The sequence below is a fragment of the Burkholderia aenigmatica genome (genome assembly GCF_902499175.1).
In the GTDB taxonomy this organism is placed as follows: domain Bacteria; phylum Pseudomonadota; class Gammaproteobacteria; order Burkholderiales; family Burkholderiaceae; genus Burkholderia; species Burkholderia aenigmatica.
In genome coordinates this window covers 109,657-165,703 of sequence record NZ_CABVQC010000002.1, presented here as the reverse complement: position 1 = coordinate 165,703, position 56,047 = coordinate 109,657, and the positions used below count along the sequence as shown (strand labels likewise).

Below are 56,047 nucleotides of genomic sequence, written 5' to 3'. Positions count from 1 at the left end.
ATGGCGCCCGGCTGGCGCGGCTCAGGGATGCCGCGGCGCACGCGGGCGTCGACTGGAACGCGTGGTTGCTGTGCGCGACCGGGATCTGGCTGGCAAGACAGGGCGGGCAGCGCGACCTGACGCTCGGGTTGCCGGTGATGAACCGGCTCGGCACGCCGGCGCTCGGCGTGCCATGCATGGCGATGAATATCGTGCCGTTTCGCGTGCATGTCGACGCAGGCCATTCGCCGCGCGATCTCGCGCGTGCCTGTTCGGATCAGCTGCGCGCGATCCGGCCGCACCTGTATTACCGGTACGGCTGGATTCGCGGCGATCTGGGCCTGCTCGAGCGCAACGTGTTCCTGTTCAACCAGGCCGTCAACGTGATGCCGTTCGAGCGGCAGGTCGCGTTTCGCGGGCTGGCGAGCGATACGCGCGCGGTAAGCGGTGGGCCGGTGAAGGACCTGAACGTGACGCTCGCCGTGCGCGGCGGCGCGTGGCATCTGACGCTCGAGGCCAATCCGAATGCGTACGACGCCGACACGCTGGCGGCGTACGTGCAAAGCTTCGTGGACTGGCTCGACACGTTCGCTGCGTGCGCGGCCGACGAACCGGTCGCGCGCCTGCTCGACGACATGCCGCCGCCGTCGATCGTGCGTGGCGCGCCGCTCCCCGGGCCGCACGACGACGTGATCGCGCTGATCGAACGCGTGGCACGCGACGCGCCTGCGCACACGGCGATCGAAGCCGGGGAGCGTCGTGTCGACTATCGCACGTTGCTCGCCGACACCGCGGCGCTGGCGGACGCGCTCGCCCGGCGTGGCGTGACGCAGCAGACGCGCGTCGCGATCGCGGCGCCGCGTGCGCCGGACGTGATCGCTGCAATGCTGGCCGTGCTGAAGCTGGGCGCCGTTATCGTGCCGCTCGACCCGGACGGGCCGCCGCAACGCACGGCTGCGATGCTCGCGGACGCGTCGCCGGCGATCGTCATCACGCGCGGCGCACACCGTGCATGTGCGGGCGCGTGCCCGGTGTTCGATCTCGACGCGGCGTGCGCGCCGGCGACGCGGCATGCGCCGGCCGGCGACGCACCGGTGCCGGATTCGCTGCCCGCGTATCTGCTGTACACGTCGGGATCGACCGGCCGCCCGAACGGCGTGCTGACCGGACGCGGCGCGCTCGGCCAGTTCGTCGCGAGCACGCGCGACCTGTATTGCATCGGGCCGGGCGATCGCGTGCTGCAGTTCGCACCGCTGCATTTCGACGCGAGCTTCGAGGAAGTCTTCGCCACGCTGTGCCATGGCGCGACGCTCGTGCTGCGGGACGATGCGATGCTCGATTCGGTCGAAACGTTCACGGCGGAAGTCGAGCGGCGCGGCATCACCGTGCTCGACCTGCCGACCGCCTACTGGCACGTGCTCGCGCATGCGCTCGACGCACGCCATGCGCAGCGCCTCGACCGTGTGCGCCTGACGATCATCGGCGGCGAGGCCGCGTTGCCGGAGCGGATCCGGCGCTGGCGCGCGCACCTGCCGGACCGGGTGCTGCTCAATACCTACGGACCGACCGAGGCGACGATCATCGCGACCGCGGCATGCGTCGGCGGCCCGCAGGCAGTCTGGCAGGAGGGCGAACCGGTGCCGATCGGCACGCCGCGCGCGGGCGTCGACGCGTGCATCGTCGACGGGCGCGCGTACCCGGTCGCCGCGGGGTGCACTGGCGAACTGGTGCTGTGCGGCGACGGGCTGGCGCTCGCGTATGCGGGCAATCCCGCGCTGACAGCTGAACGCTTCGTCACGTTGCCGCGCGGCGGGCAGCGCGCGTACCGCACCGGCGATCTCGCGACGCTGCGCGACGGCCGGCTGTATTTCGACGGCCGGATCGATCACGAAGTGAAGATCAGCGGCGTGCGCATCGACCCGCGCGAGATCGAGGACGCGCTGCTGCGCGAACCGGACGTGCGCGAGGCGGCGGTCGTTGCCTCCCGCAGCGGTGCCGGCACGGTGACGCTCGCGGCGTTCGTCGCCGGGTCGGCCGAGCCTGCCGCGTTGCGCATGCAACTGGCGCAGCGGTTGCCGGCGGCCGCGATTCCGGACCGCTGGCACGTGCTCGAACGGCTGCCGCGCAACGCGAACGGCAAGATCGATCGCAACGCGCTGCAGCGTGCCGATGCGCGGCGTGACGAGGCGGCCGACGATCCGCGCGCCGGTGCGCTCGAGCGGCAGGTGATGGCCGTGTGGCGGAACGTGCTCGGCGATGTCGCGCTGACGCCGGGCAGCAATTTCTTCGACATCGGCGGCAAGTCGCTGCAGGCGATGCAGGCGAGCGCGAGGCTCGCGGCGGAACTCGGGCGCGACGTGCCTGTCTCGATGCTGTTCCGGCATCCGACGATCGCGATGCTGACAGCCGCATTGCGTACGCCGCTGGCGTACCGGCCGCGCACCGAGCGCAACGCATTTGCGCCGCACCTGGCGATCCAGTCGGGCTCGGGTGCCGCGCCGCGGCTCATCTGCATCCATCCGGCCGATGGCCTCGCGTGGAGTTACCTGCGGCTGGCCGCCTATCTGCCCGACGCGACGATCGACGGGTTGCAGCTTTCGGTCGACGACACGCGCGATGCAGCCGATTTCGACGCACTGGTGCAAACCTATGTGCGGCGCGTACGGGCATTGCAGCCCGACGGGCCGTATCACCTGCTGGGCTGGTCGCTCGGCGGCGCGCTGGCGTATGGCGTCGCGGCGGCGCTGGCGTGCGACGGCGACGAGGTCGGTACGCTCGCGCTGATGGACAGCTATCCGTCGTCGGCATGGACGGCGCAGCCGATGCCGGCTTGCGGCGACGCGCTGCGGATCCTGCTGACCGTCAACGGCGATTTCGATACGGCCGACCTGTCCGACACCGTGCTGCGACAACGCCTGCTGCGCGCGAACAGCCCGTTTGCGGCGCTCGGCGGTGCCGGCCTCGATGCGTTCGTCGCGGCGACGCTGCGGCAGATGCGCCTGTTTCGCGCGGCATCGACGCCGCGCTACGACGGCGAACTGCTGCTTTTCAATGCGACCCGCAAGCGGCAGGGCATGCCGACGCCCGAGCGCTGGCATGCGCATCGGCCTTCGGGGACGCTGACCTGCCATGCGCTCGACTGCTCGCACGACGGCATGTCGGACCCCGAATCGATGGCGGCGATCGGCGCCATCCTCACCGAACGGCTCGCCGCAACGGCGGGCCCGGATCTTCAATCACGGAATTCGAATCGATGAACAGCAATCCGAACCTGACTTTCCCGGCAGGTATCGCCGTCGTGACCGGTGCGGCGCGCGGCATCGGCGCCGCGGTCGTGCGCGCGCTTGCCACACACGGCGTGGACGTGGCCGCCTTCGACATGGATGGCGACGCGCTGGCGCGCACGATCGCCGACCACCCGCCGGCGCCAGGGCGCGTGCACGCGTTTTCGGTCGACGTCGCCGACGCGCGTGCGGTGCAGGTCGCCGTCGAACGGGTGGAATCATCTGTCGGCCCGATCGGCATGCTCGCCAACGTTGCCGGCGTGCTGCGGCTCTCGAGCGCGGCGTCGCTGACGGACGACGACTGGGCGCATTGCTTCGCGGTCAATGCCGACGGCGTGTTTCATCTGTCGCGCGCGGTCGCGCCGCTGATGGTCGCGCGCCGGGCGGGCGCCATCGTGACCGTCGGATCGAATGCGGCGCTCGTGCCGCGCACGCAGATGGCGGCGTACGCGGCATCGAAGGCGGCAGCCCATCAGTTCACCCGTTGCCTCGGCCTCGAACTGGCCGGACACGGCATTCGCTGCAACATCGTCGCGCCGGGATCGACCGACACGCCGATGCAGCGTCAGCTCTGGCATGGCCCGGAAGGCCCGGCGGGCGTCATCGCGGGGGCGCTCGACACCTACCGGAACGGCATTCCGCTCGGTCGCATCGCGATTCCCGACGATATCGCCGAAGCCGTGCTGTTCCTGCTGTCCGACGCGTCGCGTCACGTGACGCTGCACACGCTGTGCGTGGACGGCGGCGCGACGCTCGGCGCATGACGCGCGAACGGTTTCCGGAGCCCTCGTCATGAAACACTTCACTGCCACTACCGAACAGGGCGCGGCGGGCGCATTCGTGCAGCCGCGTCATGACGAGCGGCTGCGCGTCGGCGCGCCGCTGCCGTCACCCGACGCACTGCGCCGCGACGTGCCGGCCTCGTTTGCCGCGCGGGCGACCGTCGACGCGGGGCGCGCGCAGTTGCGGGCGATCCTCGAGCGGCGCGATGCGCGCCGGATCGTCGTCGTCGGCCCGTGCTCGATCCACGATCCCGACGCCGCGCTCGACTACGCACGCCGGCTTGCCGCGCTCGCGCATGCGGTGCGGGACACGTTCTGCGTCGTCATGCGCGTCTACTTCGAGAAGCCGCGCACGACGGTCGGATGGAAAGGGCTGATCAACGATCCGGGGCTCGACGGCAGCCATCGCATCGAGGACGGCCTGCGCACCGCGCGGCAGCTGCTCGCCGACATCAATGCGATCGGGTTGCCGGCTGCGACCGAAGCGCTCGACGTGATGACGCCGCATTATCTGGGCGATCTGGTGAGCTGGGTGGCGGTCGGCGCCCGCACGACCGAGTCGCAGATCCATCGCGAGATGGCTTCGGGTTTGCCGATGCCGGTCGGTTTCAAGAACGGGACGGACGGCCAGATCGACGTCGCGGCTCACGCGATGCTGGCCAGCATGCGGCCGCACACGTTCATCGGGATCGACGGGGCTGGCCGTCCCGCGCTGCTGCACAGCGCCGGTAATCCGCATGCGCATCTCGTGCTGCGCGGCGGCCGCCACGGACCCAACTACGACACGGCGTCGGTCGCGGCCGCGACAGACGCGTTGCGGGCCAGCCGCTTGCCGGCGAACGTGCTGATCGATTGTTCGCATGCGAACTGCGGCAAGCAGGCGATGCGGCAACTCGCCGTGCTCGACGACGTCGTCGAGCAGATGCGCGCGGGCGACGACGCGATTCGCGGCGTGATGCTCGAAAGCTTCATCGAGACGGGCGCGCAGCCGCTCGGCGGCGCGCTGCGCTACGGCTGCTCGGTGACCGATCCGTGCATCGGCTGGGACGCGACCGCGGATGCGTTGCTGCATGCACGCAACCGCCTGCTCGCGCGAGCGGGCTGACCGTGGCCGGCACCGGCCGGCCTCCTTCATTTCTCCAACACGACTCCAACACGAACGAATCATGTCGACCCCTTCCGCTGACACCCTGAACCTGCCGGCCGATGCCGGCGCGTCTTTTTTGCCGCTGCTGCTCGCGAACTTCGCGATGGTGGCGGGAACCTATGCGTTCGTCACGATCGCGGGCCCGATGGCGCGGCGCATGCATCTCGAACCGCTGCACGTCGGTGCGATCATCGGCATCGTCGGACTCGTGTGGATGCTGGTCGCGCCGCGCTGGGCGCGGGTCGCGGATCGGCGCGGACGGCTGCCGGCCATGCGCGCGGCGATCGGCGGCTTCATCGCGAGCTCGCTGCTGTTGACGGGGTACGTCGGCTGGGCGCTGCGCGACGGCGGCACGGCCGTGCCGGCCGTCTGGGTCGGCTTCGTCGCGCTGCTCGTCACGCGTGCGGCAATGGGCGGTTGCTACGCGGGCTTGCCGGTCGCCGCGACCGCGTGGATCGCGGACCGCACGGCCGTGGCGGGGCGCGCGGCGGCGATCGCCCGGTTCGGTGCCGCGGGCGCCGTCGGGATGGTGATCGCGCCGCCGCTCGCGGGCTGGATCGCCGGGTACGACATGACGCTTGCGTTGGCCGTGTTCGCGGTGTTGCCGCTCGCCGGGCTGGCCGGGTTGCGCGGCCGTCGCGACGGCCACGACGGCGCGGTGCGGCAGGCACCGCCTCGCCTGAAACCGACCGAGCCGCGCCTGCGGCTGCCCTGGTTCAGCGCGCTGGCGCTTTACAGTGCCGTCATGATCGCGAACAGCGCACTCGGGTTCTACGTGATCGACCGCCTGGGCGTGAGCGCGCAGGCCGCGCCGCTCACGACCGGGTATGCGCTCGGCAGCGCGGGCCTCGGGCTGATCGTGACGCAGGCGCTGGTCGGGCGCTTCCGGTCGGTTGCGCCCGTGCAGTGGCTGCGCTGGGGCGCGCTCGCGGGCGGCGCCGGATTCGCGTCGGTGCTGATGGCCGAGGCCACGCAGCCGCTCGCGCTGTGTGCGAGCTATCTCGTCGCGGCGTGCGGGATGGGCGCGGCGTTTCCGGCCGTGGCGGCACTGGCGAGCGCGCGGGTGGCGCCGCACGAGCAGGCTGCGTGCGCGGGCGCGATGTCGATGGCCCAGGGGCTCAGCATGGTGATCGGGCCGCTGGCCGGCGCGATGCTGTACGAGCTGCATCCGGCCATGCCGTTCGCGTCGATCGGCGTGATGCTGGCACTCGTTTCCGTTGCCGCTTCATGGCCGGGATCGCGTGCGGCGGATGCATAGCGGCGCATATGCGTGCGCCGGGCGACTCGCCGCGATACGTGCGGCGCGAACGAGGGGCCGGCGAGCCGACGCGTGACGTCAAGCTTTGTCAAATTGTGGCGATATCACGATGCCTGACGTTTCAAGCCGCATCCGAAGGCTGTCATGCGCGGGTTGATTGAGTATCCTAGGATTCGATTCGCGGTACTCACGCCGTCACAACCGGGAGGCTTCACATGAATGCACGTCTATACCGCGCGACCCTTGCCGGCGCGCTGATCGGATTGCTCGCACCGTTTTCGGTGGCGCATGCACAGCTTGGCGACGTCCTGAAGCAGGTCGGCGGCGGTGGCGATTCAGGCAGCGGCGCAGGCGGTGCGCTCGGCAACCTCGGTGGCCTCGGTAGTGCATTGACGGGCGGTGGCGGTTCGTCGCTGCTGCCGGGCAGCACCGGCAACGTCGCGGGCCTGCTGCAGTTCTGCATCCAGAACAACTATCTCGGCGGGGCGTCCGGCGGCGCGTCGTCGGTGAAGGACGCACTGATGGGCAAGCTCGGCGGCAACGCGTCGTCCGACAGCGGCTATACCAGCGGCGCGAGCGGCGTTCTCGACGCCGGCAACGGCAGCAAGCTCGACCTGAGCGGCGGCGGCCTGAAGCAGCAGGTGACCAAGCAGATCTGCGACAAGGTACTGACGCAGGCGAAGTCGCTGCTGTAAGTTTTCCGGCGCGTGGCGGTGCGGGGTGCGCGACGTACCTGCTCAGGTCGTGCCGGCAGCCACGCGTACATCATCGATGCAAAGACGGGCGGCCGCGCGATGCCGCGGCCCGCGCGCATGGACTCAATCGGCCAGCCGCTTGTCGGCGAGCGCCTTGCAGCAGTCTTCGTAGACCCATTGCACGAGTTTCGCCCGATAGTCGAGATCGTCGGTATCGACGATTTCCTCGACCGCGTCGCGCGCCCACGACGCATCGACGAACCCGGCATGCCGCTTCGCGATGTCCTGCGCGAGCGCGGCGAGCCTGGCGATCACGAGCCAGTCGGCCTGACGGTGATGGCGGTCGAGCCAGCGGTGGGCGGCCTGGACCTGGAACGTGGCGTCCGGCCACGATTCGTTGAGGTAAAACGCGCCGAGGTTGCCGCAGGTGAGCCAGCAAAGCAGCTCGAGGCGGTCTTGCGAGCCGAGGATATGGGGTGCGTCGGACATGGCAGCGCTCACGAAATACGTCGATTCCGGGCGGCGCCGGTTGCAATGAGCCGGTGCCGATAATAAAAACATAGCACGATGCGGGCCCGGCCGCGCACCCGGGCGGATGCTGACATGGCGGTGGCGAAACGGACGCTGCGCGGGCGTGGATGGCCGACGGCGAAGTGAGGGGGCAGCGGGAACGGAAAGTGCGGGAGCGCGTGACGAACCACGCGCCAGGATGCGGCCGGGGAACGGCCGCTTGCGCCGCGAAGCGGGCCCGTTGCCGGGCTCGCCGCAGCCCGGCGCGCGGGCTGCGGATGAGGAGGTTCAGGTCGTCGTGTGCGTGGCGCGCGCGATCGAGCGGATGCTGCGCTCGACGCGGATCAGGATGATCAGCACCGCGAGCGACACGAACGAGTACAGCGCGACGAGTGCGGCGACGCCGGCGTAGCGCGCGGTCTGGCCGTTCTCGGCCGCCGTTTCTTCCGCGACCTTCTTCTCGTTGTCGATCGCGGTGCGGCGTGCGTCGTAGCGCTCGGAGAAGTCGCGCATGACCGCCGACACGACGTCGGTGTACGCCTGCTCGCGCGCATATTCGTCGCCGTGCCCGGTGACCTTCTTCTTGACGCTGGCCGCGACGTCCGCGCGCGACAGCACCTTGTCGAGATACGCGATCTGCTGCTCGTAGTACGCGACGTCAGGATGGTCGTCGTCGCCGAGCACGCGCTGGAACGACGGCTCGTACGCGTCGCGATCGACCGCGTAGTCCGAAGACAGGGCCGCGCGGCCGTGCTTCTGCACGATGCCGGACAGTTGCGTCGACAGGCGCAGCGCGGGCGACGCGTTGCCGTCCTTGGCTGCCGCGCCGTCGGCGGCCGGCGTGGCCTTGGCGGGTGCGTCGTTCTCCCACGCGAACGATGCTGGATCGACCTGGATGGCCGAATCGACCTTCGGCGGTTTCGACAGGCGCGCATCGAGTGCGACCGCGCCGAATATGACCCCGCCGATCAGGACCGCGGTCGCGAACAACAGCACGATCACGCGCAGTACCTGAAGATAGCCGCCCTCGATTTTGGTCAGGATGCTCAAGGCATTCTCCTTTTTTATGATGAATGAGGCGCCGAGGCTAAAGACCTTTCGAATGGCTGTCAATCGTCATACCGGCCGGCCGAAACGCTCGCTAGAATGTCGGCTTTCCTGGAGGCGGAAAACGATGAAAATCTACGACCAGTTCTATATCGACGGCGCGTGGCGCAAACCGGCCGGCACCGGCACGATCGACGTGATCGACTCGGGCACCGAAGCCGTGATCGGCCGGATTCCGGAAGGCGTCGCATCCGACGCGCGGGACGCGATCCGCGCGGCGCGCGCAGCCTTCGACGCATGGGCGGCCACGCCGCCCGCGACGCGCGCGGGCTACCTGCGCAAGATCGTCGAGCATCTGCAGGCGCGCAGCGAGGAACTCGCGCAGTCGATCACCGGCGAAGTCGGGATGCCGATCAAGCTGTCGCGCGCGATCCAGGTCGGCGGCCCGATCTACAACTGGAAGGCGTACGCGAAGCTCGCCGAGTCGTTCGAATTCGAGGCACAGGTCGGCAACTCGCTCGTCGTGCGCGAGCCGGTCGGCGTCGTCGCGGCGATCACGCCGTGGAACTACCCGCTCAACCAGGTGACGCTGAAGGTCGCGCCGGCGCTCGCGGCCGGCTGCACGGTCGTCCTGAAGCCGTCCGAGGTCGCGCCGCTCAACGCGTTCATGCTCGCCGAGGCGATTCACGAAGCCGGGCTGCCGGCCGGCGTGTTCAACCTCGTGTGCGGCTACGGCCCGGTGGTCGGCGAGGTGCTGGCCACCGATCCGGACGTCGACATGGTGTCGTTCACGGGTTCGACGCGCGCCGGCAAGCGCGTGGCCGAACTGGCGGCCGCGGGCGTCAAGCGCGTCGCGCTCGAGCTGGGCGGCAAGTCGGCCTCGGTGATCCTCGACGATGCCGATTTCGCGACGGCGGTGAAGGGCACGGTCAACGCGTGCTACCTGAACGCGGGGCAGACCTGCTCGGCGCACACGCGCATGCTGGTGCCGGAAGCGCGCTACGACGAGGCGCGCGCGATCGCGAAGGCGGCGGCCGAAACCTACGTCGCCGGCGATCCGCGGCAGGACGCGACGCGTCTCGGCGCGCTGGCATCGGCCGTGCAGCAGCAGCGTGTGCAGGACTACATCCAGCGCGGGATCGACGAAGGCGCGGAGCTCGTGACGGGCGGCACCGGTTTGCCGGAAGGGCTCGCGAAGGGCTTCTTCGTGAAGCCGACGGTGTTCGGCCGCGTCGATCCGAAATCGACCATCGCGCAGGAAGAGATCTTCGGGCCGGTGCTGTCGATCATCACGTATCGCGATGAAGACGAGGCCGTGCGAATCGCGAACGATTCGCCGTACGGACTCGGCGGCGCGGTGTGGGCCGGCAGCGACGAACGCGCGATGGATATCGCGCGCCGCATCCGCACCGGGCAGGTCGACATCAACGGCGGCACGTGGAACATGGCCGCGCCGTTCGGCGGCTACAAGCAGTCGGGTCACGGCCGCGAAAACGGCGTGTACGGGCTCGAAGAATATCTCGAGTACAAGTCGATGCAGCTCAAGCCCGCGAAGCCGGCCTGAGCGTTTTTCGCGGCCTTAATCACGGCCTGAACCGGAAACGGCACGCTCGCGTGCCGCTTTTTTATTGACGGCCGTCAAGGTGCGCGTCGGTGGATCGTCGATCATCGCGGTTCCGATGTTCCGATGAGGTAACCGATGACCGTACGCACTTCCTTTCCGCCGCTGACGATTCGCGGCCGCACCTTGCTGCCTGTCGTGCAGGGCGGCATGGGCGTCGGCATTTCCGCGCACCGGCTCGCGGGCAGCGTCGCGCGCGAAGGCGCGGTCGGCACGATCGCGAGCATCGACCTGCGCCACCATCATGCTGACCTGCTCGCGCGTTGCCGCGCACAACCCGATCGCGCGACGCTCGAGGCCGCGAACCTCGAGGCGCTCGCCCGCGAGATCCGCCTCGCGAAGACCTACGGCGAAGGGCGCGGGATGATCGCGGTCAACGTGATGAAGGCGGTGAGCGCGCATGCGGATTACGTGCGGGTTGCGTGCGACGAGGGGGCGGACGCGATCGTGATGGGCGCGGGCCTGCCGCTCGACCTGCCCGATCTCACGCAAGGACATGACATCGCGCTGATTCCGATCCTGTCGGACAGCCGCGGGATCGCGCTCGTGCTGAAGAAGTGGATGAAGAAGGGGCGCCTGCCCGACGCGATCGTGATCGAGCATCCGGCACATGCAGGCGGCCATCTCGGCGTCACGCAGATCGACGACATGCACGACGGCCGGTTCGATTTCGCGCGCGTGCTCGACGAGACCGCGCAGGTGATGGCGTCGCTCGGGCTCGCGCGCGAAACGATCCCGCTGATCGTTGCGGGCGGGATCAACAGTCACGACACGGTGCGCGCGGCGTTCGAGGCCGGCGCGAACGGCGTGCAGGTGGGGACACCGTTCGCGGTGACGGAAGAGGGCGATGCGCATCCGCACTTCAAGCGCGTGCTCGCCGACGCGACACCCGACGACATCGTCGAATTCGTCAGCGTGACGGGGCTGCCCGCACGCGCGGTGAAAACGCCGTGGCTCGATCGTTACCTGCGCAACGAGACGCGCATCCGCACCAAGCTCGGCGCGCTGAAGCAGCGCTGCCCGACCGCGCTCGAATGCCTGAGCGTATGCGGCTTGCGCGACGGCATCGAGAAGTTCGGCCATTTCTGCATCGACACGCGGCTGGCGGCCGCGCTGCGCGGCGACGTCGCGAACGGGCTGTTCTTCCGCGGCCGCGAAGCGTTGCCGTTCGGCCGTGCGATCCGCAGCGTCCGCGATCTGCTCGACCTGCTGCTGACGGGCGGTGCGGCCGAGCCTGCGGCAAACCGTCCCACGTTTACGCTGGCTTGACGGATATCAACATGCCGAAAAGACCCTACAGGGAGAATGGAAACCATTCTTTGGGGGTCCGTACCATGCATAAAACGATTCGAACTTGTGTCACCGCTGCGGCCGTCGCAGCCGCTTTCGCCGCGATGCCTTCGTTGTCGCACGCGGCCTCGCCGGGCGACGGCATCAATCAGGGCGATGTCCTGGTTCGACTGCGCGCGATCAGCATCCAGCCGAACGAACGCGCGAGCGACACGCTGGGTGCGCTCAACGTCGGCGTGAACAACGCGATCGTGCCCGAGCTCGATTTCACGTACATGATCCGCGACTACCTCGGTGTCGAGCTGATCCTCGGCACGTCGCGGCACCAGATGACGTCGAGCGTCGGCAATCTCGGCGGCGTGGGCGTACTGCCGCCGACGCTGCTGCTGCAGTACCACTTCAATCATGCCGGCAAGGTGCGTCCGTACGTCGGCGCGGGCGTGAACTACACGTACTTCTACAACAACGGGCTCAACGTCGGCGGGCAGGGCGTGTCGATCAACAAGAGCAGCTTCGGCCCCGCGCTGCAGTTCGGCGTGGACGTGCAGGTGACGAAGAAGGTCTTCGTGAACGTCGACGTGAAGAAGATCTGGATGAGCACCGATGCGACGCTCGGCGACAAGGGCATCGGCACGCTGCACATCGATCCGCTGATCGTCGGCGTGGGCGTCGGGATGAAGTTCTAGACGCCTGCGGAAAAGAACAGAGTTGGGGTTGGCGGCATGGCAGTCGGCATGCCGCTCTTTTTTTGTGCGGCGGATTTACAGCTTGTCGTACTGGAAGCGCATCGCGGTGCCTTCGCGCGAGATGCGCTCCCAGATCGCGCGCTTTTCGTCGTCGCTCAGGAACACCCAGTTCGACACTTCGGCGGCCGTGCGGCCGCAGCCCTTGCAGACTTCGTCGAAGAGGGTCGAGCACACGCCGATGCAGGGGCTGTCGGGCAGGTCGTGGAGATTGGAGGCCATCGGAAGGGTTCACGCAGTTGAATCGTCAGCCGCCATTTTAATGCATCGCGGCCGGTCGGTCGGGCGGGTGCGGCCGGCATGCCGTACTGGTGCAGCGGCGTGACAGTACGGTCGGGTGCCGGGCGCAGCCGCCGGGCGGCTCGCGCGTCCGGCCGGCGAACGCGCGAGCCGCCGCCTGTTTTTCCCGGTGGACAGCCGCCGATTACCCGATAGAATTCCCCGGGAACGCCCCGTCGCACGGGCGGCCTGCCTGGCCGGCGGCGGGAATCTGTTCCGTTTGCGCGACACCGCCATGATTTTTTTGTGACGTAGCGCGAATGATGGTAGTTTTCGGGGTTTTCGAGGGGTGGCGCGCCAGAATGCGCCGCCATGACGAGGCAGACGGCAGCCGGGCAACGTGTCCGGCCGGAGGGAGAACGGGATGAAAGCAAAGGTAGTGGGCCGGTTCGCAGCGCTCGCGCTGTGCGTGGGTGCATCGGCGGCAGCGGCGAAGGATACGCAGCTCAATGTCTATAACTGGTCGGACTACATTGCGAAGGACACGATCCCGAACTTCGAGAAGCAGACGGGCGTCAAGGTCCGCTACGACAACTACGACAGCGACGACACGCTGCAGGCGAAGCTGCTGACGGGCAGCTCGGGCTACGACATCGTCGTGCCGACCAGCAACTACGCAGGCAAGCAGATCGCCGCCGGCATCTTCGCGCCGCTCGACAAGTCGAAGCTGCCGAACCTCAAGTACCTCGATCCGCAACTGATGGCGCTCGTCGCCGGCGCGGATCCGGGCAACAAGTTCTCGGTGCCCTGGGCGTACGGCACGACCGGTCTCGCGTACAACCTGACGAAGGCGCAGCAGGCGCTCGGCAAGGTGCCGCTCGACAACTGGGACATCCTGTTCAAGCCGGAAAACATCTCGAAGCTGAAGACCTGCGGCGTGTCGGTGCTCGACGCGCCCGACCAGATGTTCGCGGCCGCACTGCACTACATCGGCAAGGATCCGATGAGCACGAATCCGGCCGACTACAAGGCGGCGATGGAAGTGCTGAAGAAGATCCGCCCGTACATCACGCAATTCAACTCGTCGGGCTACATCAACGACCTGGTCGGCGGCGACATCTGCTTCGCGTTCGGCTGGTCGGGCGACGTCGTGATCGCGAAGCATCGCGCGATGGAAGCGAAGAAGCCGTACAAGGTCGAGTACTACATTCCGAAGGGCGGCGCGCCGGTATGGTTCGACGTGATGGCGATCCCGAAGGATGCGAAGGACAAGGATGCCGCGCTGCAGTGGATCAACTACATCGAGGATCCGAAGGTGCACGCGGCGATCACGAACGCGGTGTACTACCCGAGCGCCAACGCCGAGGCCCGCAAGTACGTGCGGCCCGACGTCGCGAACGACCCGGCCGTCTATCCGCCGGCCGACGTCGTGAAGACGCTGTTCCTGCTCAAGCCGCTGCCGCCTGAAATCCAGCGTCTGCAGACGCGTCTGTGGACCGAGCTGAAGTCGGGCCGCTGACACGCACCGATGTTCCCAGCAGTCATGAAGCCCCTGGTACCCCCGGGGGCTTTGTTCGTTCAACGCAGGAGAGAAGCAGCACATCATGAATAGCCAGTCGGGTGCGCCGGTCGCGGGCGCGCCGTCCTCCGTTTCCTCCTCCGGCGCCGATGCGCGCGCCGAGACCTTTGTCCAGATCGTCGACGTCGTCAAGAAATTCGGCGACACCGAAGCCGTGCGCAGCGTCAACCTGACCGTGCGCCAGGGCGAGCTGTTCGCGCTGCTCGGCAGCTCGGGCTGCGGCAAGTCGACGTTGCTGCGGATGCTCGCGGGCCTCGAGACGGTCACGTCGGGCAAGATCCTGATCGACGGCGAGGATCTCGCGCAGATGCCGCCGTACAAGCGGCCCGTGAACATGATGTTCCAGTCGTATGCGCTGTTCCCGCACATGTCGGTCGAGTCGAACGTCGCGTTCGGTCTCAAGCAGGAAGGCACGCCGAAGGCCGAGCTGAAGGAGCGCGTCGCATCGGCGCTCGAACTCGTGCAGATGAGCAAGTACGCGAAGCGCAAGCCGCATCAGCTGTCGGGCGGCCAGCAGCAGCGCGTCGCGCTCGCGCGCTCGCTGGTCAAGCGTCCGAAGCTGCTGCTGCTCGACGAGCCGATGTCCGCGCTCGACAAGCAGATCCGCCAGCGCACGCAGATCGAGCTCGTCAACATCCTGAACAAGGTGGGCGTCACCTGCATCATGGTCACGCACGACCAGGAAGAGGCGATGACGATGGCGAATCGCCTCGCGGTGATGAGCGAAGGGCAGATCGTGCAGATCGGCTCGCCGAACGAAGTGTACGAATATCCGAACAGCCGCTTCTCGGCGGAATTCATCGGCTCGACGAACCTGTTCGAAGGCGTGACCGTCGAGGACGAGCCCGACCACGTGTACATCGAATCGCCGGAGCTGCCGAGCCGGCTGTACGTGAGCCACGGGATCTCGGGCCCGCTCGGGATGCCGGTCACGGTGTCGGTGCGCCCCGAACGGATCGCGCTCACGCGCAAGCCGCCCGAAGGCGCGTTCAACTGGGCGCGCGGCCGGATCAGCAACGTCGCGTACATGGGCGGCTACTCGCTGTATCACGTGAGGCTCGACGCGGGCAAGACGGTGATCGCGAACGTGTCGAGCCTCGCGATTTCCGAGCTCGACACGCCGTCGCTCGGCGACGAGATCTACGTGCGCTGGAGCGCGACGGCCGGCGTGGTGCTGACGTCATGACCACCTTCAAGTCCATGCTCTCGTGGCCGGTGCGGCGCTTCAACCTGACGGGCGCCACGGCGGTCGTCGCGGGGCCGTTCACGTGGCTCGTGCTGTTCTTCCTCGTGCCGTTCGTGCTGGTCGTCAAGATCAGCTTCGCGGAGCTGCAGCTCGGCATCCCGCCGTACACGGAGCTTGCGTCGTATACCGACGGCGTCGTGCACGTCGCGCTGAACCTGTCGCACTATGCGTTCCTGTTCACGGACAGCCTGTATTTCGCGACCTACGTGAACTCGGTGTGGGTGGCCGCGATCACGACGCTGCTGTGTTTGCTGATCGGCTATCCGATGGCGTACTACATCGCGCGCTCGAACCCGGCGACCCGCAACCTGCTGATGATGGGCGTGATGCTGCCGTTCTGGACGTCGTTCCTGATCCGCGTGTACGCGTGGATCGGCATCCTGAAGAACAACGGGCTGCTGAACAACTTCCTGATGTGGATCGGCCTGACCCATACGCCGATCGAGCTGTATCGCACCAACTACGCGGTGTACATCGGGATGGTGTATTCGTACCTGCCGTTTCTCGTGATGCCGCTGTACGCGCACCTGGTGAAGATGGACCTGCGCCTGCTCGAAGCCGCTTACGACCTCGGCGCGAAGCCGTGGAAGGCGTTCGTGCAGATCACGCTGCCGTTGTCGAAGAACGGGATCATCGCGGGCTGCCTGCTCGTGTTCATCCCGGCGGTGGGCGAGTACGTGATTCCCGAGCTGCTCGGTGGCGCGAACACGCTGATGATCGGCCGCGTGATGTGGAATGAGTTCTTCAACAACGCAGACTGGCCGATGGCGTCGGCCGTGACCTGCGCGATGGTGCTGCTGCTGCTCGTGCCGATGGCGATGTTCCAGCACTTCCAGGCGAAGGAGCAGGGAGGCCGCCGATGAAGCCGAATCGTTACCTGCAGTTCGCGGCGCTGTTTGCCGGCTTCGCGTTCCTCTATATCCCGATCGTCAGCCTGATCGTCTATTCGTTCAACGAGTCGAAGCTCGTCACCGTGTGGTCGGGCTTCTCGTTCCGCTGGTACACGGCGCTGGTCGAGGACGACGAGCTGCTGACGGCCGCGTGGCTGTCGCTGAAGATCGGCGTGCTGACCGCGTTCGCGTCGGTGATCATCGGCACCTGGGCCGGTTTCGTGCTCGCCCGGATGGGGCGCTTTCGCGGCTTCGCGCTGTTCAGCGGGATGATCAACGCGCCGCTCGTGATTCCCGAGGTGATTCAGGGGATCTCGCTGCTGCTGCTGTTCATCGAACTGGCGAAGTGGATCGGCTGGCCGGCCGAGCGTGGCGTGTTCACGATCTGGCTCGGCCACGTGATGCTGTGCATCTCGTACGTGGCCATCATCGTGCAGTCGCGCGTGCGCGAGCTGAACCCGTCGCTGGAGGAAGCCGCGCTCGATCTCGGCGCGACGCCGCTGAAGGTGTTCTTCACGATCACGCTGCCGCTGATCTCGCAGGCGCTGATCGCGGGCTGGCTGCTGTCGTTCACGCTGTCGATCGACGACCTCGTGCTGTCGGCGTTCCTGTCGGGTCCCGGCTCGACGACGCTGCCGCTCGTGGTGTTCTCGCGCGTGCGCCTCGGGTTGAATCCGGAGATGAATGCGCTCGCGACGCTGTTCATCGTCGCGGTGACGGCCGGCGTCGTGATCGCGAACTTCGTGATGCTGCGGCAGGAACGCAAGCGGATGGCAGGGTTCGCGACTTGACGTTCAGGTTGTGATCGCGATGGACAACGCCCGGTGCCGACGACGAGTCGGGCCGGGCGTTTTGTTTGACGAGACGGGCTTGCAGATATGCCTCGCAAAAGTGCCAAAGCCGCTCCGAATGGCCGGCGGGCGCCACGGGAGAAAAAATTGAAGATTTCTGAATGGCTTGGCGCAAGTCTGACTGCCGCGATCGTGGCCGGCTTGCTCATCGGCATTTTGTCCGTCAGGGATTTCGGCGGTGTGTCGATCGTTTTTTCCGTGGTTGCTTTCGCGGTTGCATTTCCGGTGGCCATGCTGCTTTCGTATCCGGTCTATTGGGTTGGCACACGTCTTCCGCGGAAGGCGGTCTTGCCGATGCTGGTCATCGTGGGCGGCGTTGCAGGATCGATCGTTCTTGCGGTTTTGACCAACGCGGGATGGCCGGACGTCGCAAGGAACGGAGAAATGGTGTTGCTGTATGCGGCAATCGGAGCGATGTGCGCGGTTTCGGCGCTGGGGTATGTCGAGCGATCCAGCATTGCCGGCAGACTGCGTGAATGGCTCAAATGACGGTTACGCCGCAGCTGTTTTGATGACGATGGGCTATCGTTCCGTTGGCCGGTGGTGCCCGTTGCAGTAAAAAACGCCCGGTGCCGACGACGAGTCGGGCCGGGCGTTTTGTTCGGTGGCGCTGCGCGTGGGGCGGCGCCGCTCAGTACGCGAAGCTCTTGCCGGGCGTCGTCCAGACTGCCGTGGCGGCCGTGCACGGCTGGAGCGTCAACGTGCCGCCGGCGGCAGGCGCCAGGCAGCTGCCTGTCGACTGCGACACGAGTTGCGCCGAACCGGGTGCCGTGCCGGCTTTCACCCGCCATTGCTGATCCGCCGCACCGGCCGCGCACGTGCGCAGCAGCGCGCCGTTGGCTTGCGCGGTGAGGCAGTAGCTGTACTTGGTCTGCAGCGTACCGTCACCCGCAACGACCCACAGTTGCGGATTGAAGTGCGTGCCGCCGGACGTGCGCACCGATGCGAGTGTCGGACAGGCGCCGAGCACGGCCGGATGGCCGTCAGCCAGGCCGCCGGACGCGGTCAGGCAGGTACCGTTCGCTTTCACGAGGCCGGCTGCCGATTGCTGCGGGCCGCCGATCAGCGTCGCGACGCCGTTCGACACGGACGCATTCGCATCGCTGGCCGGGCAGGTCTTGTTGACCGTGACCGACGGCGCCGGCACCGTCACCGCGTTGCCGATCGCGTCGTACGCGTGAATGCTGAACTGCGCGTCCGTGTACGCGATCGACGTGCAACTCGTGCGGCTCGAGTTCCAGTCGAAATATTCGACCCACTGGCTGATCGACGAGACGGGCACCTGCGTCTGCGTCGTGCCGACATAGATGCTGCCGATGTCGAAGCTGTCGCCGGTCGAGCCGGGCGTCACGTCGGTGACGTTGCTCTTGAACCAGCCGGGGCCCTGGTTCGCGTCGGGCGTGATGCGGAACCGGTAGGTGTGGCCGGCCTGCCAGTCGTAGCGATAACGGCACTGCGCGCCCGCGCTGCCGTCGGTCGCCGAGCCGCTGACCGTGCAATAGCTGCCCGCGCCGATGCCGGCGCTCGCGGGCGTGCCGGGCTTCGCGGCGGTCGCGCCCCACAGGCTGAACAGGAATTGCTTGCCGACGCCTTCGCTGGCCGACACCAGCTCGGTCGACTGCAGGCCGGTATAGCCGTGCAGCGAATTGACCTGGTTCGACCAGAACACGTTCGAGTTCGGGCCCGGGTCCGTCTGCGGCGTGATGAACAGGTCGAGGGTGCCGACGCTGCGCACCGTCGACGGAAACCACGTGTTGCTGTAAAGGCCCGGCGTCGAACCGAGGAAGCCGGAGAGTGTGGGTGCCGTGGTGGCGGACAGCGTCGCGAGCCCCGCGGCCGTGCCGGCCGCGATCGTGAAGCTGCGCGCACCCGCCGGCGGCAGCGCCGCGACGGGCGGCACGTCGAGCGTGAAGCCGAGCGTGCAGGTGCCGCCGGCCGGCACCGTCATGCCCGACAGTGTCGCGCGCGACGCACCGTCGTCGGTGAGCGTGCCGCCGCAGGTGCTGGTGAGACCGTTCGCGCTGAAGCCGGCCGGCATCCCGATGAACAGCCCGGCAGCTGCGGGCGCGGTGCCGGTGTTGGTGAGCTTGAGCGTGGCCTTGTCGGTTCCACCGACCGGTGGCGACAGCGTGGCGAGCGTCAATGCGGCGGTGTAGGCCGGGGTGGCGAAAGCGGTGAGCGGTGCGAACAGCAGCGTGGCAATCGCCGCGCATCCTCGTGTGCTGATGGCCATTACAGGAATCCTTACTAGTTGTTAGATTCGATACCCGTCGCGATGGCGACGCGCCACGAATCTAGCACGGGACTCCCGGCGAATTGTGAAGATTTCGGCGTGGCGGCCTCAGCGCGATCCGGGCGCCGGCTCGTTGCCCGCGCCCGATCGTATGCCGCCTTACGCGCCGAACGCCGCCTTCGCCAGCAGCCCGAGCGCGACACACACGAGCACGGCCGCGAACCCGGCCTGCACGTGCCGCGCCGCGAGGTGGTGCGACGCGCCGCGGCCGGCGGCCATGCCGAGCGCGGTTGCGACCGTGAACCACAGCGTCACGTCGAGCGGTGCGCGCGTGCCCGACACGAGCGTCGCGAACACGCCGCCGGTGCCGACGAGCGCGATCACCATCAGCGACGTCGCGACGACGCCATGCATCGACACGTTCGTGAACTTGCGCAGCATCGGCACGATCACGAAGCCGCCGCCGACGCCGAGCAGCCCCGTCATCAGGCCCGTCATCGCACCGGTCGACGCCAGCGCGACGCCAACTGGCCAGGACCACACGAGCCGGCCCGTATCGGGATTCACGCGGCCGACGCACAGCGGCGACGCGTCGGCGTCGACCGGCGCGCGCCGCAGCGCCTGCCGCAACAGGCGGCCGGCGACGATCAGCATCGTCAGTGCGAACAGCGCGAGCAGCAGGCGTTGCGGCAGCACGTGCGCGAGCCGCACGCCGAGCGTGGTCAGCGGCACGCCGGCCACGGCCATCAGCAGCGCCGCGCGATAGCGCACGAGCCCGCGGCGGAAACCTTCGAGCGCGCCGAGCGCGGCGCTGCCAGCCACCGCGACGAGCGCGACGGGCGTGGCCTGCTGCATCGGCCAGCCCATGCCGACGACGAGCGCGGGCACCGCGAGGATGCCGCCGCCGGCGCCGGTCAGGCCGAGCACGGCACCGACGAAACCGCCCAGTACGAGGGAAATCAGCATGACGTCAGCGGGCTCCGGTCAACGTGCGATCGCGGGCTTCGCGAGCCATTCGCGGCCCTTGAGCATCGCCTTCCAGTAGAGCGGCGGCAGCACGCGCTCCTTGAGCAGCCACGCGAGCCGCGACGGGCGCTTGCTGTCGATCAGCCACGCGGGGAAGGTCGGCGCGACCTTGCCGCCGTACAGGAATTCGGCGAGCACGATCTTGCCGCGCTCGACGGTGAGCGGGCACGAGCCGTAGCCGTCATACGCGGCATCGCCGTGCGCGCGGCCGAGCGACGCGAGCAGGTTGTGCGCAACGACGGGCGCCTGCTTGCGGGCGGCCGCGGCCGTTTTCGCATTGGTCGTGTTGGTCGCGTCGCCGAGCGCGTAGATGTCCGGGAACTGCCGGTGCCGCAGCGTCGCCGGATCGACGTCGATCCAGCCGGCCGCGTCGGCGAGCGGGCTCGAACGCACGAAGTCGGGCGCCTTCTGCGGCGGCACCACATGGATCATGTCGAACGAGCGCACGACGGTTTCCTTGCCGCCGTCCGGCAGCGCGCGTGCGAACGTCGCGCGGCGTGCGGGCCCGTCGATCGAGACGAGGTTGTGGCCGAACGACAGCGCGATGTCGTAGCTTTTCACGTACTCCATCAGCGCGGGCACGTAGTCGGCGACGCCGAACAGCGCGCCGCCCGCATTCAGGAACTCGACGTTCGCGGCCTCGAGGCGGCCCGCGCGCCGCCAGTGGTCGCACGACAGGTACATCGCCTTCTGCGGCGCACCGGCGCACTTGATCGGCATCGGCGGCTGCGTGAAGAGGGCGTTGCCGCCGCGGAACGCGCGCACGAGCTCCCACGTGTACGGCGCGAGATCGTAGCGGTAGTTCGACGTGACGCCGTTGCGGCCGAGCGTGTCGGCGAGGCCGTCGATCGCGTGCCAGTCGAGCTTGAGCCCCGGACACACGACGAGCTTGCGATACCCGATGCGGCGGCAGCCGTCGAGCACGACCGTCTGCGCGTCGGGCTCGAAGCCCGCGACGGCGGCCTGGATCCGGTGCACGCCGCGCGGCAGCACGTCGGTCATCCGGCGCGCGGTGGTCTCGGGCCGGAACACGCCCGCGCCAACCATCGTCCAGCCCGGCTGGTAGTAGTGAACGTCGGCCGGATCGATCACCGCGATGTCGAGCGATGCGTCGCGCGCGAGCAGGCTCGATGCGACCGCGATGCCGGCCGCGCCCGCGCCGACGATCACGATGTCGTGCCGCGCGTCGACGGCCGGTGCCGCCTGCCTGCCGCCTTGCACGACCCGCGAGGCGAGCGCGCGCAGGTCGTAGCCGGCCGCAGCGGCCGTCGCGACGATGTCGTTCAGCGGGCGCAGGCCGGCTTGCGACAGCGCCCACAGCGTGGCCGAACGCGTGCCGCTGCGGCAGTACGCGAGCACCGGGCCTTCAAGCGACGCGACGAGCGCGCCGAACTGCGTGGCCTGGTCGTCGGTCACCTTGCCCGTATCGACCGGCAGGTAATGCACGTCGATGCCGAGCGGCGCGGCGGCGGCGCGGATCTCGGTGACGGTCGGCTGGTCGGGGCCTTCGCCGTCGGGGCGGTTGCAGATGATCGCGCGGATGCCGGCCGCGTGAAGCGCGGGCAGGTCGGCCGCCGCGATCTGCGGCGAGACCGACAGCGCGTCGGTCAGCTTGCGGATGGTCATGTCGGGGTTCTCCGGGTGGGGCGCGCGGCTCAGATCGCGTCGAGCGGGATCTTCAGGTAGCGCACGCCATTGTTTTCGGGCTCGGGCAGGTGGCCGGCGCGCATGTTGACCTGCACGGACGGCAGCATCAGCACCGGCATCGCGAGCGTGGCGTCGCGCGCGGTGCGCATCGCGACGAAATCGTCCTCGGTCACGCCGTCCTTCACGTGCACGTTCGCGAGGCGCTGCTCGGCCACGGTCGTCTCGAACTGCACGTCGCGGCCGCCTGGCTGGTAGTCGTGGCACAGGTACAGGCGCGTGTCGGGCGGCAGGCCGAGCACGCGCGCGATCGAGCGGTACAGCGTGCGCGCGTCGCCGCCCGGGAAGTCGCAGCGCGCCGTGCCGTAGTCGGGCATGAACAGCGTGTCGCCGACGAAGGCCGCGCGCTGCGTCGCGTCGTCGACGCAGTAGGTCATGCACGCGGGCGTGTGGCCCGGCGTATGCAGCGCGCGGATCGTCAGCGCGCCGAGCGCGAGCGTGTCGCCATCGTCGAGCAGCCGGTCGAACTGGCGGCCGTCCTGCGCGAAGCCGGGGCCCGCGTTGAACAGCGTGCCGAACACGTGCTGCACGCGGCGCACGTGCGAACCGATCGCGATCCGGCCGCCGACGTGTTCCTTCAGGTACGGCGCGGCCGACAGGTGGTCGGCGTGCACATGGGTTTCCAGCAGCCAGTGCACGTCCGCGCCGAGTTCGGCGACGCGGGCGATCAGCCGGTCGGCGCTGGCCGTGTGGGTGCGGCCGGATTTCGGGTCGTAGTCGAGCACGCTGTCGATCAGCGCGCACGCGCGGCTCGCGGTATCGAGCAGCAGATAGCTGACGGTGTGGGTCGCCGGGTCGAAAAAGCCTTCGACCGACAGGGTGGTGGCATCGCTCACGGGGTGTCCTCGATCGGGTTCTGCATCTTTCATCGGGATCGGTAACTCAAGAAGCGTGCCAGCCTGCATCGCAGTGCCGGCCGATCTGCCAGGGACTTGATTTGGTTCGGGTTTTGGGCGCGGCCGCAGCGATGCACAGGCGTCGGCGGCATCCGTCCGACACGATGGACTGCCACAACTGGCAGTGTCATGGCAGAATTGGCAGTCCGCCTGGCAGTTCGTCAGGCAGCCCCTTCACCGAGCGTCCGCATGAATCCGCACGACACCATCCCGATCGTCCCCGCGCCGCGCCACGACGTCATGCCCGACGTGCGCGCGCTCGTCGCGTATCTCGAGCAGGATCCGCAACCGACGATCGTCGTCGATCCCGACTACCGCATCCTCGCGGCGAACGATGCGTACCGGCGCCAGTTCGGCGTCGCCGGCGTCGAGCACGTGGGCCGGCACTGCTTCGAGGTCTCGCACCACTACGACGTGCCGTGCGACCAGGCCGGCGAGCATTGCCCGATGAAGCAGGCGCTCGAATCGCGCGGGCTGAATCGCGTACTGCACATCCACCACACACCGCGCGGCCCCGAGCATGTCGACGTCGAATTGCGGCCGATCTTCGATGCGCACGGCAACGTGATCGCGTACGTCGAGCGGCTGACGACGGTGCGCAGCGCATCCGCGCAGCCGAGTGCGGAAGGGCTCGTCGGCGGTGCCGATGCGTTCAATGCGGCGCTCGGCGCATTGCAGCGCGTGGCGCCCTCGATGCTGCCGGTGCTGCTGCTCGGCGAATCGGGCACCGGCAAGGAACTGTTCGCCCGTGCGCTGCACGAGGCGAGCGATCGCGCGATGGGGCCGTTCGTCGTCGTCGATTGCTCGGGGATCGCCGAGACGCTGTTCGAGAGCGAACTGTTCGGCTACGAGAAGGGCGCGTTCACGGGGGCGAACCAGCGCAAGCCGGGCCTCGTCGAGACTGCGCAGGGCGGCACGCTGTTTCTCGACGAGATCGGCGACGTGCCGCTGCCGATGCAGGTGAAGCTGCTGCGGCTGATCGAGTCGGGCACGTTCCGCCGTGTCGGCGGCGTCGAGGCGCTGCGCGCGGATTTCCGGCTGGTCGCGGCGACGCACAAGCCGCTGCGCGAGATGATCGACGACGGCCGGTTCCGGCAGGATCTCTACTACCGGATCAATGCGTTTCCGATTCCGTTGCCGGCATTGCGCGACCGGCGCGGGGACGTCGCGCTGCTGGCCGAGTCGATCCTGCGGCGGATCGCGAACACGCGCGCCAGTGCGGGCGACGCGGGCGCGCGGCCGTTCGCGGCCCGGCCGTTCGTGCTGACCGAGCGCGCGCGGGCGTGTCTCGATGCGTATGCGTGGCCGGGCAACATCCGCGAGCTGCGCAACGTGCTCGAGCGCGCGTGCCTGTTCGCGGACGACGGGGCGATCCGCGTCGAGCATCTGCCGGCCGAGCTGGTTGTCGCATCGGCGGTGCCGCAGGAGGGGGCGGCTGGTGTGCTGACGGATGCCGAACTCGTGCGGATCGCGAGCGGGTTCGCCGGCACGCGCAAGGCACTGGCCGAACGGACGGGAATGAGCGAGCGGACGCTGTACCGCCGCCTGAAGGCGCTCGGGCTCGGGTCGCGCGGTGGGTGAGCGGGGCGCATCGAAGGGGTGGCAGCGCGATGTGGCCATGCGGATAATGGCGCGTTCAATCCGGGGTCGTCTTCATTCATGAAACAGGTCTTTGCCGCGAGCCGCTGGCTCGCCGTTGCCGCCGTCGCGTCGTGGCTCAACCCGGTGCAGGCTGCCGAATACAAGTGGACCGACGCGGCCGGCGCACATGCCGTCACGTTCGCGACCACCGAACAGGGCGACGACGTGCATCTCCGGGTGGTCGGCACGCTGAACGGGCAGCCCGACTGGTCGGTGCGTGACGACGTGACCGAATGCGGCGAGGACAAGGTGCTCGACGTCGTGCCCGCGTCGGTCGAGATGCCCGACCTGCTCGGCAACGGCCGCAGGCAGTTCCTGTTTGCGTACAAGATCGGCTGCCGCGGCGACGTCAGCCCCGATGCAGTCAAGTACTTCCTGATCGACCAGGGGAAAAAGTACGTACTGCGCGGCGAGGAAGTGCTGACGCACCGGGGCAAGCGTTTCGACGGCGGCGCGGCGCCCGTGCCGAATGCGGACCTGAAAGCCCAACCCGCGTTCCTGCGCTACATGACGAAGCATTGGCACGGGATCAGCGTGCGCGACTATCAATAGGCACGCGCTCGGCGGTCGCGACGGTGCGTGCGACACGCGCCTGTCGACGCGGGCCGGACATGCCGAGCGATAATAAATCATGGCAGAACGACGATTAATTATCGTTTTACGATAATTATCGGTGTACACTCGACGCACGTTCATTCCCCGTCGAGGACTTCGCATGCATTCCGATCGCATTGCCCGTATCAGCCAGCAGATGGCCACCGTCACGCTGTGGTTCATCGTCGGCATGCTGGTGCTCAACGCCGGGTGCTGGGCGTTTCCGTCGCTGAACACGGCCTCCGGGCCCGGCCTCGTATTCGGCCTCACCGATTCGGTGATCTCGAACCTGAGCGTGGACGTCGCCGCCTTCCCGTGGTGGCAGAAGGCGGTCGGCATCCTGCTGTCGAGCGTGCCGCTGATCGCGCTTGCGAACGGCCTGCGTCATCTGCGCGCGCTGTTCCGTACCTACGCGCGCCGCGACTATTTCTCCGCGCAAGCTGCCGGCCATCTCGGCAAGACGGGCCGGGCGATCGGCCTGTGGGTGTTGCTGAGCCTGCTGTGCGAACCGCTTCTGAGCGTGTGGGCGACGTTGCGCGAACCGGTCGGCCATCGCGTGGTCAGCATCGGCTTCAGCCTGCCGTACGTGGTCGCGCTGTTCACCGCGGCCTGCATTGCGGTCATCGCGCACATTCTCCGGCAGGCGAGCGAGCTCGATGCCGAACATCGCCAGTTCGTCTGAGGCGCGCCATGTCGATCGTGGTCAAGCTCGATGTGATGCTCGCGACGCGCAAGGTCCGCTCGAAGGATCTCGCGGCGGCCGTTGGCATCACCGAACAGAATCTGTCGCTGCTCAAGCAAGGGAAGGTCAAGGGCATCCGTTTCGCGACGCTCGAGGCGATCTGCCGCTATCTCGACTGCCAGCCCGGCGACCTGCTCGCGTTCAGCGATGACGGCGTCGGCGAGGCGGACTGACACATCGCAACCGCCAGGTGGCGGGGCGGCGCCGGTCGCGCGTCGTCGCGCCGGCCGTGCGCCGCGCGCGGGTTGCAAAGGGTGAAGCGGACGGCGCGCGGGCAATCCGCCCGCCGCCCGCATCGTCATGCGCTCAATGCGCTCAACGTGTTCATTGCGCGGGCGCAAGCTGCGCCATCGCGTCCCGCACGAAACCGATCAACGTGTCGTCGATCCACGAATCCTGCGTCAGTGACGGCTCGTTCATCATCGCGTGGCGGAATTTCGCATGCGTGGCCGGATCGGTGCCGGCATAGCTGCAGAACAGCGCGAGCCAGCGCTGCGCGAGCGCGCGGCCTTCCGGTGAATCCGGCTTGGCGCCCGCATCGATCGCATCGCGCACGTCGCCCATCAGTTGCGGCCATGCCATCGCGCTTTCGCCGTAGTGCGCCCGCATGAAGCGGATCTCGTCCGGCGCGAGATACTTCTCGAAGATCCGCATCTTGGTTTCCGACGACGCGCGCAGCACATAGTCGCGCAACGCAGTCGAAATGCCGATCTTCGACTGCATCGCCGGTTCGTGTTCGTGCATCAGGTTCAGCTTCGCCAGCAGCCGCGGGTCGTTGTTCGTGTCGCGCACGAGCAGCGCCATCCAGCGGCTGGCGAGCACACGGGTGCGGTCGTCCTCGGCGGGTACGCCCGCGTCGTGCAGCGCGCGGACTGAGCCGACGAGCGCGATCCATTCGGCGTCGCCCGCCTGGCTCTTCTGGTACATCGGCAGGCGCGCGAGTTCTTCCTCGGAAAAATATTTGTCGTACACGGTCATCAACTCCAGTGTGGTGAGCCAATCAGCCAGCTCCGGCTCCGTACCCGCGGCAAGCTGCGCATGCAGGCTGACGAGCCGCTCGCGCAGCTGCGCGGTCTGCGCAAGCTGACGGTCGAGCAGCGCGATCTGCTTCGCGACGAGCTCGACGAGCGGGGTGTCGGGCTGGTTCAGGTGGTCGCCGATTTCGGTGAGCGACAGGCCGAAGCAACGCAGCGCCTGGATCTGGTGGAGCCGGGCGATGTCGTGGCGGTCGTACAGCCGGTAGCCGTTGTCGGCGCGCGCCGAAGGCGTCAGCAGACCGATCGCGTGATAGTGATGAAGCGTGCGGACGGTCAGCCCGCTGCGTTTCGCCAGTTCTCCCACTTTCAGTCGCATTCGTTCCTCCGTTCGGTACGCACACTGGAGTCTCGAACGTTACGCTACGTGAGGGTCAAGCGGAAGATCGGGAATCGGGTGCGCGGGGGGATTTCGCGCGCACCCGACGGCAGGGCTGGTTTATTGCGGCGCAGGCGGAGTGTCGGCGGTGGCGGCGCGTGCTTGCTGGCCGGTTGGGTTGTCGGCCGCCTTGTCGGTCTTGCCGGACGGGCCGGACTTGTCGGCCTTGTCGACCGGCGGCGTGCCCATCGCCTGGTAAAGCCGTGCGGTATCCGCGAACCGCGCGCCGGTCGCACGGATCTCGTCGAGCCGCGCGTTGCGATACTGCAGCTCGCTGGCACGCGCGGCCGACGGCGGCAGTGCGCCGAGCCGCACGCGGGCCGCCGCGTCGTCGTACGCGCCGCGCGCGGACAGCGCGGCGCGGGACGACGCGTCGAGCGCCTCGGCATCGTGTTCGAGCGCCGCGAGCGCATCGGCGACGTTCTGGAATGCGCCGAGCACGGCCTGCTTGTACTGGTCGACCGCGGCCTCGTAGGTCGCCTTCGCCGCGCGGCGCTGCGCGAGCAGGGCACCGCCGTGGAAGATCGGCTGGCTCAGCGATGCGCCGATGTTCCAGATCGAACCGGCGCCCGACAGCATCGTCGGCCAGCTGAAGCCGCCTTTACCCATCGCAGCCGACAGCGACAGCTGCGGGAACATCTGCGCGGTCGCGAGGCCCACTTCGGCCGCGGCCGCCTTCAGCCCCGCGTCGGCCGCCTGGATGTCCGGGCGGCTTTGCAGCAGGTCCGACGGCACGACGACGGGCACCTGTTCGGGCAGGTGCAGATCGGCGAGCGTGAGGTCGGCCGGCGGCCGGTCGGGCGTGCGGCCGACCAGCACCGCGAGCGCATGGCGTGCCGAGTCGCGTTGCTGGCGCAGCGCGGGCAGGCTCGCCGCGAACGTGTCGGCGCTTTGCCGCGCGTTCAGTGCGTCGCTGCGCGAGGCGGAACCGAGCGCGTAGCGGCGTTCGGCGTCGTGCGCCTGGTCGTTGGCGAGCGCGACGAGCCGCTCGGTCGTGTGGATCTGCGCGTTCAGCACCGACACCGTGATCGACGCGGTGACGATGTTCGCGGCCAGCGCGCGCCGCGCGGATTCGAGCTGGAACGCGCTGACGTCGACGCGTCGTGCCAGCGCGCGGTTCGCGAAACGCGACGCGCCGAACAGGTCGATCGTGTAGCTCGCCTGCAGCTGCCCGACGAACGTGTCGTACAGCAGTGTCGGCGCGCCGAGCGCGGGAATCGGCACGCCGAGCGCACGCTGGCGCGTGGCCTGGCCGCCCGCTTCGATCGACGGCAGCATCGAGCTGCCGATCTGCCCGCGCAACTGTTCGCGCGCGGCATCGAGCGAGTGCGATGCCGCGCTCAAGGTCGGGCTGTTGCGCAGCCCTTCGTCGACGAGCGCATTCAGCGCATCGGAGCGGTACTGTTTCCACCAGTCGGGCACCGGCTGTGCGCCGACCTCGAACTGCTGCGCGACGCCTTGCGCGGACACCGTCTGCTGGACTTGCGGCGTGGTGCCGTAATGCGCGGGAGACGGCATCGCGGGCGGCTCGCCGCTCGGCGCGAACCAGGAACAGCCCGCGAGCGGGCCGGCGAGGCTCGCCACGGCGAGTGCCCGCACGGCTTGTGTTTTCAGGTTCATCGATCGATCCATGGTCAGGCTCCCGACGGCGCGGCCGGCGTGCTGCCGTCATGCGGCGGGTCGTCCTGCGGGTCGCGTTCGTCGCGCTTCACGCGGAACCACGTCGCGTACAGCGCAGGCAGGTAGAACAGCGTCAGCACGGTCGCGCTCGTGATGCCGCCCATCAGCGCGGTCGCCATCGGCCCGAAGAAGTTCGAACGCAGCAGCGGGATCAGCGCGAGCACGGCGGCCGCAGCCGTCAGCGTGATCGGGCGGAAGCGCCGCACGGTCGCGCCGATGATCGCGTCGATGCGACGGTGGCCGACCGCGATGTCCTGCTCGATCTGGTCGACGAGGATCACCGAGTTGCGCATGATGATCCCGAACATCGCGATCACGCCGAGCATCGCGACGAAGCCGAACGGCTGCCCGAACAGCAGCAGCGTGGCGACCACGCCGATCAGCCCGAGCGGCGCGGTCAGCACGACCATCAGCACGCGCGAGAAGCTCTGCAGCTGGATCATCAGCAGCGTGAACACGGCGATCGCCATCAGCGGCATCTGCGCGTTGATCGAGTTCTGCGCCTTCGCGCTTTCCTCGACCGAGCCGCCGATGTTGATCTGATAGCCGACCGGCAACTGCGCGCGCAACGCGTTCAGCTTCGCGTCGACCGCGTGCGTGACGTCGATGCCCTGCGCGCCGGCGCGCACGTCCGACTGCACGGTGATGGTCGGCTGGCGGTCGCGCTCCCATACGACGCCGTATTCGAGCGTCGGCTTGAAGCGGCCGAGCGAGCCGAGCGGCACCGGGCCGTTCGGGGTCGGCAGCGCGAGGCCCGCCAGCTTCGCGGGGTCGACACGGTCGGCCCGCGGCGCGCGCAGATCGACCGCGATCAGCTTGTCGCGCTCGCGGTACTGCGTGACGGTCGTGCCGGACAGCGTCATCGCGAGGAAGCTCGATACATCCTGCGACGTGACGTTCAGCTCGCGTGCCTTCTTCTGGTCGATCTCGAAGCGCACCGAGCGCTCGGCCGGCTCGTCCCAGTCGAACTGCACGTTGACCGTGCGCGCGTCGCCGCGCATCGTCGCCGCGACTTTCTCGGCGATCGAGCGGACCGTCGCGATGCTGTCGCCGCTCACGCGGAACTGCACCGGGTAGCCGACCGGCGGGCCGTTCTCGAGCCGCGACAGCCGCCAGCGCACGGCCGGGAACTGCTCGCGCAACGTGGTTTCGAGCCAGGTCGCGAGCTTCTCGCGGTCCTTCACCGATTTCGCGGTGATCACGAACTGCGCGAAGTTTGGCAACTGAAGCTGCTGGTCGAGCGGCAGGTAGAAGCGCGGCGCGCCGCTGCCGACGAAGTTCACCGAATGATCGATCTCGGGACGCTTGTCGATCACTTTCTCGAGGCGTTCGGTCTCGCGCAGCGTCGCCGCGAACGACCCGCCTTCGGGCAGCCGCAGGTCGACGAGCAGCTCGGGGCGGTCGGAACTCGGGAAGAACTGCTGCGGCACCAGCGAGAAGCCCATCAGCGCGACGACGAAGAGTGCACCGGTGATCAGCAGCACGACGAAGCGCCGCTCGATGCACCAGTCGATCCAGCCGCGCAGCCGCCGGTAGAAACGCGTGTCGTAGATGTCGTGCTCGTGGTCTTCCGGCAGGTGCGCCTCGTGCGCGTGCCGCTTGCGTTCGGGCAGCAGGTGGAAGCCGAGCAGCGGGATCAGCACGACCGCCGCGAACCACGACGCGATCAGCGCGATCGCCGACACCTCGAAAATCGAGCGCGTGTATTCGCCGGTGCTCGATTTCGCGAGCGCGATCGGCAGGAAGCCCGACACGGTGACGAGTGTGCCGGTCAGCATCGGGAATGCGGTGCTCGTATAGGCGAACGCGGCGGCGCGTGCGCGCGTGTAGCCCTGTTCGAGCTTCACGGCCATCATCTCGACGGCGATGATCGCGTCGTCGACGAGCAGCCCGAGCGCGAGCACGAGCGTGCCGAGCGACACCTTGTGCAGGCCGATGTCGAACAGGTACATGAAGAGGGCGGTGACCGCGAGCACGACCGGAATCGAGATCACGACCACCATCCCGGTGCGCAGGCCGAGCGACACGAGGCTCACGACCAGCACGATCGCGACGGCTTCGGCGACGGCCTCGAGGAAGTCGTCGACCGAATGCTCGACCGCATGCGGCATGCTCGACACCAGCGTCAGTTTGAGACCGGCCGGCAGTTGCGCCTGCAGGTCCTTCGATTCTGCGTCGAGTGCCTTGCCGAGCCGGATCACGTCGCCGCCCGGCTGCATCGTGACGCCGATGCCGAGCACAGCCTTGCCGCTCGCACGCATCTGCGTGACGACCGGATCGTCGTAGCCGCGCTTCACCGTCGCGAGATCGCCGAGCCGGAAGGTGCGGCCGTTGATGCGGATCAGCGTGTCGGCGATCGCGTCGACGTTGTCGAACTGGCCGCTCGGCCGCACGAACACGCGATCGTCGGCGGTCGTCAGCGTGCCCGCCGACGAGATGTCGTTCTGCGCGTTGATCGCCTGCCCGAGCTGCTGCGGCGAGATGCCGAGGCGCGTGAGCTGCGCGTTGTTCACCTCGATGAAGATCCGCTGGTCGGGGTCGCCGAAGTAGTCGACCTTGCCGACACCCGGCACGCGCAGCAGCACGGTGCGCAGCTGGTCCGCGTAGTCGTGGAGCTGCGCGGGGGTGAAGCCGTCGCCTTCGAGCGTCCAGATGTTGGTGTAGACGTCGCCGAATTCGTCGTTGAAGAATGGTCCTTGCACGCCGGGCGGCAGCGTATAGCCGATGTCGCCGACTTTCTTGCGGATCTGGTACCAGGTCTCGGGCACGTCCTTCACGGGCGCCGAATCCTTCATCGTGAAGAAGATCAGCGATTCGCCGGGGCGCGAATAGCTGCGCAGGAAGTCGATGGCCGGCGTTTCCTGCAGCTTGCGGCCGATCCGGTCGGTCACCTGTTCCTGCACCTGCCGCGCGGTCGCGCCGGGCCAGAACGTGCGGATCACCATCACGCGGAACGTGAACGGCGGGTCTTCGGACTGCGCGAGGCGGGTGTACGCGAGGATGCCCGCGAGCGTCGCGAGCGCGATCAGGTAGACGACCAGCGCCTGGTGGCGCAGCGCCCACGCCGACAGGTTGAAGCGGCCTTCTTCGTAGGAAACGCTCACGATGCGAAGTCCTCCGGATGCAGCGGCGCGATCGCGCGGACCTTCTCGCCCGCGCTGACCGTGTGCACGCCCTGCAGCACGACGCGTTCGCCGGGCTGCAGCCCGTGCGACACCGTCACCGTGCGCTCGTTGAAGCGCGCGACGTCGACGCGGCGCAGTTCGAGCGTGTCGTCCTTCGCGCGCACGACCCACACGGCCGGTTGCTGGCCGTCGTGGAACAGCGCGGTCGCGGGCAGCGTGATCGACGGCGCGTCGCCGGCGGCCGGGGCGCCGTCGAACGCGACGCTGGCCGTCATCCCGAGGCGGATTGCCGGATCGGGTGCGGCGAGCGTGAGCTTCACGCGATAGGTGCGGCTCTGCGGATCGGCGGCGGGTGCCATTTCGCGCACCTTCGCGGCGAACTGGCGGCCCGGCAGCGACGGCAGCGTGACGGTGGCCGTGTGGCCGGGCGTGAGCGACGCGAGCGCGGCTTCAGGCACGTCGCTGACGACGTCGACGTCGCCCGACCACGCGAGCTGGTAGACGGCTTGGCCGGCCGACACGTTCTGGCCGGTGTCGGCCTGTTCGGCGGTGATGTAGCCCGCGTGATCGGCGACGAGCGTCGCGTAGCGGAGCTGGTTCTTCGCGAGCGCGAGCTGCTGCTGCGCCTGGTCGCGCTGCGCGAGCGCCGACGTGTAGCTGTTTTCCGTCTGCTCGAACTGCGCGGTCGCGATCAGGTTTTCACGTGCCTGCGCGCGATCGCGGTCGAGCTGCTGCTTTGCGAACGCGAGGCTGTGCGTCGCGGCATCGAGTTGCGCCTGCGCGCTCGCGGCGTTCTTCTCGACGTCGGACGGATCGAGCAGCGCGACGACCTGGCCGACCTTGACCGTATCGCCGAGGCGCACCTTGCGCTCGATGATCTTGCCGGCGATGCGGAACGACAGCGGGGTGGCGTAGCGCGGCTGGATTTCGCCGGGGAGCGTGCGGGCGACTGCGGCGTCGTCGGCATGGGCGGGCAGCGCGACGACGGGGCGCGGGGCGGGCGGCGCGGATTCTTTCGGATGACAGGCGGAAAGGACGAGCGCGGCGCCGATCAGCAGCGCGGCGCGGGAACCGGAGCGATTCACGAAACCCCCAGATGAGGTGAGAGCGAGAGCGGAACGAAGCCGGCAAGCGCGACGGGCGCTTGCCCCGAGCGGCGCCGGCACGGGCGCGCGGACAAGATCTTTCGGAAACTGTGGCGAATTCTAATACACACCTGTATCCGAATGCAAAGATGAATCCGAAAGGTAAATAGTGCTAGACTGCGCGCCATGAAACCACAGCGCTTAACTCGCGAGCAGAGCAGGGACCAGACGCGCGAACGTCTGCTGATTGCCGCGCACCGTATTTTTCTGAAGAAAGGCTATGTGGCCGCGAGCGTCGAGGACATCGCGGCAGCGGCCGGCTATACGCGCGGCGCGTTCTACTCGAATTTCAGCAGCAAGTCCGACCTGTTGCTGGAGTTGCTGGAGCGCGACCACGCGGAAGTGCAGGCCGACTTCCAGGCGATCTTCGACGGGGGCGGATCGCGCGAGCAGATGGAGTCGATGGCGCTCGCGTATTACCGGACGCTGTTTCAGGACGACGAATATTCGCTGCTGTGGGGTGAAGCGAAGCTGCAGGCGGCGCGCGATGCGAAGTTCCGCGTGCGCTTCAACCAGTTCCTGCACGGCAAGCGCCTGCAGATGGCCGAGTTCATCAAGCGTTTCGCCGAGCGCGCGGGCACGCCGCTGCTGTTGCCGGCAGAGACGCTCGCATTCGGGCTGATGTGCCTGTGTGATGGCGTGCAGTCGTACTACACGGCCGATCCGCAGCACGTGTCGGCCGAGGTGGCCGAATCGGTGCTCGCGGGGTTCTTCGCGCGCGTGGTGCTCGGGCGCGCGCCGGACTGAGCCAGCCTCGGCGTCGAGCCGCGCTCGCGCTGCCGGTGGTGAGTCGCCCGGTCAGCGCTCGCCGGTCATCCGCCGGTACGCATCGAGCAGCGACGTCTTGTAGACGACCCCCGCGAGCGTCGGCTCGGCTTCGCTTTCGATTACCGGCAGGCGTTCGCCCTGGAACGCCATGAAGCGTTCGAGCGCGGTGGCGAGCGGCATGTCGGGCGTGAGCAGCGGAAACGGCGTGTGCGCGTAATGCGCGGCCGTCTTGTCGGTCGTATCGCGCTTGTCGAGCAGGTCGGACGTGATGTCCTTCAGCGCGACCGCACCGCGAAAACGCCCGGTGTCGTCGGTCACGTACAGATACTTCACCGGATATTCGAGAAACACGCGGGTCATGTCGGCGACGCTCGCCGTGAGCGGCACGACCGTCTGCGCGGGCTGGATCAGCTCGCGCATCTGCGTGGTGCGGATCCGGCTGCGTTCCTCGGCATCCTGGTGGTGATGCAGCGTGATCTCGTACATCGACGTCGTACCGGTCGCGCGCGCGACGAAGTACGCGAATACGCAGGACGCCAGCAGCGGCAGCACGACCTGGTAGCTGAGCGTCATCTCGAAGATCATCAGGATCGCCATCAGCGGCGCCTGCGTGGCGCCCGTCAGGAACGCGCCCATCCCGACGATCGCGTACGCGAAGTACGCCGACGTATGGCCGGGCCACACGGCTTGCATCGCGAGCCCGAACAGCGAGCCGAACACCGCGCCGACGAACAGCGTCGGTGTGAACACCCCGCCGATCGCGCCGGAGCCGACGGTGGCGGAGGTCGCGATCACCTTGAACACGAGCACCGCGACGAGTGCCTGCCAGGTCCACGGCGAATGGAGGATGTGGTTCACCACGCTGTAGCCGTTGCCCCACACGTCCGGCACCCATACCGAGATCACGCCGACGACGAGGCCGCCGAGCGCGAGCCGCACGGGCAGCGGCACGGGCAGCCGCTTGAACCGGTTCTTCGATGCATCGAGCAGGTGCAGGAACTGCGGCGCGAGCACGCCGCACAGCGCGCCGAGCACGACGAACAGCAGCACTTCGGGGCCGGTGACGGCCGGAAATACCGGCATCTCGTACGGCGGCCGGTAGCCGGCAAATTCGCGCATCACGATGTTCGCGACGACCGACGCGACGATCATCGGCCCGAGACTTTCCATGGCGATGCCGCCGAGCACGATCTCCGATACGAAGAAGGCGCCGGCGATCGGCGCGTTGTACGCGGACGTAATGCCGGCCGCCGCCCCGCACGCGACCAGCAGGCGCAGGCGCGGCGGGTCGAAGTGCGCGAAGCGGCCGACGAGCGACGCGGCGAGCGCCGCGAGCTGCACCATCGGGCCTTCTCGGCCGATCGAGCCGCCGCTGCCGATCGTCAGCAGCGACGAGACGCTGCGCCACAGACTCTGGCGGACCGGCACGACGCCGTTGCCGAGCGCGACCGATTCCATGTAGTCGGTCTTGCCGGCTTTCTTGTCGCCGCGGGTCGCGAGCAGCAGCACGCAGCCGGCGAGGAAGCCGCCGGCGGCCGGCATCCAGAACCGCACGTACCACGGCAGGCGCTTGGCCATCTGCACGAAGCTGCCGCTTTGCCCTGAGATCAGGTGCTGCATCAGGTCGATGCCTTCGCGGAACGCCATCGTGGCAAAGGCGCCGCCGACGCCGACGATGGCCGACCAGATCAGCATCGTATGGGCGTCCGACAGGCGGAACAGCGTTTGGGCGCGAGTGCGCAGCTTCAGCAGGAAAGAGAGCACGGCTGAACGAGGGCGATGGAAAACGACGCGAAGCATAGCACTGCGCCGCGCCCGCGGGACCATCCCGTCGGGCGCGGCGCGCGAAGTGTCACGGGCGGGCAACTCAGCCAAGCCAGTGCTGCACAGCCCAGGTGATTCCGTAGCCGCCGGCGATCAGCCACACGTACAGGATCAGGCCGGTCATCAGCGCGCGGGGGCCGGCTGCGCGGATCTGCGCCACGCGGGTTTCGATGCCGAGCGCGGTCATCGCCATCGTCAGCGCGAAGGTGTCGAGCACGTTCAGCGTGTGGGTGACGTCGGTGGGCAGCACGTTCAGCGAATTGACGATCACGAAGCCGAGGAAACCGAGCGCGAACCAGGGCACGGCCACCTTGCGCTTGCCTTGCGCGCCGCCGGCGGTGGCGCGTGCCGAGCGGGCGAGCCACCAACCGAGCACCAGCAGCACCGGAACCAGCAGCATCACGCGGGTCATCTTGACGATCGTCGCGATGTGCGCGACCTGCGGGCTGATGTCGCTCGCCGCGCCGACCACCTGCGCGACCTCGTGGATCGTGCCGCCGAAGAACAGGCCAAGGCCGGCCGGATCGAGATTCAACAGCCCGGCGTGATACGCGATCGGGTACAGGAACATCGACAGCGTGCCGAACAGCACGACGCTGCCCACGGCCATCGCGCTCTGATGCGGCTTCGACTGCAGCGTCGACTCGAACGCGAGCACCGCGGCCGCGCCGCAGATCGCGCTACCGGCGGCGGTCAGCAGAGCCGAATCGCGGTCGAGCTTCATGATCTTCATGCCGGCCCAGGTGCCGATCACGAGCGTGCTGACGACGACCAGCACCGACACCGTGAGGCCCGGCAGGCCGACCTGCGCGATTTCCTGCAGGCTCACGCGCATCCCGAAGAACGCGACCGCGATGCGCAGCAGCTTGCGCGCGGAGAAGTTGACGCCGGCCGCCCAGCTGGCCGGCATGCCGTCGCGCAGCGCGTTGCCGTACAGCGCACCGGCGACGATGCCGACGATCAGCGGCGACAGGCCGAGCCCCGCGATCGCGGGAAGCTGGGACAGGCTCGTGACGGCGGCGGCGAACAGCGCGACGAACAGCACGCCGTTCAACTGGCCGCGCATCGACGGCGCGGCGGGGCTGAGATGGGGAGTCGGGGCAGTGGACATGGAAGCACCGTGATGGAGCGTGTTGCGATGCTGTAATCCTAATTTCGTTATATCGATATGAAAAATTGTGATTTGTGACGTAAACTATCCGGAAAGCCGATAATTTATCCCCATGACCCCGGATCAACTGATAACGTTCGCCGCCGTCGCCGAACACCTGAACATCAGCCACGCCGCCGTGGCGCTGCATCTGTCGCAGCCGGCCGTGTCGGGCCAGTTGCGGCTGCTGCAGGACGAATTCGGCGAGCCGCTGTACCAGCGCGAAGGTCGCGGTATCCGCCTGACCCCGGTCGGCGAACAGCTCGCGCAGTACGCGAAGGCGCAGCGCGACACGTTTGCACAGGCGCGCGCGTTTCGCGACGCGGTGCGCGGCCTCGAGGCCGGCACGCTGCGCATCGGCGCGAGCACGACGCCCGCGAGCTACCTGCTGCCGTACCTGATCGCCGCGTTCCAGCCGCGCGCGCCGCGTGTGGCGATCCACACGATGAGCGGCAATACGGCCGACGTGGTCGCGGCGCTGCCGACGCTCGATATCGCGATGATCGAAGGGCCGCCCGGCGAGGCGCTGCCGCCGGGCACCGCGGTGCATGCGTGGCGCGAGGACGAGATCGTGGCGATCGTGCCGACCGGGCATCCGCTGGCCGCGCCCGAATACGCGTCGGGGGTCACGCTTGAAGCGCTGGCCGCCCATCCGCTGGTGTTGCGCGAGGCGGGCTCCGCCGTGCGGCAGCTCGTCGAGCGAGCGTTCGCGCATGGCGCGGCGCCGATGCGCGTCGCGTTCGAGATCGCGGGCGTCGAGGCCGTGAAGGAAGCCGTGCGCGCCGGGATGGGGGTCGGGTTCGTGTCCGCGATGTCGTTGCGTCACGACGATGCCGCGCTCGTGCTGCGCTCGCTCGCGCCCGCGCCGCTCACACGTCACTTCTCCATCCTCGTGCCGCACGGCGGCGCGCCGTCGCGGGTCGCCGCGCAATTCCTCGAGATGAGCCTCGCGCACGACCTCGCCTGAGCGGCCGAACCCGGCCCGCGCACGCGCGATGCGGGCCAGCGGGTGCGCGTTCGCGTCGGGTTCCGTCTTAGGGATTTCCTCTATGGTGTGGGTCCGACGCGAAGCGCACCATCCGTCTCAAGCAAATGGAACCGGTTCCAATCCGGTGAAAAGGGCAACATGACAGACATCGTGATCGTGGCGAGCGCATTCGGGATGGACCGCGTGCGTCAGGAGGGCCACAGCGCATTCGTCGCGACCGCGGCGGCATCCGGTGCGACCGGTTTCGAGGTGCGGCGCGAACTGTTCGCGTCGGAAGACGACGCGGCACCCGGCGCGCTGGCCGCGCTCGGCGCGCAACTGACCAGCCACGGGCTCTGGTCGGTCTATTCGACGCCGGCCAACCTCTATACGGAAACGGGCGAGCTCGATGCAGACGCATTGCGCAGCACACTCGTGGAAGCCGACGCGCTCGGCGCGCGCTTCGTGAAATTCCAGCTCGGCGGTTTCGCCGGCGACGCGCACGCGGCCGACATCGTCGCGCTGTCGCGCGGCGCGCGGGCCCGCGTGGTGGTCGAGAACGGCCAGCTTCCGGTCGGCGGCGCGCTCGCGCAGTTCCGCGGGCTGTTCGACGCGCTGGCCGCGGCCGGCATGCCCGATGCGCTCGGGATGACCTTCGACATCGGCAACTGGCAGTGGCCGGGTGAAGCGCCGCTCGATTGCGCACAAGTGCTCGCGCCGCATGTGGAATACATTCATTGCAAGGCAGTCGAGGGTGAGGGCGCGCGTCGTTTCGCCGCCGCACCGGCGCCGAACGACCCACTCGTGACCGGCGTGCTCGCGGCGCTGCCGCAGCAGGCGCCGCGCGGCATCGAGTTTCCGTTCGACGCGGCCGATCTGGCGGGCGATGCGTGCCGGCGCGTCGCGTGGCTCGCCACCGCGTGACGGCGGCAGGATCCTGGAGAGTTCATTCATGAAAGCAGCACTCGATGTCGTGACCTACGGCGAAGCGATGGCGATGTTCGTCGCGAACGAGCCCGGCCATCTCGCGCATGCGACGCAATTCGCGAAGCGGATCGCGGGCGCCGACCTGAACGTCGCGATCGGCCTGTCGCGGCTCGGTTTCCGGGTCGGCTGGATGAGCCGCGTCGGCCGCGATTCGTTCGGCGGCTACGTGCTCGACATGCTGGCGCGCGAAGGCATCGACGCGTCGTGCGTGACCGTCGACCCGCGTTACCCGACCGGCTTCCAGCTCAAGTCGCGCAACGACGACGGCTGCGACCCGACCGTCGAATATTTCCGCAAGGGCTCGGCCGCGAGCCACCTGTCGTGCGACGACTATGTGGCCGACTACGTGCTCGGCGCACGCCACCTGCACCTGACGGGCGTTGCCCCGGCGATTTCCGCGACGTCGTGCGAGCTCGCGTTCAGGCTGGCACGTGAAATGCGCGCGGCCGGCAAGTCGATCTCGTTCGACCCGAACCTGCGCCCGACGCTGTGGCCGTCCACCGACGTGATGGCGAAGACGCTGAACGCGCTCGCATCGCTGGCCGACTGGGTGCTGCCGGGCATCGCCGAAGGGCGGCAACTGACCGGGCACGACACGCCGGCCGACATCGCGGGCTTCTATCTGGCGCAGGGCGCACGCGGCGTCGTGATCAAGCTCGGTGCCGAAGGTGCGTACTACCGGACGGCCGACGGCCGTGACGGAACCGTGACCGGCGAGCGCGTGCAGAACGTCGTCGACACGGTCGGTGCCGGCGACGGCTTCGCGGTCGGCGTGGTCAGCGCGCTGCTGGAAGGCAAGACGATCGAGCAGGCCGTGGCGCGCGGCAACCGGATCGGCGCACTCGCGATCCAGGTGATCGGCGACTCGGAAGGGCTGCCGACCCGCGCCGCGCTCGATCGAATCGAAAACGTCAGCAATCGCGCCGATCGCTTAGAGGAAACCTTCACCGCGTAATGAGAGGCCGGACACGGCACAATCCGCGGACTCATTTCGTCGTGCTTGCGCACGGCAACATCCGGGACCGGGACGCGCGCCGAAGCGTGCGTTCCGACATAGGAGACATTCTGATGGCCAATACGCTTGCTGCCCGCCGCTGGTGGACGATCATGCCGATCGTCTTCATCACGTACAGCCTCGCCTACCTCGACCGCGCGAACTATGGGTTCGCGGCCGCGGCCGGCATCAACCAGGACCTTGGGATCAGCAAGGGCCTGTCGTCGCTGATCGGCGCGCTGTTCTTCCTCGGCTACTTCTTCTTCCAGATTCCCGGCGCGATTTACGCGGAACGCCGCAGCGTGAAGAAGCTCGTGTTCGTCAGCCTCATCCTGTGGGGCGCCTGCGCGGCGCTCACGGGCGTGGTCAGCAACATCCCGTCGCTGATGGCGATCCGCTTCGTGCTCGGTGTGGTCGAGGCGGCCGTGATGCCGGCGATGCTGATCTACATCAGCAACTGGTTCACGAAGAACGAGCGCTCGCGCGCGAACACGTTCCTGATCCTCGGCAACCCGGTCACCGTGCTGTGGATGTCGATCGTGTCGGGCTATCTCGTGCACGAATTCGGCTGGCGCCACATGTTCATCGCCGAAGGCGTGCCGGCCGTGCTCTGGGCCGTGTGCTGGTGGTTCCTCGTGCAGGACAAGCCGGCCGATTCGCCGTGGCTCAACGCGCAGGAAAAGCGCGACCTCGACGCCGCGCTCGCGGCCGAGCAGGCCACGATCAAGCCCATGCGCAACTATGGCGAAGCGTTCCGCTCGCCGGCCGTGATCAAGCTGTGCGCACAGTATTTCTGCTGGAGCATCGGCGTGTACGGCTTCGTGCTGTGGCTGCCGTCGATCGTCAAGAACGGCTCCGACCTCGGGATGGTCGCGACCGGCTGGCTGTCCGCGCTGCCGTATCTCGCTGCGACGATCGCGATGCTCGCCGCGTCGTGGGCGTCTGACAAGGTCGGTTCGCGGCGCGGTTTCGTGTGGCCGTTCCTGCTGATCGGCGCGGCCGCGTTCGCCGCATCGTATGCACTCGGTTCGTCGCATTTCTGGATCTCGTATGCGCTGCTGGTCGTGGCAGGCGCCGCGATGTACGCGCCGTACGGCCCGTTCTTCGCGATCGTGCCGGAACTGCTGCCGAAGAACGTCGCCGGTGGCGCAATGGCGCTGATCAACAGCATGGGCGCGCTCGGCTCGTTCGTCGGCTCGTACTTCGTCGGCTACCTGAACGGGGCGACCGGCTCGCCCGTCGCGTCGTACGCATTCATGAGCGCCGCGCTCGTCGCCGCGGTGATCCTCACGCTGTCCGTCAAACCCCAGGCGCGCGATCCGCATCCGCTCGCGACGCCGCTGCAAGGAAAATGAATCCGATGAAGCCCCGTATCGTCGCGTACAAGCCGCTGCCCGATGACGTCCTCGCGTACCTGCGCGAGCATGCGGACGTCGTGCAGGCCGACGGCGCCGCAGCCCTCGCCGATGCGCTCGGCGACGTGGACGGCGCGATCGGCGCGAGCCTGAAGGTCACGCCGCAGATGCTCGACCGCGCGCCGCGGCTGAAGGCGTGGTCGACGATCTCGGTCGGCTATGACAACTTCGATGTCTCGGATCTCACGCGGCGCGGGATCGTGCTCGCGCATACGCCGGACGTGCTGACCGAGTCGACCGCCGATACGGTGTTCTCGCTGATCCTCGCGTCGGCGCGACGCGTGGTCGAGCTGGCCGAGTGGGTGAAGGCCGGCAACTGGCATCACAGCATCGGCCCCGACCTGTACGGCACCGACGTGCAGGGCAAGACGCTCGGCATCGTCGGGCTCGGGCGGATCGGCGGCGCGGTCGCGCGCCGCGCAGCGCTCGGTTTCCGGATGCAGGTGCTGTACGCGAACCGGTCCGCGCATGCGGAAGCCGAGGCGCAGTACGGTGCGCGGCGCGTCACGCTCGACGAGCTGCTCGCGCAATCGGATTTCGTGTGCCTGCAAGTGCCGCTGTCGCCGGAAACGCGTCACCTGATCGGTGCGCCCGAATTCGCGAAGATGAAGCGCGGTGCAATCCTGATCAACGCGTCGCGCGGGCCGGTGGTCGACGAAGCCGCGCTGGTCGATGCGCTGCGCGCAGGCACGATCCGCGGCGCGGGGCTCGACGTGTTCGAGAAGGAGCCGCTGCCGGCGGATTCGCCGTTGCTGCAGATGAACAATGTCGTCGCATTGCCGCATATCGGCTCGGCGACGCACGAGACGCGCCACGCGATGGCGCGCTGCGCCGCGGAAAACCTGGTCGGCGCGCTGGCCGGCACGCTGCGCACGAATCTCGTCAATCCGGATGCGCTCGCGCGCGCCTGAGCGGCGGCGGGTAGCGGGCCAGCCATGGGCCAACCACGGGCTGACGCCCGGCCGGCAGGGCGCCGGCTTCGTTAGAGTCGATGGTCTTGGTGCCGGAGGGCTGGCTGCGTTATGATCGCCCGCGCGTCGCATCGACGGGCCGGCATTGCTGCCGGCCGCGTCCCGCGACGGGTATCCGCGCCAGGTCCGGTGCGGCCGACTGCTTTTGCACGTGACCGGGGCGGGTGCCGACGCGCCGGCGCCGATCGTCGCGAAGCAGGGGGGCGGCGTAAGCGCTGAAGGGCTACGCTGGTTAACTGCGAAGCATGAGGGGCGGTGTAAGCGCTGAAGCGCCAACGCGGGTCGACCGCGAAGCATGGGACCCGCGTAAGCGCTAAAGCGCCAACGCGGGTCGACAGGAGATTCCACCGGGTGGCTTACGTTTCCAACAACAAAGGTCCGTCTGCTCACGAAGCGGCGCGGATCGTACGTCGCGAGGCACGACAGTGACCGAATCGCAACCAACCACGACGCGTCCGGCGACGATCAGCGACGTCGCGCGCGAGGCCGGCACCGGCAAAACCAGCGTGTCGCGCTACCTGAATGGCGAGACGCATGTGCTGTCCACCGATCTGCGCCAGAGGATCGAAGCGGCCATCGCGCGGCTCAACTACCGGCCGAACCAGATGGCGCGCGGGCTCAAGCGTGGCCGCAACCGGCTGCTCGGCATGCTCGCCGCCGACCTGACCAATCCGTACACCATCGAAGTGCTGCAGGGCGTCGAGGCCGCGTGCCACGCGCTCGGCTACATGCCGCTGATCTGTCACGCGGCAAACGAAGTCGAGATGGAGCGCCGCTTCCTGCAGCTGCTCACGACCTACCGCGTCGAAGGGCTGATCGTCAACGCGCTCGGCGCCGACGAGGACGTGCTGCGCCCGCTGCGTGGCGCCGGCATCCCGGCCGTGCTCGTCGACCGGACGGTCGAAGGTTTCGAGGCCGACCTGATCGGCCTCGACAACGCGGATGCGATCGAGACCGCGCTCGCGCACCTGGTCGAACACGGCTTCGACGCGATCCATTTCGTCGTGCAGCCGTTCGAGCGTGTCAGCTCGCGGCGCTTGCGCGAGGCCGCGTTCCGCGCGGCGCTGGCGGCGCGCGGGCTGACGGTGCCGTCGACGGTCGTGCTCGACCTGAACGAGTCCGACGCGACCGCGGCAGCGCTTGCCGACATCGATGTCCGCATCGACGACGCGGCACGGCGCGGCGTGCGCGCGGCGCTGTTCGCCGCGAACGCGCCGGTCGCGCTCGCGATCGCGCGCCACCTGCGTGCGCGTTTCGGCACCGCATGGCAGCAGAAGGCGGCGCTGCTGTCGATCGACGATCCGGAATGGGCGGAGCTGATCGGCATCACGACGATCCGGCAGCCGACCTACGATATCGGCTACAAGGCCGTCGAATTCGTGCACGAGCGGATCGACGGCGCGGCGGGCGATGTACGCGTCTCGCTGTTGCCGGGCGAGCTGGTTGCGCGCGCGTCGACCGCAAGCTGAGTATCATTCGGGGCACGCAGCGCGTCAGGTGCGCTGCCCCGAACAAGGAAATACATGACTGTCGCTCCCGTCACGCTGGCGGTGCTGATCGCCGCCACGCTGATCATCGCGCTCCTGCCGCTCGTCCTCTACCGACTCCTGCGCAAGCCGCTGGCGCTGAACCGCCGCGATACGATCGTCGGCGTGACCGTCTTCACGCTGTTCGCGATGATCCTCGAGCGCGCGTTCCACGGGCTCGTGCTGAGCCAGACGCCGCCGGATGGCTGGCTCACGCAGCCGCTCGCGTTCGTCGCGTACAGCGCGCTCGCGACCGCCGTGTTCGAGGAAGTCGGCCGCTATCTCGGGATGCGTTTCCTGAGCCGCCGCTACGGCCCGTCGGCCGGTGACAGCCGCGGAATCGGCTACGGGATCGGTCACGGTGGTGCCGAAGCGTGGTTCGTCGGCGTGCTCGTGTGGGGCCAGTGGTCGTATCTCGCGTGGCTCGCGAGCCGCGGCCAGCTCGAGACGCAGCTCGCCGATCTGCCGGGCGATACCGTCGTGCGGCTGCACGTGATGCTCGCGACGTTGTCCGCGCAGTCGATCCTGCTGTTGCTGCTTGAACGCTGCGCGGCATTCGTGCTGCAGCTTGCGCTGTCGGTGCTGGTCTGGCGCGGTGTGCGCGCCGGCCGTGCGGGCGTACTGCCGCTCGCGATCGTGCTGCATGCGCTCGCGGCTGCGCCGGCGCTGCTGTACCAGGTGCGCGTGCTGCCGGCCGGCTGGGTCGAGGCCGCGTATTTCGTGCTGGCCGCGATCCTGGTCGCCGTGCTGGTGAAGACGTGCCGGCCGTCGCAAGCGGCAGCCTGACGGGAGAGACGGAATGGACGACTATCTGATCGAATGCCAGAGCGCGGAATTCGACGCGCTCGCACGCGTGATCTGCGATCTCTTTCCGGAGCAGACGCGTTTCGCCGAAAGCAGCGACGCGCGCGGGCGGTTCCTGTCCGTGCAGTGGCTCGCGATGCGTTTCGGCTCGGCGCCGAAGCGGATGACGCTCGACATCCGTATCGTGCCGGCCGCGCTCGCGCGCTATCTGGCGCTCAAGCCGATGCAGCGGGCACGTAGTCATGCGGTGCTGCATGCGTATACGGAGGCGATGCTCGGGTCGCTCGAGGAGCGGCACGCGGCCGGCGAGGCCGTCGAGCGCGATGCCGAACTCGAACTCGACGAAGACTTCGCGTGATGGTTTGCGCCGGCGCGATGCCGGCGCGCTGCATTATGCGTCGCGGTAGACCTGCGCGAAGCGCTGAGCCTGTACGACACCGTAGTCGCCGGGCGCGTACTGCATCACCCAGTCGCCGGCGACGCCGCGCAGCGTGTCGCCGTTTTCCGAGCGGGCGATCGTGAACGGCTCGTCCATCCGGCGCGCGAGCACGACGGCCGGCCGGTTCCGGTAAGTCCCCGGTGCGCCGTGTGCGAGTGCCGGATCGGCGGGCAGGTATTTGGCGTCGAAGCGTGCGCGCGACACGACCCAGCGGTCGCCGGTCGAGCCGGTGATCAGCGCGTCGCCCGCCACATAGCGGTTCGGGCCTTCGAGGCTCATCAGTTCGCCGTCGGCATCCGCGAAGGAAACAGCGACGGTTTCGTCCTTGACGACGCGACGGGCCTGCAGGTCGGTACGCAGGTCGATGTGCTTGAGTTCGAGCATGGCGGGGAAGTGCGGGAAAGCTGGAAAAGCCGGCAGCTTATCCCGAATCCGGCGCGCCGTGTGACGCGCCGGTCGCCGTTAGGGCGCGGCGCCGTTCGGCCCGGACGGGCGGCACGGCGCCGGCGGGGCGGGTGTTACTGCTGCGCGGGGGCGCTGGCGGCCGGCGCGGCTGCCGCCTTGCCGTCCTTGCCCTTCGTCTTGCCCTTGCCGCGGTGCTCGCCGCCGTGGTGCAGCCAGCTGCGGAACGTCGTGTCGGCCAGCGCCTTCTGGTCGGCCGGGAAGCTCTCGTACAGCGGTGCGAAGGCGTCGGCGAGCTTCTTCGCGCCGTCGGCGTTCGCCTGCGACAGTTCCGCATACTGCTTCATGTCGTCGAGCGCGGAAACGTCGTGCTTCGCCATCCGTTCGCGATAGAGGCGGCCCATCGTGTCGCCGTTGTCGCGCATCGTGTCGGCGAACGTCTTCCACTGCGGTTCCTGCGCCGACGTGATCTTCAACTGGTCGTGCAGGTACTTGATGCGTTGCTCGACGCGCGCTTCGTGACGTTCCGCGCGCTGCTCGGCGCTCGGCGCCGAAGCCGTGGCCGTCGTGGCCTGGGCCGGCGCTTGCGGCTGCGCCGGGGTTTGCGCGAACGCGCTGGCTGCAACGACGAGCGTAGCGAGGGTGAGCGAGATTTTCTTCATGGTTGGCTCTCCGGGGTGGTGTCTTGCGAGCGGGCGCGGCGGCAACTGCCGCAAGCGCGCTTCTCGCGTCGCCCGTTATTAGTAGCACGTTGCGTGCGGCGCAGCAGTGAATGCGACACTTGCTTACATCCGATACGAATCGAAATTGAAAGGTTCGTATCGGATCCGGGCGAGGTCGTTTGGGCGCGCCGGCGTTCGGCGCTATCATCGCGTCACCTTCCACTCAGCCGGCGCGTCGTGCCCCGGCCCAGCCTCATGCGTCCACCCCGCCTCGACCAACTCGACGATCTCGACCGGCAACTCGTCGCGCTGCTGCAAGCCGATGCGCGTGCCAGCGTCGCGGATCTCGCGCGCCAGCTCGACGTGGCGCGCACGACGGTCGTCGCACGCATCGCGCGGCTCGAACGCACCAACGTGATCGCCGGCTATAGCGTCCGGCTCGGGCAGGACGTGCTCGACGCGAGCATCTACGCGTATGTCGGCATCATCCTCACGCCGAAGTTCGGCAAGGACGTGTTGCGCAAGCTCGACCGGATGCCCGAAGTGCAGTTGCTGTGCGCGGTGAGCGGCGAGTACGACTACGTCGCGTGGCTGCGCGCCGATTCCCCTGAACGGCTCAACGACCTGCTCGACCAGATCGGCACGCTCGACGGCGTCGAACGCACGACGACGTCGATCATCCTGTCGCGCAAGATCGATCGCGGGACGATCGGCGGCTGACGCGCGTCAAGCGCGGTGTCCGTCGCGCCGTGCGTGTTGCATCGGCGTATCGGTACGGCTGTCGGGCTGCGTCGCCCCAGGCGGACGCGCAAGCGGAATCCGCACCGAGATGCGCAAGCCGCGCGATTCCGCTTCGTCCGCATACGCGAGCGTGACGTCGGCGCCCATCCGGTCCGCGACGATCTTCACGATCGACAGGCCGAGCCCGGAGCCGATCTGCGCGTTGCCGGGCACCCGGTAGAACGGATCGAACACGCGCTCGCGTTCATGCGGCGCGATGCCCGGCCCGGTGTCGGTGATCGTCACGTACGCGTGCGTGTCCGTGCGTTGTGTCGACAGGTCAACACGTCCGCCCGGCGGCGTGTAGCGGATCGCGTTGTCGACCAGGTTCATCACGAGCGACACGAGTTCGAGTTCGTCGACGGGCACCGAGGTATCCGGGCCGTCTTCGATGCCGATGTCGAGGGTTTTCGCGTCGGCGAGCGGCATCAGGTCTTCCAGCGCGCGGCGATAGACCGCATGAACCGACACGTCGCCAGGCGGCGCCGCTGGCGCGCTTTGCGCCCGTGCGAGTGCGAGCAGCTGCCCGATCAGGTGGCGGCTGCGGTCGAGCCCGCCGCGCAGCGCGGCGAGCCGCGCGCGCGCATCGTCCGGCAGGTCGGCATCGGCGAGGCGCTCGGCCTGCAGCGACATCGCCGTGAGTGGCGAACGCAGTTCGTGCGCGGCATCGGCGACGAAGCGGCGCTGCGCGGCGACCGACTGCGCGACACGCTCGAGCATCCGGTTGATCGCGACGACGAACGGCCGCACCTCGACCGGCACGCGATCGGCCGGCACCGGGCGCAGGTCGTGCTCGTCGCGTGCATCGATGCCGGCGGACAGCGCGGCCACCGGGCGGAACAGCTTGCGCACGAGATCGGCGACGAGCAGCAGCAGGATCGGGACGAGGATCAGCAGCGGCAACGCGGTGCGCCACGCGCTTTCGCGTGCGACGTCGTCGCGCATGCCGGCTTCCTGCGCGACCGCGATGCGCTCGCCGTTCGCGAAGGTCCGGACCATCACGCGATACGTGCTGCCGCCGGCATCGACCGTATGCAGCCCGTCGGCGAGCGTCGGCGCCAGCGCGAGCCGCGGCGCGCCGTCGCCGCCGGGTTGCGGTGCGCCGCCGAGCGGCTGCACGAATACGCGCGACAACTCGTCGCTTTCGCGCGCGGGCCCGCCGGCGGCGGCATGGAGCGACGGCGCACGCTGGCGGTCGAGCAGCGTCGCGACCTCGCGCAGCACGTCGTCCTGCAGCTCGTGCGCTTCGTCGAATGCCGATGAAAACGCGAACGCGGCCGCGGCCGTCGCGACGACCAGAATCGCGGCCGACAGCGCGACCGACAGGCGGAACCCGATCGACTCGCTCAGGCGTTTCTTGAAACCATCCATCCCGCCCCCCTGACGTTCTTGATCACGGTGCTGCCGAGCTTGCGGCGCAGCGAATGGATCAGGAATTCGACCGCGTTGCTTTCGACTTCCTCGCCCCAGCCGTACAGGCGATCCTCGAGCTCGCGCCGCGACAGGATCGCACCCGGGCGCACCAGCAGCGCACGCAGCAGCGAGAATTCCCGATTCGACAGCGGCACCGGCGCGTGCCCGTCGACGGTGGCCTCGCGCGTCGACGGATCGAGCGACACGATCCCGTTGCTCAGCAGCGGCGCGGCCGAGCCGGCCCGGCGCCGGATCGCGACGCGGATCCGCGCGAGCAGCTCGGCCATCTCGAACGGCTTCACGATGTAGTCGTCGGCGCCGCCGTCGAGGCCGCGCAGGCGATCGTCGAGCCCGTCGCGGGCCGTGACGATCAGCAGCGGTGCGCTGGCGTCCTTCGCGCGGATGGCGGCCAGCACGTCGAGCCCGTCGCGGCCGGGCAGGCCGAGGTCGAGCAGGATCAGGTCGTAGGGCTGCGCGGCGAACGCGGTCAACGCGCGCGCGCCGTCGGTGACCCAGTCGGTGGCGTACGACGCATCTTTCAGCGCCGCATGGACGGCCTCGCCGATCATCGGGTCGTCTTCGACGAGCAGTATTCGCATGCGTGTTCTCCGTGCCGCGCAAACGCCGCCAGCGTATGCGATTCCCGCGCGGGCGTCACGTGTCGCGTGCCGCCCGCGCGGCAATCCTCATTTGCCGCTGAACCGGTCGAGGGCCGCGAGCAGGCTCTTCATCGCGGCGGCCGAATCGGCCTGGGTCGGATGGTCGGCGCGCAGCGCGGAAAGCGCGCGGTCGATTTCCTGGTCGACCATGTGCCAGTCGGCGGCGGCGCGCGGCTTGAGACCGGCTTCGGCCGAGTCCCACGCGATCTCGAGATCCTTGATGCGCGTTTTCGCGCCGGGCAGGTCGCCCTTGGCGACGAGCGCGTTCACGTCGACCGCGATCGTGCGGAATTGCGACAGGTCGCCGAGCTTCGATGCGTGGGCCGCTGCCGGCGACGCTGCGGCCGAGGCGGGCAGCGAACTCGATGCGTTCGCATCCTGCTGCTTCGAACAGCCGGCGGCGGCGCCCAACAGGGCAATCGTGGCTGCGGCTACGGCGAGACGGGAAACGGGATGGGGGATGCGCATGGCGTGTCCTCGATTCGATGAACGGAAAGTACGGAAAGAACGGAACGGAAAGAGCGTCAATCGGCGGTACCGGCACGCGTGCGCGGGCCGCTGCCGAACTGCGCGACGGCGACGAGCAACACGATCACGGTCAGGAACAGCAGGCTCGTCCATGCGGCGCCGAAGCCGAGCCCGCCATAGGTGCGGGCCTGCGTGAGCAGGTCGCCGAGCGATGCGCCGAACGGGCGCGTCAGGATGTACGCGATCCAGAACGTCAGCACGGCGTTGACGCCGAGCCGCCACATCACGAACACGGCCGCGATCAACGCGCCGAAGCACAGCGCGCCGAGCGTGAAGCCGAGCCCGAGCGCCTCGGTCGCGAGATCGCCTGCGGCGGTGCCGAGCGCGAACGTGCAGAGGATCGCGGCCCAATAGAACAGCTCGCGCCGCGGCGTGACGATCGTCTCGATCGACAGCGTGCCTTCGACGCGATGCCACACGAAGAAGATCGCGGCGAGCGCGACGGCAAATGCGGCGGTGCTCGCATAGAGGCTGACGTTCAGGCCGTCGGTGAGCAGGTCGGTGATCTGCGTGCCGACGATGCTGACCAGCACCACCGTGAGCCAGTAGATCCACGGCACGTAGCGGCGCGTGCGCAACTGCAGCCACAGCGCGACTGCGAGCAGCGACGCCATCGCGATGCGCGTGACGGTCTGGCCGAGCCCTGCGTTGACCGCGAGAAAGTCCGCGCCGGTTTCGCCGACCGTGGTCGACATGATCTTGATGATCCAGAACGAGAGCGCGACGTCGGGCACCTTGTTCAGCCAGTGCGACGTGCGGTTGACGGGCAGGGATTGCATGCGATGCCTCCTTGGCGATCGGGTGGTCGGCATGCAGTCTGAAACGGAAGACTTAGGCCAGCCATAGCGAGGCAGGCAGCGGGAAAAAAGCGTCGTTTCGACGTTTCGACGAAATGTGTCGTCGAAGCGTCGAAATTATCGGTCGTTTCGCATCATTCTTCGTCTTGGAACTGATTTTGAGCGTCCCTAAACTGTGTTCATGGCTCAACGCCGTTCACAACACCAACCCATCATCAGGAGATAAGCGCATGAAAATCGCCATCGTCGGCGCAGGTCTGATCGGCCACACCATTGCTCACATGCTGCGTGAAACGGGCGACTACGAAGTCGTCGCGTTCGATCGCGATGCGGATGCGCTTGCGAAGCTGTCGCGTGAAGGCATCGCGACGCAACGGGTCGATTCGGCCGACGCGAACGCGATTCGCGAAGCAGTGAAGGGCTTCGATGCGCTCGTCAACGCGCTGCCTTACTACCTCGCGGTCAACGTTGCCGCCGCCGCGAAGGCTGCCGGCGTCCACTACTTCGACCTGACCGAAGACGTCCGCGCGACCCACGCGATCCGCGAACTGGCCGAAGGCTCCGACCGTGCGTTCATGCCGCAGTGCGGCCTCGCACCGGGCTTCATCGGTCTCGCCGCACACGAGCTCGTGAACGGCTTCAGCGAAGTGCGTGACGTGAAGATGCGCGTCGGCGCGCTGCCCGAGTATCCGACCAACGCGCTGAAGTACAACCTGACGTGGAGCGTCGACGGCCTGATCAACGAATACTGCCAGCCGTGCGAAGCGATCCGCGACGGCCGCAAGCAGTGGGTGCAGCCGCTCGAAGGCCTCGAGCACTTCTCGCTCGACGGCACCGAATACGAAGCGTTCAACACGTCGGGCGGCCTCGGCACGCTGTGCGAAACGCTGTCGGGCAAGGTCGAGACGCTCGACTACAAGTCGGTGCGCTATCCGGGCCACCGCGATCTCGTGCAGTTCCTGCTCGAGGACCTGCGTCTGTCGACCGACCGCGACACGCTGAAGTCGATCATGCGCCGTGCCGTGCCGTCGACGAAGCAGGACGTCGTGCTGGTGTTCATCACGGTGACGGGCGTGAAGGACGGCCAGCTGGTGCAGGACGTGTTCACGCGCAAGATCTTCGCGAAGGACGTGTGCGGGATGCACATGAGCGCGATCCAGATCACGACGGCCGGCGCGATGTGCGCGGTGCTGGATCTGTTCCGCGAGAAGAAGCTGCCGCAGAGCGGTTTCATCCCGCAGGAAAAGGTGTCGCTGAAGGCGTTCCTGTCGAACCGCTTCGGCAAGCTGTACGAGGGCGGCACGATGGAGCGTGCGCACGCGGTGGCCTGACCACCTGCCATCCTCTGGCACGAGGGCCTTACGACGCCGGGAGCGCAGCAGCGCTTCCGGCGTTGTTTTTTGCGGGTAACGAAAAAGAAGGGTCGGTCAGGCCGGCAGCGGCGGGACGATCGTTGCCGCCGGAGGCGGAGGCGCGATGCGGTACAGCAGCGCATCGACGTCCTTGTCGGAGGGGGCGGTGTTGTCAAACATCACGATGCCGTCGCATTCGTGGCCGGTCGGCACGAAGCGGCGCTGCCGGTATTCGTCCCAGTGCGCGAGCTTGTAGGCATCGTTCGGGTTGCCGCGCGCGACGATCCGCTGGTGCGCGACGTCTTCCGACGTGTGAACCCAGACGACCGTCAGCGTGACGTCGGGCGCGATGCCGAGCCACGCGCGGTCGAGAATGCGGCGATCGCGCACTTCGCGCGACAGCGGGCCGACGACGAGTGCGCCGATGCCGAGCGCGAGATTTTCACGGGCCGTGTCGAGCAGGCCCTGGTATTCGGGATCGCGCAGGTGCTTCAGGTAGAGCGGGCTGTCGCGGTCGTTCGGATCCTCGGTGAGCGCGCCCATCGCGGCCGAGCTGTAGCGGCCGTACAGCGTGTCCTTGTCGAGCAGGCAGAAGGCCTCGCCGGTCGCGCGCATCAGCGGCCCGATGAGCCGCTTCGCGAGCGTGGTCTTGCCGGTGCCGGCGTGACCGCAGAAGAACACCAGATGCGTCACGAAGCCTTGCCTCCCGACCGCGGGCTCGACGCGCCGTTGCGCTTGTCGCCGCGCGAGAAGACTTCCGCTTCCAGCCACATCGCGTTGATGATGCCGAAGCCGAGCGCCACGCCGATGCCGAGTATCCACGAGAAATACCACATGGGTCTGTCTCCTTGACGGTTGGGCCGCACGGCCGTGCGGCGTGTGGTTCGAAGTGTCCCGATACGCATGCTGCGGTGCATGCAGCCCGATCATGACCAATATCGCCGTGCCGCGCAAGCCGGGCCGCCTGCGCAGCAAACCGGTAAACTGATGCGCAAACTGCAACATCACGGACAACATGCTGATCAACTGTGCTGCATACCAGGACGGCCGCAAGCTGGCCGACATCGATATCGACGCCATCAGCGACTACGTGTCGAAGCCCGAATGCTTCGTGTGGGTCGCGCTGAAGGATCCGACGCCTGCCGAACTCGACCTGATGGGCGAGGAGTTTGGGCTGCACGAACTGGCGCTCGAGGATGCCCGCAAGGGGCATCAGCGACCGAAGATCGAGGAGTACGGCGATTCGCTGTTCGCGGTGCTGCATATGGTCGAACTGGACGACGACGATGAATTGAATGTCGGCGAGCTGAACGTGTTCGTCGGACCGAACTACGTGCTGTCGATCCGCAACCATACCGAGCAGGATTTTCGCGATGTGCGCAAGCGTTGCGAGCGCGAGCCGCATCTGCTCCAGGAAGGCTCGGCATTCGTGTTCTACGCGCTGATGGACCAGGTCGTCGACCGCTATTTCCCGATCCTCGAAACGCTCGGCACCGAACTCGAGGCACTCGAGGACCGCATCTTCGCGAAGGCCACGCCCGCGTCGTCGCGCGCGATCATCGAGGATCTCTATTCGCTGAAGCGCCGGCTCGTGATGCTGTACCAGCACACGGCGCCGTTGATCGAGCCGCTCGCGAAGCTCACCGGCGGGCGCATTCCACAGGTCTGCAGCGGCATGGAGCCGTACTTTCGCGACGTGTACGACCATTTGCAGCGGATCGTGAAGACGATCGAAGGGCGGCGCGAGATGGTGGTCACGGCGATCCAGGTCAACCTCGGGATGATCTCGCTGGCCGAAAGCGAAGTGACGAAGCGGCTCGGCTCGTTCGCCGCGCTGTTCGCGATCCCGACGATGATCGCCGGCATCTACGGGATGAACTTCGCGAACATGCCCGAACTGCACCTGAAATACGGTTTCTACGGCTGTATCGCCGTGATGGTCGTCGCCGATTTCGCGCTGTGGTGGCGATTCAAGCGAGCAGGGTGGCTGTAGTCCCGCGTCGCGCCTAGCGCGGCGCGTGCTTGCCGATCACGACTTGCCACGGACGCACGCGCCACGATTTCACGACGCCGTTCTGCACGTACGGATCGGCGCGTGCAAACGACTCGGCCGCCTCAGGCGAATCCCCTTCGAACACGAGCACGGCCTGGTCGGCCGGGTCCGACAGCGCGCCGGCGAGGACGAGCTCGCCGCGCTCGGTCGCGGCCTGAGCCAGCGCGAGGTGCTGGGCGCGGAACGGTTCGCGACGGGACAGGTAATCGTCGACGAGTTCGTAGATCAACTGGTAATGCATGGTGGCTCCGGTAGGAATCGCGGCGGCCGGTGGGTGTGTCAGCGCACCGTCAGTCAGTCTGCTGCGGGCAGTATAGGGCAGGCGGACGGTAGCGGCACGACAGGAGCGGCACGACAGGAGCGGCACGACAGGAGCGGCGGCGCGCGTTCGTTCCGATAAACGCAACTAACGGTCTGAGCGTCATCCGTCCTGAAGTCCCGGCCGCAACGCGCCTTCGATGCAGCCAGGTCTACAGGCCGGCGCCGGCGGTCTGTCCCTACGCCTTGTAGCCGATCGTGCGCAGCAGCTCCTTGCGCCAGCGGACGTCGTCGTCATTTTCGACACCGAGCGGCCCAAAGCCGTCGACGACGCCGACGATTCCGCGTCCTTGCGCGGTTTCCGCGACGATCACGTCGGTCGGGTTCGCGGTCGCGCAATAGATCCGGCAGACCTCCGGCACGGCCTTGATCGCATTGAGGACGTTGACCGGATAGAACCCGTCGCCGAGGAACACGATGAACGCGTGACCGGCGCCGATCGCGCTGGCGTTGCGGCATGCCAGTTCGACGAGCGCCGCATCGGTGCCGGAGTGGCGCACCAGCCGCTTGCCCGACGCCTCGCAGAAGGCGAGCCCGAAGCGGATGCCGGGCACGGTGCCGACCAGCGCCTCGTGGATGTCCTCGACGGACTTGATGAAATGCGACTGGCCGAGGATGAAATTCACGGTCTCGGGCTTGTCGATGGCAACGGTTTGCAGTTGCAGCATGGAGGACCTCGTCTCGCGATGCGGCGCGTGCGCCGCAATGGGCTCTTCAAGCTTAATACGCGGCGGCCGGCGACGAAAGCCGCGCGGGCGGCCTATCCTTCGTTGTGTGTGGCGCGCGCTGCGCGAAGGCAACGGAGGCAGACATGGACGTGCGACAAGGCTTCGTCGACTGCGTGGGGCGCACGCCGCTGATTCGCCTGACGAAGCTCAGCGCCGAGACGGGCTGCGAGATCCTGGGCAAGGCGGAATTCATGAATCCGGGCGGGTCGGTGAAGGACCGCGCGGCACTGTACATCATCCGCGACGCCGAGCGGCGTGGCGTGCTGAAGCCGGGCGGCACCGTCGTCGAGGGCACGGCGGGCAACACCGGCATCGGTCTCGCGCACATCTGCGCGGCGCGTGGCTATCGCTGCGTGATCGTGATTCCCGACACGCAATCGCCGGACAAGATGGCGATCCTGCGCACGCTCGGCGCCGAGGTGCGCCCGGTACCGGCGGCACCCTATCGTGACCCGAACAACTATCAGAAGATTGCCGGGCGGCTCGCGGACGAACTCGACAACGCCGTGTGGGCCAATCAGTTCGACAACGTCGTCAATCGTCAGGCGCACTACGAGACGACCGGGCCCGAAATCTGGCGCGATACGGCGGGCACGATCGATGCGTTCGTCTGCGCGACCGGGACGGGCGGCACGCTGGCCGGCGTGAGCCGTTATCTGAAAGAGCAGAATCCAGACGTCCGGATCGTGCTGGCCGACCCGCACGGCAGCGGGCTCTATGGTTACGTGAAAACGGGCGACCTCGGCGCGGAAGGCAGCTCGATCACCGAAGGCATCGGGTCGACGCGCGTCACCGAGAACCTGGCGGGCACACCGATCGACGACGCCGTGCGGATCGACGATCAGCAGTGCGTGACGATGGTCTACCGGCTGCTGCGCGAGGAAGGGCTGTACGTCGGCGGATCGAGCGGCATCAACGTCGCGGCGGCGGTCTGGCTGGCCGGCCGGATGGGCCCGGGGCACACGATCGTGACCTTGCTGTGCGACCGTGGCGACATCTATCGCGCGCGGCTTTTCAATCGGGAATGGCTGCGGGAAAAGGGGCTGGACCCGGGGACTGAACCCTGGCGTTGAGCCCGTGTGCGGCGCGGGAGAGGCGAGGATTTCCATCCGCCCGAATGCGACCTATGCTGAACGAATCCGGAGCGAACTCCGTTCGCCCGATCGTTCA

The 56,047-nt window shown here is 68.0% G+C and carries 53 protein-coding genes (1 of these 53 cut by a window edge); 30 read left to right on the top strand and 23 right to left on the bottom strand.

What is annotated here, in order from left to right; translation table 11 throughout:
- From BDO18943_RS02535 to BDO18943_RS02515, 5 genes are all read left to right on the top strand, one after another.
- On the top strand, positions 1-3,236 hold the 3' portion of the coding sequence (locus BDO18943_RS02535; protein ID WP_235995758.1) for an amino acid adenylation domain-containing protein. Its footprint begins 673 nt before the window's first position; the window shows 3,236 of its 3,909 coding nt (coding positions 674-3,909); its start codon lies beyond the left edge, outside the window; the stop codon is at positions 3,234-3,236.
- Positions 3,233-4,027 carry a 2,3-dihydro-2,3-dihydroxybenzoate dehydrogenase gene (locus tag BDO18943_RS02530; RefSeq protein ID WP_175021096.1) on the top strand — a complete coding sequence of 265 codons (795 nt, stop codon included), beginning with the start codon at positions 3,233-3,235 and terminating at the stop codon, positions 4,025-4,027. The genes BDO18943_RS02535 and BDO18943_RS02530 overlap by 4 nt, the downstream gene beginning before the upstream one ends.
- Positions 4,028-4,055: 28 nt before the next feature.
- On the top strand, positions 4,056-5,150 hold the full coding sequence (locus BDO18943_RS02525) for a 3-deoxy-7-phosphoheptulonate synthase (protein WP_175021095.1): 1,095 nt from the start codon (positions 4,056-4,058) through the stop codon (positions 5,148-5,150).
- Positions 5,151-5,211: 61 nt separating this feature from the next.
- Positions 5,212-6,450 (top strand): MFS transporter, encoded by a 1,239-nt coding sequence (locus tag BDO18943_RS02520; RefSeq protein ID WP_175021094.1) that lies wholly within the window; start codon positions 5,212-5,214, stop codon positions 6,448-6,450.
- Positions 6,451-6,665: 215 nt separating this feature from the next.
- On the top strand, positions 6,666-7,145 hold the full coding sequence (locus BDO18943_RS02515; RefSeq protein ID WP_175021093.1) for a DUF2501 domain-containing protein: 480 nt from the start codon (positions 6,666-6,668) through the stop codon (positions 7,143-7,145).
- 123 nt (positions 7,146-7,268) lie between these two features.
- Here the strand turns inward: BDO18943_RS02515 and BDO18943_RS02510 are convergent, their stop codons facing one another.
- Together BDO18943_RS02510 and BDO18943_RS02505 are read right to left on the bottom strand one after the other, a co-directional pair.
- Positions 7,269-7,634, bottom strand: coding sequence for a hypothetical protein (locus tag BDO18943_RS02510; protein WP_011352206.1), 366 nt, complete (start codon positions 7,632-7,634; stop codon positions 7,269-7,271).
- A 309-nt stretch (positions 7,635-7,943) separates the two neighbouring features.
- Entirely contained in the window at positions 7,944-8,705 is a 762-nt protein-coding gene (locus BDO18943_RS02505) for a hypothetical protein (RefSeq protein ID WP_175021092.1), read from the bottom strand.
- 124 nt (positions 8,706-8,829) lie between these two features.
- Here BDO18943_RS02505 and BDO18943_RS02500 point away from each other — a divergent pair, with 124 nt between their 5' ends.
- The 3 genes from BDO18943_RS02500 (at position 8,830) to BDO18943_RS02490 (ending at position 12,299) form a co-directional block, all read left to right on the top strand.
- Positions 8,830-10,266, top strand: a complete 1,437-nt coding sequence (locus BDO18943_RS02500) for an aldehyde dehydrogenase family protein (protein ID WP_175021091.1) — start codon at positions 8,830-8,832, stop codon at positions 10,264-10,266.
- 135 nt (positions 10,267-10,401) lie between these two features.
- On the top strand, positions 10,402-11,592 hold the full coding sequence (locus BDO18943_RS02495; protein WP_043183036.1) for an NAD(P)H-dependent flavin oxidoreductase: 1,191 nt from the start codon (positions 10,402-10,404) through the stop codon (positions 11,590-11,592).
- Positions 11,593-11,657: 65 nt separating this feature from the next.
- Positions 11,658-12,299 (top strand): OmpW/AlkL family protein, encoded by a 642-nt coding sequence (locus BDO18943_RS02490; protein ID WP_043183035.1) that lies wholly within the window; start codon positions 11,658-11,660, stop codon positions 12,297-12,299.
- Between the two features lie 75 nt (positions 12,300-12,374).
- Here the strand turns inward: BDO18943_RS02490 and BDO18943_RS02485 are convergent, their stop codons facing one another.
- Complete coding sequence (locus tag BDO18943_RS02485) at positions 12,375-12,578, bottom strand: DUF1289 domain-containing protein (RefSeq protein WP_043183034.1); 204 nt, start codon at positions 12,576-12,578, stop codon at positions 12,375-12,377.
- Positions 12,579-12,999: 421 nt separating this feature from the next.
- Here BDO18943_RS02485 and BDO18943_RS02480 point away from each other — a divergent pair, with 421 nt between their 5' ends.
- The 5 genes from BDO18943_RS02480 (at position 13,000) to BDO18943_RS02460 (ending at position 17,630) form a co-directional block, all read left to right on the top strand.
- A complete protein-coding gene (locus BDO18943_RS02480; protein WP_175021090.1) occupies positions 13,000-14,094 on the top strand; it encodes a polyamine ABC transporter substrate-binding protein in 1,095 nt (364 codons plus the stop codon).
- A gap of 85 nt (positions 14,095-14,179) precedes the next feature.
- Entirely contained in the window at positions 14,180-15,340 is a 1,161-nt protein-coding gene (locus tag BDO18943_RS02475) for an ABC transporter ATP-binding protein (protein WP_175021089.1), read from the top strand.
- A complete protein-coding gene (locus BDO18943_RS02470; protein WP_043183030.1) occupies positions 15,337-16,263 on the top strand; it encodes an ABC transporter permease subunit in 927 nt (308 codons plus the stop codon). The genes BDO18943_RS02475 and BDO18943_RS02470 overlap by 4 nt, the downstream gene beginning before the upstream one ends.
- Positions 16,260-17,081, top strand: coding sequence for an ABC transporter permease subunit (locus BDO18943_RS02465; protein ID WP_175021088.1), 822 nt, complete (start codon positions 16,260-16,262; stop codon positions 17,079-17,081). Before BDO18943_RS02470 ends, BDO18943_RS02465 begins: the two co-directional genes overlap by 4 nt.
- A gap of 147 nt (positions 17,082-17,228) precedes the next feature.
- The gene (locus BDO18943_RS02460) at positions 17,229-17,630 is read left to right on the top strand and encodes a hypothetical protein (protein WP_175021087.1); all 402 of its coding nucleotides are present in this window, start codon (positions 17,229-17,231) and stop codon (positions 17,628-17,630) included.
- Positions 17,631-17,772: 142 nt separating this feature from the next.
- Here BDO18943_RS02460 and BDO18943_RS02455 read toward each other — a convergent pair whose 3' ends face one another.
- The 4 genes from BDO18943_RS02455 to BDO18943_RS02440 form a co-directional block, all read right to left on the bottom strand.
- Positions 17,773-19,374 carry an RICIN domain-containing protein gene (locus tag BDO18943_RS02455; protein WP_175021086.1) on the bottom strand — a complete coding sequence of 534 codons (1,602 nt, stop codon included), beginning with the start codon at positions 19,372-19,374 and terminating at the stop codon, positions 17,773-17,775.
- Between the two features lie 159 nt (positions 19,375-19,533).
- Positions 19,534-20,340 carry a sulfite exporter TauE/SafE family protein gene (locus tag BDO18943_RS02450; protein WP_175021085.1) on the bottom strand — a complete coding sequence of 269 codons (807 nt, stop codon included), beginning with the start codon at positions 20,338-20,340 and terminating at the stop codon, positions 19,534-19,536.
- A gap of 18 nt (positions 20,341-20,358) precedes the next feature.
- Positions 20,359-22,026, bottom strand: a complete 1,668-nt coding sequence (locus BDO18943_RS02445; RefSeq protein WP_175021084.1) for a bifunctional protein tyrosine phosphatase family protein/NAD(P)/FAD-dependent oxidoreductase — start codon at positions 22,024-22,026, stop codon at positions 20,359-20,361.
- A 29-nt stretch (positions 22,027-22,055) separates the two neighbouring features.
- On the bottom strand, positions 22,056-22,973 hold the full coding sequence (locus BDO18943_RS02440) for an MBL fold metallo-hydrolase (protein ID WP_374101870.1): 918 nt from the start codon (positions 22,971-22,973) through the stop codon (positions 22,056-22,058).
- Between the two features lie 216 nt (positions 22,974-23,189).
- On the opposite strand from BDO18943_RS02440, the gene BDO18943_RS02435 reads away from it, so the two are divergent.
- From BDO18943_RS02435 to BDO18943_RS02420, 4 genes are all read left to right on the top strand, one after another.
- Positions 23,190-24,581, top strand: a complete 1,392-nt coding sequence (locus BDO18943_RS02435) for a sigma-54 interaction domain-containing protein (protein WP_175021082.1) — start codon at positions 23,190-23,192, stop codon at positions 24,579-24,581.
- Between the two features lie 78 nt (positions 24,582-24,659).
- On the top strand, positions 24,660-25,193 hold the full coding sequence (locus BDO18943_RS02430; RefSeq protein ID WP_175021081.1) for a M949_RS01915 family surface polysaccharide biosynthesis protein: 534 nt from the start codon (positions 24,660-24,662) through the stop codon (positions 25,191-25,193).
- Between the two features lie 163 nt (positions 25,194-25,356).
- Positions 25,357-25,917, top strand: a complete 561-nt coding sequence (locus tag BDO18943_RS02425) for a DUF2975 domain-containing protein (protein WP_175021080.1) — start codon at positions 25,357-25,359, stop codon at positions 25,915-25,917.
- Positions 25,918-25,925: 8 nt separating this feature from the next.
- A complete protein-coding gene (locus BDO18943_RS02420) occupies positions 25,926-26,150 on the top strand; it encodes a helix-turn-helix domain-containing protein (RefSeq protein WP_174916917.1) in 225 nt (74 codons plus the stop codon).
- A 151-nt stretch (positions 26,151-26,301) separates the two neighbouring features.
- Here the strand turns inward: BDO18943_RS02420 and BDO18943_RS02415 are convergent, their stop codons facing one another.
- The 4 genes from BDO18943_RS02415 to BDO18943_RS02400 form a co-directional block, all read right to left on the bottom strand.
- On the bottom strand, positions 26,302-27,330 hold the full coding sequence (locus BDO18943_RS02415) for a MerR family transcriptional regulator (protein ID WP_175021079.1): 1,029 nt from the start codon (positions 27,328-27,330) through the stop codon (positions 26,302-26,304).
- Positions 27,331-27,450: 120 nt separating this feature from the next.
- Positions 27,451-29,022 (bottom strand): efflux transporter outer membrane subunit, encoded by a 1,572-nt coding sequence (locus BDO18943_RS02410; protein ID WP_175021078.1) that lies wholly within the window; start codon positions 29,020-29,022, stop codon positions 27,451-27,453.
- A 2-nt stretch (positions 29,023-29,024) separates the two neighbouring features.
- Entirely contained in the window at positions 29,025-32,174 is a 3,150-nt protein-coding gene (locus BDO18943_RS02405) for an efflux RND transporter permease subunit (RefSeq protein ID WP_175021077.1), read from the bottom strand.
- Positions 32,171-33,280: an efflux RND transporter periplasmic adaptor subunit gene (locus tag BDO18943_RS02400; RefSeq protein ID WP_175021076.1), complete on the bottom strand. Its 1,110-nt coding sequence runs from the start codon at positions 33,278-33,280 to the stop codon at positions 32,171-32,173. The genes BDO18943_RS02405 and BDO18943_RS02400 overlap by 4 nt, the downstream gene beginning before the upstream one ends.
- Before the next feature lie 186 nt (positions 33,281-33,466).
- On the opposite strand from BDO18943_RS02400, the gene BDO18943_RS02395 reads away from it, so the two are divergent.
- Positions 33,467-34,087 (top strand): TetR/AcrR family transcriptional regulator, encoded by a 621-nt coding sequence (locus BDO18943_RS02395; RefSeq protein ID WP_043183009.1) that lies wholly within the window; start codon positions 33,467-33,469, stop codon positions 34,085-34,087.
- A 51-nt stretch (positions 34,088-34,138) separates the two neighbouring features.
- Here the strand turns inward: BDO18943_RS02395 and BDO18943_RS02390 are convergent, their stop codons facing one another.
- Positions 34,139-35,872 (bottom strand): ClcB-like voltage-gated chloride channel protein, encoded by a 1,734-nt coding sequence (locus BDO18943_RS02390; protein WP_205187831.1) that lies wholly within the window; start codon positions 35,870-35,872, stop codon positions 34,139-34,141.
- Positions 35,873-35,975: 103 nt separating this feature from the next.
- Positions 35,976-37,043 carry a YeiH family protein gene (locus tag BDO18943_RS02385; RefSeq protein WP_175021074.1) on the bottom strand — a complete coding sequence of 356 codons (1,068 nt, stop codon included), beginning with the start codon at positions 37,041-37,043 and terminating at the stop codon, positions 35,976-35,978.
- A gap of 112 nt (positions 37,044-37,155) precedes the next feature.
- Here BDO18943_RS02385 and BDO18943_RS02380 point away from each other — a divergent pair, with 112 nt between their 5' ends.
- From BDO18943_RS02380 to BDO18943_RS02345, 8 genes are all read left to right on the top strand, one after another.
- Positions 37,156-38,049, top strand: a complete 894-nt coding sequence (locus BDO18943_RS02380; RefSeq protein ID WP_089450564.1) for a LysR family transcriptional regulator — start codon at positions 37,156-37,158, stop codon at positions 38,047-38,049.
- Between the two features lie 159 nt (positions 38,050-38,208).
- Positions 38,209-38,973, top strand: a complete 765-nt coding sequence (locus BDO18943_RS02375; protein ID WP_175021073.1) for a sugar phosphate isomerase/epimerase — start codon at positions 38,209-38,211, stop codon at positions 38,971-38,973.
- A 28-nt stretch (positions 38,974-39,001) separates the two neighbouring features.
- A complete protein-coding gene (locus BDO18943_RS02370; protein ID WP_175021072.1) occupies positions 39,002-39,991 on the top strand; it encodes a sugar kinase in 990 nt (329 codons plus the stop codon).
- Between the two features lie 113 nt (positions 39,992-40,104).
- Positions 40,105-41,385 carry an MFS transporter gene (locus BDO18943_RS02365; RefSeq protein WP_175021071.1) on the top strand — a complete coding sequence of 427 codons (1,281 nt, stop codon included), beginning with the start codon at positions 40,105-40,107 and terminating at the stop codon, positions 41,383-41,385.
- A 5-nt stretch (positions 41,386-41,390) separates the two neighbouring features.
- Positions 41,391-42,356 carry a 2-hydroxyacid dehydrogenase gene (locus BDO18943_RS02360; protein ID WP_175021070.1) on the top strand — a complete coding sequence of 322 codons (966 nt, stop codon included), beginning with the start codon at positions 41,391-41,393 and terminating at the stop codon, positions 42,354-42,356.
- 485 nt (positions 42,357-42,841) lie between these two features.
- Positions 42,842-43,885 (top strand): LacI family DNA-binding transcriptional regulator, encoded by a 1,044-nt coding sequence (locus BDO18943_RS02355; protein WP_175021069.1) that lies wholly within the window; start codon positions 42,842-42,844, stop codon positions 43,883-43,885.
- Between the two features lie 54 nt (positions 43,886-43,939).
- On the top strand, positions 43,940-44,728 hold the full coding sequence (locus BDO18943_RS02350) for a YhfC family intramembrane metalloprotease (RefSeq protein ID WP_175021068.1): 789 nt from the start codon (positions 43,940-43,942) through the stop codon (positions 44,726-44,728).
- Between the two features lie 13 nt (positions 44,729-44,741).
- Positions 44,742-45,104, top strand: coding sequence for a DUF3022 domain-containing protein (locus BDO18943_RS02345; protein ID WP_043182999.1), 363 nt, complete (start codon positions 44,742-44,744; stop codon positions 45,102-45,104).
- Positions 45,105-45,137: 33 nt separating this feature from the next.
- Here BDO18943_RS02345 and BDO18943_RS02340 read toward each other — a convergent pair whose 3' ends face one another.
- The gene (locus BDO18943_RS02340) at positions 45,138-45,569 is read right to left on the bottom strand and encodes a PGDYG domain-containing protein (protein ID WP_175021067.1); all 432 of its coding nucleotides are present in this window, start codon (positions 45,567-45,569) and stop codon (positions 45,138-45,140) included.
- 134 nt (positions 45,570-45,703) lie between these two features.
- Entirely contained in the window at positions 45,704-46,249 is a 546-nt protein-coding gene (locus BDO18943_RS02335; RefSeq protein ID WP_175021066.1) for a Spy/CpxP family protein refolding chaperone, read from the bottom strand.
- 255 nt (positions 46,250-46,504) lie between these two features.
- Here BDO18943_RS02335 and BDO18943_RS02330 point away from each other — a divergent pair, with 255 nt between their 5' ends.
- Complete coding sequence (locus tag BDO18943_RS02330) at positions 46,505-46,969, top strand: Lrp/AsnC family transcriptional regulator (protein ID WP_175021065.1); 465 nt, start codon at positions 46,505-46,507, stop codon at positions 46,967-46,969.
- A 6-nt stretch (positions 46,970-46,975) separates the two neighbouring features.
- Here the strand turns inward: BDO18943_RS02330 and BDO18943_RS02325 are convergent, their stop codons facing one another.
- The 4 genes from BDO18943_RS02325 to BDO18943_RS02310 form a co-directional block, all read right to left on the bottom strand.
- Positions 46,976-48,400 carry a sensor histidine kinase gene (locus BDO18943_RS02325; protein WP_175021064.1) on the bottom strand — a complete coding sequence of 475 codons (1,425 nt, stop codon included), beginning with the start codon at positions 48,398-48,400 and terminating at the stop codon, positions 46,976-46,978.
- The gene (locus BDO18943_RS02320; RefSeq protein WP_175021063.1) at positions 48,376-49,041 is read right to left on the bottom strand and encodes a response regulator transcription factor; all 666 of its coding nucleotides are present in this window, start codon (positions 49,039-49,041) and stop codon (positions 48,376-48,378) included. The genes BDO18943_RS02325 and BDO18943_RS02320 overlap by 25 nt, the downstream gene beginning before the upstream one ends.
- Positions 49,042-49,128: 87 nt before the next feature.
- On the bottom strand, positions 49,129-49,569 hold the full coding sequence (locus BDO18943_RS02315) for a hypothetical protein (protein WP_175021062.1): 441 nt from the start codon (positions 49,567-49,569) through the stop codon (positions 49,129-49,131).
- Between the two features lie 56 nt (positions 49,570-49,625).
- On the bottom strand, positions 49,626-50,408 hold the full coding sequence (locus tag BDO18943_RS02310; protein WP_175021061.1) for a COG4705 family protein: 783 nt from the start codon (positions 50,406-50,408) through the stop codon (positions 49,626-49,628).
- Between the two features lie 248 nt (positions 50,409-50,656).
- Between BDO18943_RS02310 and BDO18943_RS02305 the strand changes: the two genes are divergently transcribed.
- A complete protein-coding gene (locus tag BDO18943_RS02305; protein WP_043182990.1) occupies positions 50,657-51,757 on the top strand; it encodes a saccharopine dehydrogenase family protein in 1,101 nt (366 codons plus the stop codon).
- Between the two features lie 96 nt (positions 51,758-51,853).
- On the opposite strand, the gene BDO18943_RS02300 is transcribed toward BDO18943_RS02305, so the two are convergent.
- Together BDO18943_RS02300 and cydX are read right to left on the bottom strand one after the other, a co-directional pair.
- Positions 51,854-52,471, bottom strand: coding sequence for an AAA family ATPase (locus BDO18943_RS02300; protein ID WP_043182988.1), 618 nt, complete (start codon positions 52,469-52,471; stop codon positions 51,854-51,856).
- Positions 52,468-52,614 carry a cytochrome bd-I oxidase subunit CydX gene (gene cydX / locus BDO18943_RS02295; RefSeq protein ID WP_043182986.1) on the bottom strand — a complete coding sequence of 49 codons (147 nt, stop codon included), beginning with the start codon at positions 52,612-52,614 and terminating at the stop codon, positions 52,468-52,470. Before cydX ends, BDO18943_RS02300 begins: the two co-directional genes overlap by 4 nt.
- A 179-nt stretch (positions 52,615-52,793) precedes the next feature.
- On the opposite strand from cydX, the gene corA reads away from it, so the two are divergent.
- Positions 52,794-53,771, top strand: coding sequence for a magnesium/cobalt transporter CorA (gene corA, locus BDO18943_RS02290; protein ID WP_089450554.1), 978 nt, complete (start codon positions 52,794-52,796; stop codon positions 53,769-53,771).
- A 13-nt stretch (positions 53,772-53,784) separates the two neighbouring features.
- Here corA and BDO18943_RS02285 read toward each other — a convergent pair whose 3' ends face one another.
- Both BDO18943_RS02285 and BDO18943_RS02280 read right to left on the bottom strand, forming a co-directional pair.
- A complete protein-coding gene (locus BDO18943_RS02285; protein ID WP_043182983.1) occupies positions 53,785-54,072 on the bottom strand; it encodes a YciI-like protein in 288 nt (95 codons plus the stop codon).
- Between the two features lie 256 nt (positions 54,073-54,328).
- Positions 54,329-54,817: an adenosine-specific kinase gene (locus BDO18943_RS02280; protein ID WP_175021060.1), complete on the bottom strand. Its 489-nt coding sequence runs from the start codon at positions 54,815-54,817 to the stop codon at positions 54,329-54,331.
- 143 nt (positions 54,818-54,960) lie between these two features.
- Between BDO18943_RS02280 and BDO18943_RS02275 the strand changes: the two genes are divergently transcribed.
- On the top strand, positions 54,961-55,950 hold the full coding sequence (locus BDO18943_RS02275; protein ID WP_175021059.1) for a cysteine synthase A: 990 nt from the start codon (positions 54,961-54,963) through the stop codon (positions 55,948-55,950).
- Positions 55,951-56,047 lie beyond the last annotated feature (97 nt).

Excerpts from the sequence above, each read along its gene's own strand:
- BDO18943_RS02530 (WP_175021096.1), top strand. The coding sequence starts at position 3,233 with ATGAACAGCAATCCGAACCTGACTTTCCCGGCAGGTATCGCCGTCGTG.
- BDO18943_RS02525 (WP_175021095.1), top strand. The coding sequence starts at position 4,056 with ATGAAACACTTCACTGCCACTACCGAACAGGGCGCGGCGGGCGCATTC.
- BDO18943_RS02520 (WP_175021094.1), top strand. The coding sequence starts at position 5,212 with ATGTCGACCCCTTCCGCTGACACCCTGAACCTGCCGGCCGATGCCGGC.
- BDO18943_RS02515 (WP_175021093.1), top strand. The coding sequence starts at position 6,666 with ATGAATGCACGTCTATACCGCGCGACCCTTGCCGGCGCGCTGATCGGA.
- BDO18943_RS02510 (WP_011352206.1), bottom strand. The coding sequence starts at position 7,634 with ATGTCCGACGCACCCCATATCCTCGGCTCGCAAGACCGCCTCGAGCTG.
- BDO18943_RS02500 (WP_175021091.1), top strand. The coding sequence starts at position 8,830 with ATGAAAATCTACGACCAGTTCTATATCGACGGCGCGTGGCGCAAACCG.
- BDO18943_RS02495 (WP_043183036.1), top strand. The coding sequence starts at position 10,402 with ATGACCGTACGCACTTCCTTTCCGCCGCTGACGATTCGCGGCCGCACC.
- BDO18943_RS02490 (WP_043183035.1), top strand. The coding sequence starts at position 11,658 with ATGCATAAAACGATTCGAACTTGTGTCACCGCTGCGGCCGTCGCAGCC.
- BDO18943_RS02485 (WP_043183034.1), bottom strand. The coding sequence starts at position 12,578 with ATGGCCTCCAATCTCCACGACCTGCCCGACAGCCCCTGCATCGGCGTG.
- BDO18943_RS02480 (WP_175021090.1), top strand. The coding sequence starts at position 13,000 with ATGAAAGCAAAGGTAGTGGGCCGGTTCGCAGCGCTCGCGCTGTGCGTG.
- BDO18943_RS02475 (WP_175021089.1), top strand. The coding sequence starts at position 14,180 with ATGAATAGCCAGTCGGGTGCGCCGGTCGCGGGCGCGCCGTCCTCCGTT.
- BDO18943_RS02470 (WP_043183030.1), top strand. The coding sequence starts at position 15,337 with ATGACCACCTTCAAGTCCATGCTCTCGTGGCCGGTGCGGCGCTTCAAC.
- BDO18943_RS02465 (WP_175021088.1), top strand. The coding sequence starts at position 16,260 with ATGAAGCCGAATCGTTACCTGCAGTTCGCGGCGCTGTTTGCCGGCTTC.
- BDO18943_RS02455 (WP_175021086.1), bottom strand. The coding sequence starts at position 19,374 with ATGGCCATCAGCACACGAGGATGCGCGGCGATTGCCACGCTGCTGTTC.
- BDO18943_RS02450 (WP_175021085.1), bottom strand. The coding sequence starts at position 20,340 with ATGCTGATTTCCCTCGTACTGGGCGGTTTCGTCGGTGCCGTGCTCGGC.
- BDO18943_RS02445 (WP_175021084.1), bottom strand. The coding sequence starts at position 22,026 with ATGACCATCCGCAAGCTGACCGACGCGCTGTCGGTCTCGCCGCAGATC.
- BDO18943_RS02440 (WP_374101870.1), bottom strand. The coding sequence starts at position 22,973 with ATGAAAGATGCAGAACCCGATCGAGGACACCCCGTGAGCGATGCCACC.
- BDO18943_RS02435 (WP_175021082.1), top strand. The coding sequence starts at position 23,190 with ATGAATCCGCACGACACCATCCCGATCGTCCCCGCGCCGCGCCACGAC.
- BDO18943_RS02430 (WP_175021081.1), top strand. The coding sequence starts at position 24,660 with ATGAAACAGGTCTTTGCCGCGAGCCGCTGGCTCGCCGTTGCCGCCGTC.
- BDO18943_RS02425 (WP_175021080.1), top strand. The coding sequence starts at position 25,357 with ATGCATTCCGATCGCATTGCCCGTATCAGCCAGCAGATGGCCACCGTC.
- BDO18943_RS02420 (WP_174916917.1), top strand. The coding sequence starts at position 25,926 with ATGTCGATCGTGGTCAAGCTCGATGTGATGCTCGCGACGCGCAAGGTC.
- BDO18943_RS02415 (WP_175021079.1), bottom strand. The coding sequence starts at position 27,330 with ATGCGACTGAAAGTGGGAGAACTGGCGAAACGCAGCGGGCTGACCGTC.
- BDO18943_RS02410 (WP_175021078.1), bottom strand. The coding sequence starts at position 29,022 with ATGGATCGATCGATGAACCTGAAAACACAAGCCGTGCGGGCACTCGCC.
- BDO18943_RS02395 (WP_043183009.1), top strand. The coding sequence starts at position 33,467 with ATGAAACCACAGCGCTTAACTCGCGAGCAGAGCAGGGACCAGACGCGC.
- BDO18943_RS02385 (WP_175021074.1), bottom strand. The coding sequence starts at position 37,043 with ATGTCCACTGCCCCGACTCCCCATCTCAGCCCCGCCGCGCCGTCGATG.
- BDO18943_RS02380 (WP_089450564.1), top strand. The coding sequence starts at position 37,156 with ATGACCCCGGATCAACTGATAACGTTCGCCGCCGTCGCCGAACACCTG.
- BDO18943_RS02375 (WP_175021073.1), top strand. The coding sequence starts at position 38,209 with ATGACAGACATCGTGATCGTGGCGAGCGCATTCGGGATGGACCGCGTG.
- BDO18943_RS02370 (WP_175021072.1), top strand. The coding sequence starts at position 39,002 with ATGAAAGCAGCACTCGATGTCGTGACCTACGGCGAAGCGATGGCGATG.
- BDO18943_RS02365 (WP_175021071.1), top strand. The coding sequence starts at position 40,105 with ATGGCCAATACGCTTGCTGCCCGCCGCTGGTGGACGATCATGCCGATC.
- BDO18943_RS02360 (WP_175021070.1), top strand. The coding sequence starts at position 41,391 with ATGAAGCCCCGTATCGTCGCGTACAAGCCGCTGCCCGATGACGTCCTC.
- BDO18943_RS02350 (WP_175021068.1), top strand. The coding sequence starts at position 43,940 with ATGACTGTCGCTCCCGTCACGCTGGCGGTGCTGATCGCCGCCACGCTG.
- BDO18943_RS02345 (WP_043182999.1), top strand. The coding sequence starts at position 44,742 with ATGGACGACTATCTGATCGAATGCCAGAGCGCGGAATTCGACGCGCTC.
- BDO18943_RS02340 (WP_175021067.1), bottom strand. The coding sequence starts at position 45,569 with ATGCTCGAACTCAAGCACATCGACCTGCGTACCGACCTGCAGGCCCGT.
- BDO18943_RS02335 (WP_175021066.1), bottom strand. The coding sequence starts at position 46,249 with ATGAAGAAAATCTCGCTCACCCTCGCTACGCTCGTCGTTGCAGCCAGC.
- BDO18943_RS02330 (WP_175021065.1), top strand. The coding sequence starts at position 46,505 with ATGCGTCCACCCCGCCTCGACCAACTCGACGATCTCGACCGGCAACTC.
- BDO18943_RS02325 (WP_175021064.1), bottom strand. The coding sequence starts at position 48,400 with ATGGATGGTTTCAAGAAACGCCTGAGCGAGTCGATCGGGTTCCGCCTG.
- BDO18943_RS02320 (WP_175021063.1), bottom strand. The coding sequence starts at position 49,041 with ATGCGAATACTGCTCGTCGAAGACGACCCGATGATCGGCGAGGCCGTC.
- BDO18943_RS02315 (WP_175021062.1), bottom strand. The coding sequence starts at position 49,569 with ATGCGCATCCCCCATCCCGTTTCCCGTCTCGCCGTAGCCGCAGCCACG.
- BDO18943_RS02310 (WP_175021061.1), bottom strand. The coding sequence starts at position 50,408 with ATGCAATCCCTGCCCGTCAACCGCACGTCGCACTGGCTGAACAAGGTG.
- BDO18943_RS02305 (WP_043182990.1), top strand. The coding sequence starts at position 50,657 with ATGAAAATCGCCATCGTCGGCGCAGGTCTGATCGGCCACACCATTGCT.
- cydX (WP_043182986.1), bottom strand. The coding sequence starts at position 52,614 with ATGTGGTATTTCTCGTGGATACTCGGCATCGGCGTGGCGCTCGGCTTC.
- corA (WP_089450554.1), top strand. The coding sequence starts at position 52,794 with ATGCTGATCAACTGTGCTGCATACCAGGACGGCCGCAAGCTGGCCGAC.
- BDO18943_RS02285 (WP_043182983.1), bottom strand. The coding sequence starts at position 54,072 with ATGCATTACCAGTTGATCTACGAACTCGTCGACGATTACCTGTCCCGT.
- BDO18943_RS02280 (WP_175021060.1), bottom strand. The coding sequence starts at position 54,817 with ATGCTGCAACTGCAAACCGTTGCCATCGACAAGCCCGAGACCGTGAAT.
- BDO18943_RS02275 (WP_175021059.1), top strand. The coding sequence starts at position 54,961 with ATGGACGTGCGACAAGGCTTCGTCGACTGCGTGGGGCGCACGCCGCTG.